53 protein-coding genes and 2 tRNA genes (1 of these 55 cut by a window edge) are annotated in these 56,994 nt (G+C 68.4%); 25 read left to right on the top strand and 30 right to left on the bottom strand.

The window, feature by feature from the left end:
• Window positions 1-347: 347 nt before the first annotated feature.
• Window positions 348-962, top strand: a complete 615-nt coding sequence (locus LDL21_RS02755) for a 50S ribosomal protein L25/general stress protein Ctc (protein ID WP_181696682.1) — start codon at window positions 348-350, stop codon at window positions 960-962.
• Between the two features lie 20 nt (window positions 963-982).
• The gene (gene pth / locus LDL21_RS02760) at window positions 983-1,561 is read left to right on the top strand and encodes an aminoacyl-tRNA hydrolase (protein ID WP_181696681.1); all 579 of its coding nucleotides are present in this window, start codon (window positions 983-985) and stop codon (window positions 1,559-1,561) included.
• A 50-nt stretch (window positions 1,562-1,611) separates the two neighbouring features.
• On the opposite strand, the gene LDL21_RS02765 is transcribed toward pth, so the two are convergent.
• Complete coding sequence (locus tag LDL21_RS02765; protein WP_225278677.1) at window positions 1,612-3,255, bottom strand: fatty acyl-AMP ligase; 1,644 nt, start codon at window positions 3,253-3,255, stop codon at window positions 1,612-1,614.
• 192 nt (window positions 3,256-3,447) lie between these two features.
• Window positions 3,448-4,629: an aminotransferase class V-fold PLP-dependent enzyme gene (locus tag LDL21_RS02770; protein ID WP_225278678.1), complete on the bottom strand. Its 1,182-nt coding sequence runs from the start codon at window positions 4,627-4,629 to the stop codon at window positions 3,448-3,450.
• 123 nt (window positions 4,630-4,752) lie between these two features.
• Between LDL21_RS02770 and egtA the strand changes: the two genes are divergently transcribed.
• From egtA to egtD, 4 genes are all read left to right on the top strand, one after another.
• Window positions 4,753-6,030 carry an ergothioneine biosynthesis glutamate--cysteine ligase EgtA gene (gene egtA, locus LDL21_RS02775; protein ID WP_225278679.1) on the top strand — a complete coding sequence of 426 codons (1,278 nt, stop codon included), beginning with the start codon at window positions 4,753-4,755 and terminating at the stop codon, window positions 6,028-6,030.
• A gap of 82 nt (window positions 6,031-6,112) precedes the next feature.
• A complete protein-coding gene (egtB, locus tag LDL21_RS02780; protein WP_225278680.1) occupies window positions 6,113-7,447 on the top strand; it encodes an ergothioneine biosynthesis protein EgtB in 1,335 nt (444 codons plus the stop codon).
• A complete protein-coding gene (egtC, locus tag LDL21_RS02785; protein WP_225278681.1) occupies window positions 7,447-8,280 on the top strand; it encodes an ergothioneine biosynthesis protein EgtC in 834 nt (277 codons plus the stop codon). The genes egtB and egtC overlap by 1 nt, the downstream gene beginning before the upstream one ends.
• A complete protein-coding gene (gene egtD / locus LDL21_RS02790) occupies window positions 8,277-9,248 on the top strand; it encodes an L-histidine N(alpha)-methyltransferase (RefSeq protein WP_225278682.1) in 972 nt (323 codons plus the stop codon). The genes egtC and egtD overlap by 4 nt, the downstream gene beginning before the upstream one ends.
• 69 nt (window positions 9,249-9,317) lie before the next feature.
• Here the strand turns inward: egtD and LDL21_RS02795 are convergent, their stop codons facing one another.
• The 6 genes from LDL21_RS02795 to LDL21_RS02820 form a co-directional block, all read right to left on the bottom strand.
• On the bottom strand, window positions 9,318-9,647 hold the full coding sequence (locus LDL21_RS02795; RefSeq protein WP_225278683.1) for a hypothetical protein: 330 nt from the start codon (window positions 9,645-9,647) through the stop codon (window positions 9,318-9,320).
• 55 nt (window positions 9,648-9,702) lie between these two features.
• A complete protein-coding gene (locus LDL21_RS02800) occupies window positions 9,703-10,344 on the bottom strand; it encodes a DUF2461 domain-containing protein (protein ID WP_225278684.1) in 642 nt (213 codons plus the stop codon).
• Window positions 10,345-10,358: 14 nt separating this feature from the next.
• Complete coding sequence (locus LDL21_RS02805; protein ID WP_220139019.1) at window positions 10,359-10,790, bottom strand: hypothetical protein; 432 nt, start codon at window positions 10,788-10,790, stop codon at window positions 10,359-10,361.
• A gap of 126 nt (window positions 10,791-10,916) precedes the next feature.
• Window positions 10,917-11,897 (bottom strand): ribose-phosphate diphosphokinase, encoded by a 981-nt coding sequence (locus LDL21_RS02810; RefSeq protein WP_181696672.1) that lies wholly within the window; start codon window positions 11,895-11,897, stop codon window positions 10,917-10,919.
• On the bottom strand, window positions 11,894-13,384 hold the full coding sequence (gene glmU, locus LDL21_RS02815) for a bifunctional UDP-N-acetylglucosamine diphosphorylase/glucosamine-1-phosphate N-acetyltransferase GlmU (protein ID WP_181696671.1): 1,491 nt from the start codon (window positions 13,382-13,384) through the stop codon (window positions 11,894-11,896). Before glmU ends, LDL21_RS02810 begins: the two co-directional genes overlap by 4 nt.
• A 98-nt stretch (window positions 13,385-13,482) precedes the next feature.
• Window positions 13,483-13,553 (bottom strand) — tRNA-Gln (locus LDL21_RS02820).
• 342 nt (window positions 13,554-13,895) lie between these two features.
• Here LDL21_RS02820 and LDL21_RS02825 point away from each other — a divergent pair.
• Together LDL21_RS02825 and LDL21_RS02830 are read left to right on the top strand one after the other, a co-directional pair.
• On the top strand, window positions 13,896-14,522 hold the full coding sequence (locus tag LDL21_RS02825; protein ID WP_181696670.1) for a TetR/AcrR family transcriptional regulator: 627 nt from the start codon (window positions 13,896-13,898) through the stop codon (window positions 14,520-14,522).
• Between the two features lie 169 nt (window positions 14,523-14,691).
• Window positions 14,692-15,339: a TetR family transcriptional regulator gene (locus LDL21_RS02830; protein WP_067485534.1), complete on the top strand. Its 648-nt coding sequence runs from the start codon at window positions 14,692-14,694 to the stop codon at window positions 15,337-15,339.
• Here LDL21_RS02830 and LDL21_RS02835 read toward each other — a convergent pair.
• Entirely contained in the window at window positions 15,336-15,959 is a 624-nt protein-coding gene (locus LDL21_RS02835; protein ID WP_225278685.1) for a TIGR03085 family metal-binding protein, read from the bottom strand. The genes LDL21_RS02830 and LDL21_RS02835 overlap by 4 nt on opposite strands.
• Window positions 15,960-16,077: 118 nt before the next feature.
• On the opposite strand from LDL21_RS02835, the gene mfd reads away from it, so the two are divergent.
• The 4 genes from mfd (at window position 16,078) to LDL21_RS02855 (ending at window position 21,666) form a co-directional block, all read left to right on the top strand.
• Window positions 16,078-19,686 (top strand): transcription-repair coupling factor, encoded by a 3,609-nt coding sequence (mfd, locus tag LDL21_RS02840; protein WP_225278686.1) that lies wholly within the window; start codon window positions 16,078-16,080, stop codon window positions 19,684-19,686.
• Window positions 19,683-20,384 (top strand): nucleoside triphosphate pyrophosphohydrolase, encoded by a 702-nt coding sequence (locus LDL21_RS02845; RefSeq protein WP_225278687.1) that lies wholly within the window; start codon window positions 19,683-19,685, stop codon window positions 20,382-20,384. Before mfd ends, LDL21_RS02845 begins: the two co-directional genes overlap by 4 nt.
• A gap of 201 nt (window positions 20,385-20,585) precedes the next feature.
• Window positions 20,586-21,065: a pyridoxamine 5'-phosphate oxidase family protein gene (locus tag LDL21_RS02850; protein WP_225278688.1), complete on the top strand. Its 480-nt coding sequence runs from the start codon at window positions 20,586-20,588 to the stop codon at window positions 21,063-21,065.
• A 25-nt stretch (window positions 21,066-21,090) separates the two neighbouring features.
• Window positions 21,091-21,666 (top strand): TerD family protein, encoded by a 576-nt coding sequence (locus LDL21_RS02855; protein WP_067485544.1) that lies wholly within the window; start codon window positions 21,091-21,093, stop codon window positions 21,664-21,666.
• 45 nt (window positions 21,667-21,711) lie between these two features.
• On the opposite strand, the gene LDL21_RS02860 is transcribed toward LDL21_RS02855, so the two are convergent.
• From LDL21_RS02860 to LDL21_RS02880, 5 genes are all read right to left on the bottom strand, one after another.
• Window positions 21,712-23,103, bottom strand: a complete 1,392-nt coding sequence (locus LDL21_RS02860; protein WP_225278689.1) for an MATE family efflux transporter — start codon at window positions 23,101-23,103, stop codon at window positions 21,712-21,714.
• 37 nt (window positions 23,104-23,140) lie between these two features.
• Window positions 23,141-24,175, bottom strand: a complete 1,035-nt coding sequence (locus tag LDL21_RS02865) for a PLP-dependent cysteine synthase family protein (RefSeq protein ID WP_067485546.1) — start codon at window positions 24,173-24,175, stop codon at window positions 23,141-23,143.
• A 24-nt stretch (window positions 24,176-24,199) separates the two neighbouring features.
• The gene (locus LDL21_RS02870; protein WP_255674370.1) at window positions 24,200-25,498 is read right to left on the bottom strand and encodes an alanine racemase; all 1,299 of its coding nucleotides are present in this window, start codon (window positions 25,496-25,498) and stop codon (window positions 24,200-24,202) included.
• Between the two features lie 77 nt (window positions 25,499-25,575).
• Window positions 25,576-26,586: an ornithine cyclodeaminase family protein gene (locus LDL21_RS02875; RefSeq protein WP_174550305.1), complete on the bottom strand. Its 1,011-nt coding sequence runs from the start codon at window positions 26,584-26,586 to the stop codon at window positions 25,576-25,578.
• The gene (locus LDL21_RS02880) at window positions 26,558-27,673 is read right to left on the bottom strand and encodes a TauD/TfdA family dioxygenase (protein ID WP_225278691.1); all 1,116 of its coding nucleotides are present in this window, start codon (window positions 27,671-27,673) and stop codon (window positions 26,558-26,560) included. The genes LDL21_RS02875 and LDL21_RS02880 overlap by 29 nt, the downstream gene beginning before the upstream one ends.
• A gap of 302 nt (window positions 27,674-27,975) precedes the next feature.
• Here LDL21_RS02880 and LDL21_RS02885 point away from each other — a divergent pair, with 302 nt between their 5' ends.
• The 9 genes from LDL21_RS02885 to LDL21_RS02925 all read left to right on the top strand — a co-directional run bounded on the left by LDL21_RS02885 (window position 27,976) and on the right by LDL21_RS02925 (window position 38,809).
• A complete protein-coding gene (locus LDL21_RS02885; RefSeq protein ID WP_225278692.1) occupies window positions 27,976-29,484 on the top strand; it encodes an ABC transporter substrate-binding protein in 1,509 nt (502 codons plus the stop codon).
• Entirely contained in the window at window positions 29,481-30,419 is a 939-nt protein-coding gene (locus LDL21_RS02890; RefSeq protein WP_225278693.1) for an ABC transporter permease, read from the top strand. Before LDL21_RS02885 ends, LDL21_RS02890 begins: the two co-directional genes overlap by 4 nt.
• 148 nt (window positions 30,420-30,567) lie before the next feature.
• Window positions 30,568-33,300 carry an ABC transporter ATP-binding protein/permease gene (locus tag LDL21_RS02895; protein WP_225278694.1) on the top strand — a complete coding sequence of 911 codons (2,733 nt, stop codon included), beginning with the start codon at window positions 30,568-30,570 and terminating at the stop codon, window positions 33,298-33,300.
• Between the two features lie 66 nt (window positions 33,301-33,366).
• Window positions 33,367-34,500, top strand: a complete 1,134-nt coding sequence (locus LDL21_RS02900) for a hypothetical protein (protein ID WP_225278695.1) — start codon at window positions 33,367-33,369, stop codon at window positions 34,498-34,500.
• 67 nt (window positions 34,501-34,567) lie between these two features.
• Complete coding sequence (locus LDL21_RS02905; protein ID WP_067485552.1) at window positions 34,568-35,278, top strand: lytic transglycosylase domain-containing protein; 711 nt, start codon at window positions 34,568-34,570, stop codon at window positions 35,276-35,278.
• Window positions 35,279-35,393: 115 nt separating this feature from the next.
• Window positions 35,394-36,680 (top strand): phosphopyruvate hydratase, encoded by a 1,287-nt coding sequence (gene eno, locus LDL21_RS02910; RefSeq protein WP_067485554.1) that lies wholly within the window; start codon window positions 35,394-35,396, stop codon window positions 36,678-36,680.
• A 44-nt stretch (window positions 36,681-36,724) separates the two neighbouring features.
• The gene (locus LDL21_RS02915) at window positions 36,725-37,297 is read left to right on the top strand and encodes an FtsB family cell division protein (RefSeq protein ID WP_067485556.1); all 573 of its coding nucleotides are present in this window, start codon (window positions 36,725-36,727) and stop codon (window positions 37,295-37,297) included.
• Complete coding sequence (locus LDL21_RS02920; RefSeq protein WP_225278696.1) at window positions 37,298-37,819, top strand: DUF501 domain-containing protein; 522 nt, start codon at window positions 37,298-37,300, stop codon at window positions 37,817-37,819.
• A gap of 39 nt (window positions 37,820-37,858) precedes the next feature.
• Window positions 37,859-38,809, top strand: a complete 951-nt coding sequence (locus tag LDL21_RS02925) for a Ppx/GppA phosphatase family protein (RefSeq protein WP_225278697.1) — start codon at window positions 37,859-37,861, stop codon at window positions 38,807-38,809.
• A 12-nt stretch (window positions 38,810-38,821) separates the two neighbouring features.
• Here the strand turns inward: LDL21_RS02925 and LDL21_RS02930 are convergent, their stop codons facing one another.
• The 9 genes from LDL21_RS02930 to LDL21_RS02970 form a co-directional block, all read right to left on the bottom strand.
• Window positions 38,822-40,360 carry a molybdopterin-dependent oxidoreductase gene (locus tag LDL21_RS02930; RefSeq protein ID WP_225278698.1) on the bottom strand — a complete coding sequence of 513 codons (1,539 nt, stop codon included), beginning with the start codon at window positions 40,358-40,360 and terminating at the stop codon, window positions 38,822-38,824.
• Between the two features lie 29 nt (window positions 40,361-40,389).
• Window positions 40,390-41,106 (bottom strand): anti-sigma factor, encoded by a 717-nt coding sequence (locus LDL21_RS02935; protein WP_225278699.1) that lies wholly within the window; start codon window positions 41,104-41,106, stop codon window positions 40,390-40,392.
• Complete coding sequence (sigK, locus tag LDL21_RS02940; RefSeq protein WP_225278700.1) at window positions 41,103-41,750, bottom strand: ECF RNA polymerase sigma factor SigK; 648 nt, start codon at window positions 41,748-41,750, stop codon at window positions 41,103-41,105. Before sigK ends, LDL21_RS02935 begins: the two co-directional genes overlap by 4 nt.
• A 116-nt stretch (window positions 41,751-41,866) precedes the next feature.
• On the bottom strand, window positions 41,867-42,508 hold the full coding sequence (locus LDL21_RS02945; RefSeq protein WP_372462128.1) for a fasciclin domain-containing protein: 642 nt from the start codon (window positions 42,506-42,508) through the stop codon (window positions 41,867-41,869).
• An 87-nt stretch (window positions 42,509-42,595) separates the two neighbouring features.
• Window positions 42,596-42,862 (bottom strand): YdeI/OmpD-associated family protein, encoded by a 267-nt coding sequence (locus LDL21_RS02950; RefSeq protein ID WP_225278701.1) that lies wholly within the window; start codon window positions 42,860-42,862, stop codon window positions 42,596-42,598.
• Window positions 42,859-44,370, bottom strand: a complete 1,512-nt coding sequence (locus tag LDL21_RS02955; RefSeq protein WP_225278702.1) for a flavin-containing monooxygenase — start codon at window positions 44,368-44,370, stop codon at window positions 42,859-42,861. Before LDL21_RS02955 ends, LDL21_RS02950 begins: the two co-directional genes overlap by 4 nt.
• Window positions 44,371-44,434: 64 nt before the next feature.
• Window positions 44,435-45,001, bottom strand: a complete 567-nt coding sequence (locus LDL21_RS02960; protein WP_225278703.1) for an NAD(P)/FAD-dependent oxidoreductase — start codon at window positions 44,999-45,001, stop codon at window positions 44,435-44,437.
• Window positions 44,998-45,921: a ferritin-like domain-containing protein gene (locus tag LDL21_RS02965; protein ID WP_225279219.1), complete on the bottom strand. Its 924-nt coding sequence runs from the start codon at window positions 45,919-45,921 to the stop codon at window positions 44,998-45,000. The genes LDL21_RS02960 and LDL21_RS02965 overlap by 4 nt, the downstream gene beginning before the upstream one ends.
• A complete protein-coding gene (locus LDL21_RS02970) occupies window positions 45,918-46,745 on the bottom strand; it encodes an SDR family NAD(P)-dependent oxidoreductase (RefSeq protein ID WP_225278704.1) in 828 nt (275 codons plus the stop codon). The genes LDL21_RS02965 and LDL21_RS02970 overlap by 4 nt, the downstream gene beginning before the upstream one ends.
• A 108-nt stretch (window positions 46,746-46,853) precedes the next feature.
• Here LDL21_RS02970 and LDL21_RS02975 point away from each other — a divergent pair, with 108 nt between their 5' ends.
• Window positions 46,854-47,498 (top strand): TetR/AcrR family transcriptional regulator, encoded by a 645-nt coding sequence (locus LDL21_RS02975; protein ID WP_372462148.1) that lies wholly within the window; start codon window positions 46,854-46,856, stop codon window positions 47,496-47,498.
• Window positions 47,499-47,672: 174 nt separating this feature from the next.
• The gene (locus tag LDL21_RS02980) at window positions 47,673-48,407 is read left to right on the top strand and encodes a dienelactone hydrolase family protein (RefSeq protein WP_225278705.1); all 735 of its coding nucleotides are present in this window, start codon (window positions 47,673-47,675) and stop codon (window positions 48,405-48,407) included.
• A 934-nt stretch (window positions 48,408-49,341) separates the two neighbouring features.
• Here LDL21_RS02980 and LDL21_RS02985 read toward each other — a convergent pair.
• The 3 genes from LDL21_RS02985 to LDL21_RS02995 all read right to left on the bottom strand — a co-directional run bounded on the left by LDL21_RS02985 (window position 49,342) and on the right by LDL21_RS02995 (window position 51,570).
• Window positions 49,342-49,890 carry a carboxymuconolactone decarboxylase family protein gene (locus LDL21_RS02985; protein WP_225278706.1) on the bottom strand — a complete coding sequence of 183 codons (549 nt, stop codon included), beginning with the start codon at window positions 49,888-49,890 and terminating at the stop codon, window positions 49,342-49,344.
• Window positions 49,891-50,165: 275 nt separating this feature from the next.
• Complete coding sequence (locus LDL21_RS02990; RefSeq protein ID WP_225278707.1) at window positions 50,166-51,185, bottom strand: hypothetical protein; 1,020 nt, start codon at window positions 51,183-51,185, stop codon at window positions 50,166-50,168.
• Window positions 51,186-51,303: 118 nt separating this feature from the next.
• On the bottom strand, window positions 51,304-51,570 hold the full coding sequence (locus tag LDL21_RS02995; protein WP_181696784.1) for a YdeI/OmpD-associated family protein: 267 nt from the start codon (window positions 51,568-51,570) through the stop codon (window positions 51,304-51,306).
• Window positions 51,571-51,792: 222 nt separating this feature from the next.
• Between LDL21_RS02995 and LDL21_RS03000 the strand changes: the two genes are divergently transcribed.
• Window positions 51,793-53,016: an FAD-dependent monooxygenase gene (locus LDL21_RS03000; protein ID WP_225278708.1), complete on the top strand. Its 1,224-nt coding sequence runs from the start codon at window positions 51,793-51,795 to the stop codon at window positions 53,014-53,016.
• 25 nt (window positions 53,017-53,041) lie between these two features.
• Here LDL21_RS03000 and LDL21_RS03005 read toward each other — a convergent pair.
• From LDL21_RS03005 to LDL21_RS03015, 3 genes are all read right to left on the bottom strand, one after another.
• A tRNA-Leu gene (locus LDL21_RS03005) sits at window positions 53,042-53,115 on the bottom strand.
• 117 nt (window positions 53,116-53,232) lie between these two features.
• On the bottom strand, window positions 53,233-54,690 hold the full coding sequence (locus LDL21_RS03010; protein ID WP_181696783.1) for an amino acid permease: 1,458 nt from the start codon (window positions 54,688-54,690) through the stop codon (window positions 53,233-53,235).
• A gap of 89 nt (window positions 54,691-54,779) precedes the next feature.
• Window positions 54,780-56,267 (bottom strand): peptide MFS transporter, encoded by a 1,488-nt coding sequence (locus LDL21_RS03015; protein WP_225278709.1) that lies wholly within the window; start codon window positions 56,265-56,267, stop codon window positions 54,780-54,782.
• Window positions 56,268-56,391: 124 nt separating this feature from the next.
• Here LDL21_RS03015 and LDL21_RS03020 point away from each other — a divergent pair, with 124 nt between their 5' ends.
• The gene (locus LDL21_RS03020) at window positions 56,392-56,832 is read left to right on the top strand and encodes an SRPBCC family protein (protein ID WP_181696640.1); all 441 of its coding nucleotides are present in this window, start codon (window positions 56,392-56,394) and stop codon (window positions 56,830-56,832) included.
• Window positions 56,833-56,850: 18 nt separating this feature from the next.
• Here the strand turns inward: LDL21_RS03020 and LDL21_RS03025 are convergent, their stop codons facing one another.
• Window positions 56,851-56,994, bottom strand: partial view of a hypothetical protein gene (locus LDL21_RS03025; RefSeq protein WP_181696639.1) — the 3' portion only. The gene runs 66 nt beyond the window's last position; 144 of the gene's 210 nt are visible here — the last part of the coding sequence; its start codon lies off the right edge, out of view; its stop codon occupies window positions 56,851-56,853.

Raw genomic sequence — 56,994 nt, forward strand, 5'->3', positions numbered from 1 at the left:
CGCCCGCCCCCCCCGCGCGGGGGGGGGCCCCGGCCCCCCCCCCCCCCCCCCCGGGGGGGGGGGGGGCCGGCCCCCCCCCCGCCGCTTCGCGGCGATCCCTCCTCGAGGTCGGGATGTGCGGGGCTGGGTGTTCGACGTGCGGCGGTTTCAGGGCGGCCGATTCGATGCGGTATGGTGGTCGGGTTGTCTCGGCGAGGGTGAGTCGCACCCCGTGTGCTCACCGTGATCGACGCGGCTCGGCCTTCCTGGTCGTCCTCGTTCGTTCTTCGTCCGACGAGCAGACCACCCGACCCCGGTAGATGGGTCGCCCTTGACCAGCCCGGAAGAGCCGTAGGAGCGCATCAGTCATGTCCGACGTGAACCAGATCGAAGCCGCCGTCCGTACCGAATTCGGTAAGGGCGCCGCTCGCCGTACCCGTCGCGACGGCAACGTGCCCGCCGTGCTGTACGGCCACCAGTCCGAGCCGCAGCACCTGTCGCTGGACGCGAAGGCCTTCGCCGCCATCCTGCGTCTGCACGGCACCAACGCCATCCTGAGCCTGAAGATCGACGGCAAGGAGCAGCTGGCGATGACCAAGTCGGTCGTCGTCCACCCGATCCGCCGCTACATCGAGCACGCCGACCTGCTGATCGTCAAGCGTGGCGAGCGCGTCGTCGCCGACGTCAACGTCGTCGTCACCGGCGATGCCGCCGCGGGCACCCTGGTCACCCAGGAGCTCAACAACCTGTCGATCGAGGCCGACGCGATGAACCTGCCCGAGAGCATCGAGGTCTCGGTCGAGGGCGTCGAGGCGGGCACCCAGATCCAGGCAGGCGACATCACGCTGCCCAAGGGCGTCACCCTGGCCGGCGAGCCGGAGATCCTGGTCGTCAACGTGATCCAGGCGCCGTCGGCCGCTCAGCTCGACGACGAGGGTGAAGGCACCGCCGACGCGGGCGACACCCCCGAAGAGACCGAGTAAGACGCTCAACGGTTCGGCCGATGACCGAATCCTCCGGGCCCGCACTCGTGGTGGGGCTGGGTAACCCCGGCCCCGAATACGAGCGCACCCGCCACAATGTGGGCTTTCTGGTCGCCGACGTGCTCGCCGAGCGCGTCGGCGGCCGTTTTGCCGTGCACAAGAAGTCCGGCGCCGATCTGCTGCAGGCCCGCCTCGACGGCCGCCAGATCCTCATCGCCAAACCGCGCACCTATATGAATCTGTCCGGGCGTCCGGTGGCGGCGCTGGCGAAGTTCTTCTCGGTGCCCGTGGATCAGGTGATCGTGGTGCACGACGAATTGGATCTGCCGTTCGGGACGATCCGGCTCAAGCAGGGCGGCGGGGAAGGCGGCCACAACGGTCTGCGGTCCATATCCCAGGCCCTCACCACCAAGGACTACCTGCGTACCCGGATCGGCATCAGCCGTCCGCCGGGCCGTCAGGATCCGGCTGATTATGTGCTCAAGCCGTTCTCGGCTCCCGAGCGCAAAGAGGTGCCGGTGATCGTGGAGCAGGCTGCCGATGCGGTGGAGTTGTTGCTGAAGGCCGGTTTGGAAACCGCCCAGAACCAGTTGCACTAGCGAACTTCCGACAACGAGCCCTCCCCGGTTTCGGGGAGGGCTCGTTGTCGTCAGCGGAGGTGGGCTGCCGTGGCGGTGCGGCGGAGCTTTCCCGAAGAGGTCTTCGGGAGGGCGCCGGGGCCGAGAATGGCAACGGTGCGAGGGCGGGCGCCTACCTCGGCGAACACCTCGTGGACGATCTCACGTTCGATGCGTTTCACCTCGTCGGGGACCTGATAGTCGTTGGATTCGACCACCACGGCGAAGCTTTCGCGCTTGTCGCCCGCGTCGAGGCGGACCGCTACGGCATTGCCGGGCCGTACGCCCTGGACGCGCAGGGCAGCGCGTTCGATGTCGGTGGGGTAGATGTTGCGGCCGCCCATGATGATGACGTCCTTCATGCGGCCGCACACCACGATGAGGCCGTCGTCGGTGAAGTAGCCGATGTCGCCGGTGTCGAGCCAGCCGTCGGCGTCCTGGGCGGGGCGGAAACCGTCGACGGTGACGTAGCCCGAAGTGACGGCGGGACCACGCAATTCGATGACGCCCACCGAGCGCACCGGCAGCGGCTGACGCTCGTCGTCGACCACCCGGCCCTCGAGATCGTCGACCAGGTGGCCGAGGGTCGGCAGTTTGCGCGGCGTGCCGTGATGACCGTCCTCGGCGACGGGCACCGCCTTGCCGACGGCCTCGAGCAGATCCGCGTCGACGATATCGAGCACCATGCCGTGACCGGGATCGGGAATCGACACGGCGAGGGTGGTTTCGGCCATGCCGTAGACGGGGGTTAGGGCGGACGGGTTGAGGCCGAACTGTTTTCCGGCCTCGGCCAGGGCCGTCATGGTGTCGGGGTCGACCGGCTCGGCGCCGTTCCACATGTAGCGCACACTCGACAGGTCCATGCTGCCCGGTTCGGCCTGCCGTAGCCTGCGCGCCAGCAGCGAATACGCGAAATTCGGTGCGGCCGTGACAGTCCCGCGATACTTGGCGATGAGTTCGGCCCACAGCAGCGGCCTGGCCAGGAAATCGAGCGGCGTCACGCACACCACCTCGGCACCGAACTGCATGGGCACACTGAGGAATCCGACCATGCCCATGTCGTGGAACAGCGGCAGCCAGCTGACCATCACGTCGTCGTCGGTCTGGAACTTGACGCGATTGAACATCGCGTAGGCGTTGACGTAGAAGTTGCCGTGGGTGATGCGCACGGCCTTCGGCGAACCGGTCGACCCGGAGGTCAACTGCTGCAGGGCGATATCGTCCTCGGTGGTCGGCACCGGGTCGCTGTCGGTGCCCTCCGCCAGCTCCGCCACCCGGACCACGGTGATCCCGCGCTCGCGCAGCACCGGTTCGGCGGGCGCGAACGGCTCGCCGAGCACCACGGCCTTCGCCTCGATCATGTTCAGGACTGTTTCGGTGTCGCGTACCCAGACCGCGAGGTCGGTGCGTGGTGTCGGCTGGTGCAGCATCGTGATCGAGGCGCCACGCATCCAGATCCCTTGGCACACAGGGGCGATGTCGACCGGCAGCCCGGCGAGCACACCCACGGCATCGCCGTGCCCGATCCCGGCGGCCGCGAGACCGCCCGCCATCCGCCGCGCCTGGCGATGGATTTCCCCCCAGGTCTGCCGAAGCGGTGCCTCGGGTTCTCCGGTGACCAGCCCACGCGGGCTGGACAGCGCTGTGGCAAACATTTCGTCGGTGAACCTGCTCAACGTCGGACTCCCTTTACGCCAACGATCGGTTACGGCCGTGCTCCCAACAGATCCCGCCCCGTGATTCCGGTGTTAACCCCAATTGCCCCCGGGCACCCCTGTGTGAACACGATAGCCGCTGCCTCCGACTGCTCTGGCCACACCGGGGCAATTGCCTGCCGGAGGCAGCGGGCCGAACGTGTGATCCGCCGGTCAGCGCTGTGTCAGGGTTGCCAAGGTCGCGACGAAACGGTCGAGATCGGAGCGGCTGACGAAGTAGTGCGGTGAGGCGCGCAGGATGGCGGGCAGCGCGCGCTCGGTCATGTCGAGCAGCGCCGAGGTGGCGCGGCTGACGGTGACGGTGACGGCGTGCTCGGCGAGCCGGTCACGCAGCTGGTCCGGATCGTGGCCGTCGACGGTGAACGAGACGATGCCGCTGTGCTCGGTCCCCAGATCGCGCACGGTCACGCCGGGCAGGTCGGCCATGGCTTCGCGCAGGTATTCCGCGCCGGCCGCCACCGCCGCGTAGGCCTCGGCGGGGCCGAGTTCGAGCAGGTAGTCCACGGCGGCGCCGAGGCCGAGGCGGGCGGCCACATCGCACTCCCAGAACTCGAAGCGCTGGGCGCCGTCGGCGAGACGGTAATCGGTGGGGCCGGTCCAGGTGGCGCTGTGCAGGTCGAGGCGGGCGGGTTCCATCGTGTGCGCCAGTTCGTTACGCACATAAAGGAATCCGGTGCCGCGCGGGCCGCGCAACCACTTGCGGCCGGTGGCGGACAGGGCGTCGACACCGAGTTCGATCACGTCGATCGGCAGCTGGCCGATCGATTGGCAGGCATCGAGCAGAACGATCGCACCGGCTTGTTTCGCGATGCGGGTGGCCTCGGCGACCGGGTTCACCAAACCGCCGTTGGTCGGCGCGTGCTGCAGCGAGACCAGGCGTACGCGCTCGTCGAGCATGTTCGCCAGGGCGGCGGTGTCGAGGCGGCCGGTGTCGTCGCTGGGAATGCGCTCGACCACCGCGCCGGTGGCGGCGGCGCGCTGCAGCGCGGCGATGGCATTGCTCGCGTAGTCGGCGCCGGAGATCAGCACGCGGTCGCCGGGGCGCAGCGGCACCGAATAGGCGAAATCGGCCCATGACCTGGTGGCACTGTCGCTGAGCGCGATGGTGTCGGGGGTGGCGCCGATCAGTGTGGCGATGGAGGTCTTCACGGCGGCGAGGTCGTCGAGTCGTTCGTTTGCCGCACGGTAGCCACCGATGTCGGCTTCGCGACGAAGATGGGCGATCACGGTGTCGGTGACGATGCGCGGCGGCAGCGACGAGCCCGCGCTGTCGAGGAAGACCTTGCCGTCGGCAAGGCCCGGCGTGGCGGCGGTAATGGCAGCGAAATCCAGCATGGCGACGACCCTAGCGCCGATCGGTGTTCGGCTTCTCGACACTTTTTCTGTCGGTGTCTCTCGCTACCCTGGAATGAACGACATGCGCCGAGCCCCGGCGGCGCTCACCACGTGGAGGTTGGCATGGCGGTCACCCTGGAACGTTCCTCCTGGCCGGATTCCGCCTGCGACCAGGGCGAATTGTCGTCGCGGGCGGCGGCTGAGGCCTACGTGGGCGGTGTCTGTTTCAAGCTCGGGCCACCCACGCTGATCGGTGCCGAACTCGAATGGCTCACCGCCGGACCCACCGGTGCGAGACCCTCGCTCGACCAGCTCTCCTCGGCCCTCGGGCCACATGCTCCGACCTCCCTCGCCCCTGCCTCACCCGCGCACGCGCTGCCCGGTGGCAGCGCGGTGACCATCGAACCCGGTGGTCAGATCGAACTCTCCAGCGCACCTTTCGCCGATCCGGCAGAGCTCACGCGGAATCTGCGGGCAGATGCGGCCCGTTTGCGGGACTTGCTCGCCACCAGGGAAATCACCGTCACCGCCGCGTCCGCCGACGCGCACCGCCCGGCCGAGCGGCTGCTCCGGTTGCCCCGATACGCGGCGATGGAACGCGCGTTCGCCGGCATCGGGCCCTTCGGTGGCCTGATGATGTGCAATACCGCCGCCACCCAGGTCAGCGTCGACGCCGGGGCCGACCCGGGCGAGGTGCGCGCCCGCTGGACCGCGCTCTACGTCCTCGGGCCCGCGCTGATCGCGGCGTTCGCGTGCTCGCCCACATTGCACGGAATACCGTGCGGGGATTGGGTTTCCCAGCGTATGCGCACCTGGTTGCGGCTCGATCCGGCTCGCACCAGGCCGCCGGTGTCCGACTGGGCCGACCCGATCACCGCCTACGCGCGCTGGGCGCTCGACGTGCCGCTGCTGTGCGTGCGCTGCACCGAACCCGACGCCGACTGGTCGCCCCCGCCGGGTGCGACCTTCGCCGACTGGCTCTCGGGCGCACTCGACGACGAGGTCGGCCGCCGCCCCACCCGCGCCGACCTCGACTACCACCTCACCACCCTGTTCCCGCCGGTCCGAGCCTCCGGACACCTCGAGGTCCGCTACCTCGACACCCAACCCGGCGATACCTGGACCACCCCGATCCACCTGTTCGACGCCCTGCTCTCGACACCCGAAGTGGTCGCCGAGGCAACAGCTCTCGCCGCGCCGACAGCAGGGGAGTGGACCACGGCCGCGCGCCACGGGCTGCTCGACCAGCAGGTGCGCCAGGTGGCGGTGGACGTACTCGAACTGGCGGCACAGCATGCCAGAACACCCGCCGCAGCACAGGAATTGGCCGACGCGGCGCGTCGATGTCGCCTGGCCCGCAGCCCCTCGGACCAGCTGGAGAGCTCGGAGGGTTCGCGATGAATCGACGCCGCGCGCCCGATGGGCCGACCCTGCCTGCCGCTGTGAAGATCCCTGTCGCCCAGCCTCACTCGGAGATCCGCTCGTGACACTTTCCGCACCCGCCGACCATGCCGACCGCGAACGTACGCGAGCCAGGATCGCCGAGGTGCTCGCTCGTGCCCGCCGCCGCACCGCAATGCTCACTGACAGTGTCGACGAGGCCGACCTCGTCGCGCAGCATTCACCGCTGATGTCGCCGCTGGTCTGGGATCTCGCCCACATCGGCAACCAGGAGGAGCTCTGGCTGGTGCGCGATGTCGGCGGCCGGGAACCGGTGCGCAGTGATATCGACGAGCTGTACGACGCCTTCAAGCACGCCAGGGCGAACCGGCCCGCGCTGCCGCTGCTGAATCCGGAGCAGGCGCGTGGCTATGTGGGCACCGTGCGCGAGAAGGTCTTCGATGTTCTCGAATCCAGTCCACTGCTGGGAAACCCGCTGGTGGACAATGGTTTCGCCTTCGGGATGATCGCTCAGCACGAACAGCAACACGACGAAACCATGCTGGCCACCCACCAGTTGCGCCTGGGCGCACCGGTGCTGTCGGCGCCACCCGCGCTGTCCGCGCGGGTTCCGATCGACGGTGAAGTAGTCGTTCCCGCAGGCGAGTTCGTGATGGGTACGTCAGCCGATCCCTGGGCGCTGGACAATGAACGGCCCGCGCATCCGGTGTATGTGGAGGGTTTCGCCATCGATGTCGCCCCGGTGACCAACGAGCAGTACCTGGCGTTCATCGACGACGGCGGCTACGAGCGCCGTGAGCTGTGGTCGGAGCGTGGGTGGGCGCACCGGCAGGAGGCGGGGCTGGTCGCGCCGCAGTTCTGGGAGCGCGAGGGGAGTCAGTGGTACCGAAGGGCTTTCGGGGTGCGTACCGCGTTGCGGCCACGTCAGCCGGTGGTGCACGTGTGCTGGTTCGAGGCGGAGGCCTATGCGCGGTGGGCGGGTAAGCGGTTGCCCACCGAGGCGGAGTGGGAGAAGGCGGCGCGGTTCGACCCGGCCACCGGAGCGTCGCGGCGCTATCCGTGGGGCGAGGACGAGCCGAGCGAGCGCACCGCCAACCTCGGCCAGCGGCATCTGGAACCGGCCGAGGTCGGCGCGTATCCGGCCGGTGCGTCGGCAACCGGGGTGCACCAGCTGATCGGTGACGTCTGGGAGTGGTGTTCCTCCGGCTTCGAGGCCTACCCGGGGTTCCGTGCGTTCCCGTACCGGGAGTACTCGGAGGTCTTCTTCGGTGGGGACTACCGGATCCTGCGCGGCGGTTCGTTCGGCACCGACGAGGTGGCCTGCCGCGGTACCTTCCGCAACTGGGACCACCCGATCCGCAGGCAGATCTTCGCCGGGTTCCGCCTGGCCCGTGACCTGCGCGAGGACGAACGCTGATGTGCAGACACCTCGGCTATGTCGGCCAACCGGTCGCGGTCGGTGAATTGGTGTTGCGCGGCTCGCATTCGCTCTACGCCCAGTCCTGGGCGCCGCTCGATATGCGTGCCGGCGGCACCATCAACGCCGACGGCTTCGGCGTCGCCTGGTGGCGCCGCGCGGAGGTCGGCATGGACGGCGCTCGCGACGCGGTGACCCGCTACCGCAATCCCGCCCCCATCTGGACCGATCCGGCTGTCGCCGAGGTCCTCGGTCAGCTCGAGTCCCGAGCGGTGCTCGCGGCCGTCCGCTCGGCCACCGTCGGCATGCCGATCGAACGCTCCGCCTGCGCCCCCTTCACCGACGACCACTGGGCCTTCAGCCACAACGGTGTCGTGCAGGAGTGGCGAACCACCCTGCCCGCCGTCCTCACCGACTTGGCGCCTTTTCTCGACCCGTCCGCCTCGGCCTCGATGTTCCTGCACGCCGAAGCGCTCACCGACGCGGCGGCACTGTGGGTCGTGCTGCGCGCTCTGCTCGCCGCGATCGACCCCGACGGTCCGGTCACGTCGCCGGCCGACGCGCTGCGATTACTGGTGACCACCGTGCTGCGTCATCAGCCCAACGCCCGCTTGAATCTGTTGCTCGGCAACGGCTCCGAGCTCTGGGCCACCACTTGCTGGCATGCCTTGTCGGTGCTGGTCACCGACGATTACGCCGTGCTGTCCTCGGAACCGTACGACGACGATCCACGGTGGCGACCGATCGCGGATCGTCAGCTGGTGACCGCCTCGCCCGGCCACTGCACCATCACCGCTCTGGAATTCCCCGCCACCGAAAGGGTCCGTTCATGACCGCGCCGCTGCTGGACATCCACCTCACCGACGCCGATCTCACCGAGGCCCTGCGAGCCGACGCCCGCGCCGGACTCACCGCCGCCCCGAAGTCGCTGCCGCCCAAGTGGTTCTACGATGCCCGCGGCAGCGAATTGTTCGAGGCGATCACCGAACTGCCCGAGTACTACCCCACCCGAACCGAACGGGCGCTGCTGCGCGATGTGGTCGACGAGATCGCGGCCGCCGCTCGCGCCGACGTACTGGTGGAACTCGGCGCGGGCTCGGCGGCCAAGACCCGGCTGCTCCTCGACGCGCTCACGGCAGTCGGTTCGCTGAAAACCTATGTGCCACAGGATGTTTCCGCATCGGCCCTACGCGGCGCGGCAACCGAACTGGCCGCCGAGTACCCGAACCTGTCCGTGCACGGCGTGGTCAGCGACTTCACCGACACCCTGCACAACCTGCCGAGGGGCGGGCGCCGGATGATCGCCTTCCTCGGCGGAACCATCGGTAACCTGGTGCCCGCCGAGCGCGCGGAATTCCTGGCCGGCATCAACGAGGTCCTCGAACCCGGGGAACTGCTGCTGCTCGGCGCGGGCCTCGTGGTCGCCCCCGAGATCGTCGTTCCCGCCTACGACGACGCCGCGGGTGTCACCGCCGAGTTCAACCGCAATGTCCTGCACGTCCTCAACAACCGGCTGTCCGCCGATTTCGAGCCGGACAAGTTCGAGCACGTCGCGCTCTGGGATCCCACGAACGAGTGGATCGAAATGCGCCTGCGCGCGACCGAAGCCATGACCGCGACCGTCGCGGATCTGGGCCTCACCGTCGACTTCGCGGCGGGCGAGGAGATGCGCACCGAGATCTCGACCAAGTTCCGCCCCGAAGCCCTCAGCGCCGAACTCGACGGCGCGGGCTTCACCCCCACCCACACCTGGACCGACCCCGAGAACCGCTTCACCCTCGTTCTGGCCGAGCGTCGTTGACCGCGACTACGACGGAACTGCCGCGGTCGGCAGGAGGTCGATCGAGCAGGTCGTCAGGGTGTGGCGGTTCTAGAGGTCGAGTTCGTCGGCGACCCCTTCGCCGCTGATCAGGTTCTCGTCCCCGTCGAGGTCGGCTTTGTCGAGGGAGTCCTCGTCGAAAGCGCGGACGGCGGCTTCTTCGGCGGGGCGCTCGTCTTCTTCCATCTCCTCGTGGCGCTCGCCGCTCTCGGTCCACTCCTCGGACAGTTCCTCGCTGATACCGAGGAAGCCGTCGGCGTCGGCCTCGCGGTTGCGGATCACGTAGTCCGCGGGCGGGTCTTCGATATTGCGTTCGTATTCGATGATGTCGTCGGCCTGATCGTCGTCGCCCATGTCCATGTCCAGCGGTTCACGGCTCATGGTGCCAGTATCGGCCCGTGGGCCGACCGGCGCCGGGAAGGCACGCCCGCGCGGATCAGTCGACGCCTTCGAGGACGGCGGCGAGCCATTCGATGAGCGGACGTAGCTCGTTCCAGGCTCGCCGGACCTCGGTGACGCCCGCGGGGGTCTCGAGCCAGTCGGGTGCGCCGAAGTCGCGGCGAACGATCAGCGACTTGTGGCGGAGCAGTTCGATGCGCGGATGGTCGGCGGGGTAGCCCTTGGGGCGGGTCTTGAGCTGTTCGCCGCCGAGGTCGAAACCGGCGGCGGTGATCGCGGCCAGAATGCTTTCCAGTTCGCGGCCGCGCACGTCGTCGTCGATGGTGGCGCGCAGGACTGCCAGGGCACTCGGCGCGGGTCGGAAACAGCCGCCGCCGACGGACAGCCCGGCCGCGCTGAGCTGCACATACCAGCCCACACCCGGGGAGAGGTGGACCACCGCGCCCTGATGAGTCTTGTAGGGCGTCTTGTCGGCGGAGAATCGGACGTCGCGGTAGGGCCGGAAAACTCTGGCGTCCCCGAATTCGGCCGCCAGTTCGGCGGTGAGGGCGACCATCGGCGCCCGCACCGCCTCGTCGTAGGTGTGTTTGTGCGCGGTCCAGAAGGCTTTGGAGTTGTCGGCCTCCAGATCCTCGTAGAAGTCCAGGCCGGCCAGGGGGAAACCGGTGAAAGCGTTCATCGTGCGTGCGGTTCTCAGTTCTGTGACGGGATGATGTCGGCGTCGAAGAAGAACACCCGGATCGCCAGTCCCGCGAGCAACGCGAACAGCGCCGCCACGGCCGACCAGTTGCCGAGCGGTTCACCCTTCTTGCTCCCGTACAGCCCTGCCGCGATCCCGAGCACTCCGAAGATGATCGGGAAGAACAGCAGGGCGATCACGGCGAACACGAACGCCACTGTCGACCAGGTCTTACCCGCGGGCGCCTCGACATCACCATCGGAGTCGTCGACGGGCAACCCACCGTAGGACACCTCGGGCCTGCCGGGATATTTGGCCTCGTGCGCGCCATGGGAGGGCTCGACCGGCTCGTCCGACAGCGAATACGACACCTCGGGCCGCTCCGGCTTGGCATGCCGAGGCCGGTACTCGCCCTCCCCGGATCCGGATTCCTGCGGTGTGCTCATCGAGACCTCCCAGATCGGGCTATCGTCGGGCTACCGTTCCCAGTATCACCCAACCGACCCTCGGCACCACGATGCCGACACACGAACGGCCCCCGGCGCGATGCCGAGGGCCGTCAGTGAGCAAACTCAAGCGTTGCCGTTGAACAAGCCGGTTACCGAGCCGTTTTCGAAGACCTCGCGGATGGTGCGGGCCAGCAGCGGCGCGATCGACAGCACCGTCAGCGTCGGGAACTTCTTCTCCTCGCTGATCGGCAGAGTGTTGGTGATGACGACTTCCTTGGCACCGCAGTTGGCGAGGCGCTCGGCGGCCGGGTCGCTGAGCACACCGTGGGTGGCCGCGATGATGACATCGCCCGCGCCGGCCTCCTTGAGCACCTTCACCGCACCGGCGATGGTGCCACCGGTGTCGATCATGTCGTCGATCAGCACGCAGGTGCGGCCCTCGACGTCACCGACGACGCGGTTGGACTTCACCTGGTTGGGGACCAGCGGGTCGCGGGTCTTGTGGATGAACGACAGCGGGGTGCCACCGAGCGCGTCGGCCCACTTCTCGGCGACCTTCACGCGGCCGGCGTCGGGGGAGACCACGGCCAGGTTGTCGGTGGAGTAGTTGGTGCGGATGTAGTCCGACAGCTGCACAAGCGCGTGCATGTGATCGACGGGGCCGTCGAAGAAGCCCTGGATCTGGTCGGTGTGCAGGTCGACGCTGATGATGCGGTCGGCACCGGCGGTCTTGAGCAAGTCGGCGACGAGGCGGGCGGAGATGGGCTCGCGGCCGCGGTGCTTCTTGTCCTGGCGGGCGTAGGGGTAGAACGGCAGCACGGCGGTGATCCGTTTGGCCGAACCGCGCTTGAGCGCGTCGATCATGATGAGCTGTTCCATCAGCCACTGGTTCAGCGGGGCCGGGAAGCTCTGCAGCACGAAGGCGTCGGAACCGCGCACCGACTCCTCGAACCGGACGAAGATCTCACCGTTGGCGAACTCACGCGCGGTCTGCGGGGTGATGTCGACATCGAGTTCCTTGGCGACCTGCTCGGCAAGCTCAGGATGTGACCGGCCGGCGAAGAGCATCAAGTTCTTCTGATTGTCGATCGAGAACGCGGTCACTGCTGGTTGCCATCCTTTTGCTCGATTGCCTTGTTCGACGTCTCGTCTGCCGCGATGGCTTCTGCCGCCGCGCGCGCCGCAGCGGTTCCGGGACGGTAGCGCTGCACCCAGTTCTCAATGGTGCGCTGTGGCCCACCCGACACGGCAAGTGCCCCGGGTGGAACGCTCCTGCGCAGTACAGTACCCGCACCCGTATAGGCGCCGTCACCCACGGTTACCGGAGCGATGAACATGGTGTCGCTGCCGGTCCGCACGTGGGAACCGACCACAGTGTGGTGCTTGTTCACCCCGTCGTAGTTCACGAAAACACTGGACGCGCCGATGTTGCTGTACTCGCCGATCGTCGCGTCACCGACGTAGGTGAGGTGCGGAACCTTGGAGTGCGCGCCGACCGTCGCGTTCTTGGTCTCGACGAACGCGCCGAGCTTGCCGTGCTCGCCGAGCACGGTGCCGGGGCGCAGGTAGCTGAACGGTCCGACGTTGGCGTTCTCGCCGATCTCGGCCTGCTCGCCATGGGTGCGCACCACCTTGGCGCCCGCGCCGACGATCACATCGGTGAGCGTGGTGTCTGGCCCGATCTCGGCGTCCTCCCCGATGTGGGTCTCGCCGAACAGCTGGGTTCCGGGGCGAAGGACCGCGTCGCGCCCGATCCGCACACTCGCGTCGACCCAGGTGGTGGCCGGATCGATGACGGTGACGCCCGCGCGCATGTGCCGCTCGAGGATGTAGCGGTTGAGCGTGGCACCCGCCTGCGACAACTGCACCCGGTCGTTGACCCCGGTGACCTTGTTGGAATCGACCAGTCGCGCGCCGTGCACGGGATGCCCGGCCTCGCGGGCCAGCCGCAGCACGTCGGTGAGGTAGAGCTCGTGCTGGGCATTGGCCGTGGACAGCCGCCCGATCATGGTGCGCAGCACGGCGGCGTCGAAGGCGTAGACGCCGGAATTGACCTCTTTGATCTTGGCCTGGGCCGGGGTCGCGTCGGCGTGCTCGACGATCTCGGCGACCTGACCGTCGTCGTCGCGCACGATCCGGCCGTAGCCGTTCGGGTCGTCGGGGACGAAGGTGAGCACGGTGACCGCCGGTCGTTCGGCGTAGCTGCGGTGCTCGTCGAGCAGGGCGCCGAGGGTGTGCCCGTCGAGCAGCGGCACATCGGCGGAGGTGACGAGCAGGTCGCCGGTGAAATCGGCGGGCACGGCCTCGAGCGCGCACTGCACGGCGTGGCCGGTGCCGAGCTGCTGTTCCTGTACCGCACAGACGATTTCGCGTCCGAGTTCCTTGCCGACCTCGGCGACGGCGGCGCCGACCTTGTCGCGGTCGTGCCCGACGACGGTGATCAGGTGGGTGGGGTCGATCTCCGCCGCGGCGTGCAGCGCGTGCGAGAGCATCGAGCGTCCCGCGAGCGGATGCAGCACTTTCGGAGTCTTCGACCGCATTCGCGTCCCAGCCCCGGCTGCGAGAACGACGACGGCGGTCTGCGGTGGCATGGATCTCCCTCGGCTGCCGGTCAGCGAGTGTGCTGTGGCGGGTTCGGTCGGTCGGTGATGGGGTGCGGGCCGACGATACGTCACTGTGCCCGTGTGTGCTCCGCCGCCAGGACTCGAACCTGAACTATCTGAACCAAAATCAGAGGTGCTGCCATTACACTACGGCGGATCGCCACACCAGTGGGCTGTCAGAGCCCACCACTGTGCTACGGCACGGCCATGATCCTCGCATAGCAGTCCGCCTCTCCGCGAATTTTGGCTTGCCCGCCACTCCGCGAATTTTGGCCGGACTCAGGTGCGGGGCGAGTCGGAAACGCGGCAAGCGTGCGGAAGTGGCCTGGTCAGCCGGTACCCGACGAGTTACCCATGTGCTCGCGAGATCAGTCGTCGGCAGGGTGGGGATGTGGTGGCGTTGTGCGGTCTGAGACAGTTGGGGGTGGTGGGTCCGGCAGGTGGTGGAGAGGCAGGGAAGTTGTCTTCTAGTGATCCGGGTCGGGTGGCCAGGCCGAGAATGACCGGTACGCAGCGGCGTCAGCAGTTGATCGAGATCGGTCGCGCGTTGTTCGCGGAGCGGGGCTACGACGCCACGTCGATCGAGGAGATCGCGCAGCGTGCGCAGGTGTCCAAGCCGGTGGTCTACGAGCATTTCGGGGGTAAGGAAGGGCTCTACGCGGTGGTCGTCGACCGCGAGATGTCGATGCTGCTCGACATGGTCACCTCCTCGCTCACCCAGAACCGGTCGCGGTTGCGGCTCGAACAGGTGGCGCTCGCGCTGCTCACCTACATCGAGGAACGCACCGACGGATTCCGCATCCTGGTGCGCGACCAGCCGGCGCCCAACGCCGACGGCCGGTACTCGAGCCTGCTCAACGAGGCCGTCAATCAGGTGGCGCACATTCTCGCGGGCGACTTCGCCCGCCGCGATCTCGACACCAGCCTCGCCCCGCTCTACGCCCAGGCGCTCGTCGGCATGGTGTCGACGGCGGCCACCTGGTGGCTCGACGAGCGCACCCCGCCGAAGGAAGTGGTCGCGGCGCATCTGGTGAACCTGTGCTGGAACGGTTTGAGCCACTTGGAAGCCGAACCGGGTCTCAGCTCCGAATGGAATACGAACATCGCGGGGCCCAAGCCGGGGTAACCGGTCGATAGCGCCCGTGCCGGAAGCGAATCCAGGATTCGGGTGCCCCCGAAGGGTCTGGTGGTACGGTTCACCCATCCTTTTGGGTGCTGCCGGGCGGTATGTCGATCAATTTCGGGATGTCGGTCTACTTCAGGATGGCTGGATTATTGGATGACAGGCGGATCTGATGGCTAGGCAAGCGCGCGCGGAGATCACCCGCGACTCCGTCCTTGCTGGCGCTGCCGATGTCTTTCTCCGTTTGGGCTACGCCAACGCGAGCCTCAGCGAAATCATCGCGCAGTCCAATGTGACCAAGGGCGCCTTGTACTTTCACTTCGGCTCCAAGGAGGAGCTGGCACGGGCGGTGGTCGATCAGGGCAACGAACGGCTCATCGGGTCGTGTCAGGGTTTCTTCGATTCCCGGGTGCCCGCGCTCGAGGCGTGCATCGGCATCACCTATGTGGTCGCCGATCTGTCGATGAACGATCCGATGGTCGGTGCGATGCTCAAACTCACCCACCAGATCGGTGACTATCGGGGCGCCCAGGGCGACAACATCGCCAAGACCTGGGGTGAGACCTATCGGGTGCTGTCGGAGCGGGCGATCTCCCAGGGCGACCTGCTCGCCGATCTCGACGCCGAGGTGGTCGGGCTGTTGCTGCAGGAACTCACCGCAGGCGTGCACATCGTCGCGGTGGGCACCGAGTCGATGGATCAGATGGCCACCCGGATGGAACGGGCCTGGTATTTCCTGCTGCCCTCGATCGTTCCGCCCGAGAAGCTGTCGTATTTCCGGGAGTTCGCGGCGCGCCGGTTGCGCCGCTACGTGGTCTAGACGCTGCGGTCGGTGGCGAGCACGGCCCGCACGTCGGCGTCGGGTCCGCTCGCCTCGATCCGCACCTCGTCGCGACCGAAGGCGTGCAGCAGCAGTTCCGACGGCGGGCCGGTGAGCACCACCGCGTCGCCGGTGCCCGCGTGCGCGGTGATCCGCTCGCCGCCCGGCGTGGCCAGTACCAGCGGCACGGGCGACCTGCGGTAGTTCGCCCGGGCGATCGCCCGCAGCGCCCGCCACAGCCGCTGCTCGTCGGTATCGGCCAATTGCCTTGGTTCCCAACCTGGTTCGCCGCGGCGGATGTCTTCGTGGTGGATGAACATCTCGGTCAAGTTCACCATCGCGTCGACCGGGCGCAGCGGTGACCACAGCGGTGGACCGGTGCGGATCTGCTCGGCGAGCTCCGGGAACGGGCGCTGCCGGATCTTGGCCTGTTGTCTGTCGAGGTAGCCCGCCATCGGCTTCAGGAGGATGCCGAGCGCGGCATCGGGCCTGCGTTCGCGCACAACCAGGTGGGCGGCGAGGTCGTAGACGGTCCAGGTGCCGCACAGCGTCGGCGCTTCGGCACCCGCCGCGAGTGCCGACCGAACAAGGGCGTGGCGTTCACGTTGAGCCAGACTCACGCTTGCGACCCTACGCCGCGTGGGCGGAGTCTCGCCCAGCTCGGGGAGATGTCGGACCCGGTGACTAGACTTTGCTACGTCCTCCTCGACCATCCCGTCTGCGCATTCAGGAGCGTTCATGTCCTCCCTTCGTCCCCCGCTCGCCGGTCTGGCCGAGGCGGCTGGGGGTGATGCCGCGCTGCGGACGGTGGCCGATCTGGTCGGCAAGTCCGGGGTGGAACTGGTGGCCCCCTCGGCGGTGCGCGCGTTCGTCGCGAGCACCGTGGCCGCCCAGCGTCCGCTGGTCGTCGTCACGGCGACCGGCCGCGAGGCCGACGACCTGACCGTCGAGCTGGCCGAGATGCTCGGCGACTCGGTGGCGATGTTCCCGTCCTGGGAGACGCTGCCGCACGAACGTCTCTCACCCGGACCCGACACGGTCGGGCGCAGGCTCGAGGTGCTGCGCAGGCTCGCCCACCCCGACGACCCGGTGTACCCGGAACCGCTGCGTGTGGTGGTCACCACGGTGCGGTCGCTGATGCAGCCGATGACGGCGGGCCTCGGCGATATCGAGCCCATCGTGTTGCGCGTCGGCGAGGACCACGACTTCGACGCCCTGCTCGCGCGCCTGGTCGAATTCGCCTACACCCGGGTCGACATGGTCGGCAAGCGTGGCGAGTTCGCGGTGCGCGGCGGCATTCTCGACCTGTTCCCGCCCACCGCCGATCATCCTGTGCGCGTGGAGTTCTGGGGCGACGAGGTGACCGAGCTCCGCCCGTTCGCCGTCGCCGATCAGCGCTCCATCGACGATCTGAGCGTCGAGGTGGTCGTGGCCCAGCCGTGCCGCGAACTGCTGCTCACCGAGCCGGTGCGCGAACGCGCCGCCGCGGTCGCGGTCGACAATGCCGCCGACGCCGCGCTCGTCGAAATGCTCGACAAGATCGCCGAGGGCATCCCGGTCGACGGCATGGAGGCGCTGCTTCCCGTCCTGGCGCCCGGCAAGCTGAGCCTGCTCACCGAGGCTCTGCCCGAGGGCACCCACCTGCTGCTGTGCGACCCGGAGAAGATCCGTACCCGCGCGGCCGATCTGGTGCGCACCGGCGAGGAATTCCTCGAGGCTTCCTGGACGGCGGCTTCCTTCGGCAGCGACGCCCCGCTCGGCGCGCACGGTCTCGACCTGGCCGCCTCCGGTTACCGTTCGCTGCCCGAATTGCACGGCAGCGCAGACGAACTCGGGCTGCCGTGGTGGACGTTGAGCCCGCTCAGTTCCGGCGATCCGGTCGAGGTGAACCTGCCGGTGCTGGCGGGCCCGACCGCGCGTGGGTCGGAGGATCTGGTCGCGACCATCTTCGCCTTGCTGCGCGCGCACGTGGCGACCGGTGGGCGTGCCGTCGTGGTGGTCACCGGGCACGGCACCGCCCAGCGTGTGCTGGAACGGCTCGGTGAGGCCGAGGTGCCCGCCGCACTCCTTCCGGCGGGGGCGGTTCCGGAGCCGGGCGTGGTCGGTGTGCTGTGCGGTTCGCTGCACGACGGGCTGATCTTCGACGACGCGGGCCTGGTCGTGGTCGCCGAATCCGATCTCACCGGCAACCGCGTCACCGCGCCCAGCGAGGGCAAGCGGCTGCCCGCCAAGCGCCGCAACCAGGTCGACCCGCTGGCCCTGTCGGCGGGCGACATGGTGGTCCACGACCAGCACGGCATCGGCCGCTTCGTCGAGATGATCGAACGCACCGTCGGCGGTGCGCGCCGCGAATACCTCGTGATCGAGTACGCGCCGAGCAAGCGCGGCCAGCCCGGCGACCGGTTGTTCGTGCCGATGGAATCCCTCGATCAGCTCTCCCGCTACGTCGGCGGCGAGCTACCCAGCCTGTCCAAGCTGGGCGGTTCGGACTGGGCGAACACCAAACGCAAGGCGCGCAAGGCCGTTCGCGAGATCGCCGGTGAACTGGTGCAGCTCTACGCCGCCCGGCAGGCCGCGCCGGGACACGCCTTCGGTCCGGACACCCCGTGGCAGCAGGAGATGGAAGACGCGTTCGCGTTCACCGAGACCGTCGACCAGATGACCGCCATCACCGATGTGAAGGCCGATATGGAGAAGCCCGTCCCGATGGACCGCGTGGTCTGCGGCGACGTCGGCTACGGCAAGACCGAGATCGCGGTGCGCGCGGCGTTCAAGGCGGTGCAGGACGGCAAGCAGGTGGTGGTGCTCGTCCCCACCACGCTGCTGGCCCAGCAGCACCTGCAGACCTTCACCGAGCGGGTGGCGGGCTTCCCGGTGACAGTGAGGGGCCTCTCGCGCTTCACCGACGCGTCCGACTCCAAGGAGATCCTGGCCGGGATGGCCGACGGATCGGTCGACATCGTGGTCGGCACCCACCGGCTGCTGCAGACCGGGGTTCGCTGGAAGGACCTCGGCCTGGTGATCGTCGACGAGGAGCAGCGCTTCGGTGTGGAACACAAGGAGCACATCAAGGCGCTGCGTACCCACGTCGACGTGCTCACCATGTCGGCCACCCCGATTCCGCGCACCCTGGAGATGAGCCTGGCCGGCATCCGCGAGATGTCGACCATCCTCACCCCGCCCGAGGAACGTCATCCGGTGCTCACCTACGTGGGCGCCTACAACGACAAGCAGGTCACCGCCGCCATCCGCCGCGAGCTGATGCGCGACGGTCAGGTGTTCTACGTGCACAACCGGGTGTCCTCGATCGACAAGGCCGCCAAGAAGATTCGTGATCTGGTGCCCGAGGCGCGGGTGGTCGTGGCGCACGGGCAGATGAACGAGGATCAGCTCGAGCGCACCGTGCAGGGTTTCTGGGAGCGCGAATACGACGTGCTGGTGTGCACGACGATCATCGAGACCGGTCTCGACATCTCCAATGCCAATACCCTGATCGTGGAACGCGCCGACTCCCTCGGCCTTTCGCAGCTGCACCAGTTGCGCGGCCGGGTCGGTCGTTCGCGTGAGCGCGGGTACGCCTACTTCCTTTACCCGCCGGAGAAGCCGCTCACCGAGACCGCCTACGACCGGTTGGCGACCATCGCCCAGAACTCCGATCTCGGCGCCGGTATGGCGGTGGCGATGAAGGACCTCGAGATCCGTGGCGCGGGCAACGTGCTCGGTGCCGAACAGTCCGGTCACGTGGCGGGCGTCGGTTTCGATCTGTACGTGCGGCTGGTCGGTGAGGCGGTGGAGGCCTACCGGGCCGCGGCCGACGGCAAACCGATCGTCACCGAGGAGATCAAGGAGGTGCGGATCGACCTGCCGGTCGACGCGCACATCCCGCCCGACTACATCGCCAGCGACCGGCTGCGGCTCGAGGCATACCGCAAACTCGCCTCCGCGCAGGACGATTCGGCCCTGGCCGCTGTCGTCGAGGAGCTCGTCGACCGGTACGGGCCGGTGCCGGTGGAGGTCGGCAGATTGGTATCGGTGGCGAAGCTGCGGCTGCTGGCACGCGAGTACGAGGTGTCCGAGATCGTGGTCACCGGCTCGACATTGAAGATCGCCCCGCTGAACCTGCCCGACTCGAAACAGATGCGGCTCAAGCGGATCTACCCCAGCGCCACCTACCGGGCGGCCAGCGGAATGGTGCAGTTGCCGCTGCCGCGGGTCACCGACAGTGTCGGCGCCGACCGGGTCCGCGATGTCGCGGTGCTGCAATTCGTCGCCGACCTGCTGCTGGTGCTCGACGGCAAACCACAAGGGATGGTGGATCTTTCGGTGCCCGCCGAGGCGAGCGTATGAGCGAGGCTCAGGAGGCGGCCGATACCGCCGTCGTCGCGGCGGGCCTGGCCGACGCCGTGCGGGTGATGGACCGGCTGTGGCACTTCGGCGGCTGGGAAACCACCCAGACCCACGATTCGCTGCGCCCCTACCTGCTCGAGGAAACCTACGAACTGCTCGACGCCATCGGCTCCGGCGACTACGAGACCATCAAGGAGGAACTCGGCGACCTGCTGCTGCAGGTGCTGTTCCACTCCCGAATCGCCGAAGCCGCAGGCGAATTCACCGTCGACGATGTCGCGGCGGCACTGGTCGGCAAGCTCGTCCACCGCAGTCCGCACCTGATCGAGGCCGACCTGCCGCCCGGCATCTCGGTGGCCGAGAAGATCGCCGCGCAGGAAAAGGCCTGGGAGGAGCGCAAATCCGCCGAGAAGGCCCGCCGCTCCTGCCTCGACGGCATCGCCATGGCCCAGCCCGCGCTCGCGCTCGCCGAAAAGGTTCGGTCCCGCAGCGCCCGCGCCGGCCTGCCCGACGACCTGGTCCCCGCCGCCCTGCGCACGGTGGAGTTGGGTGGCCCGGACTCCGCCGAGGAACGCCTGCGCAAGGCCACTCTCGATTTCGCCTCGGCCATCCGTGCGGCCGAGGACGCGGCGGAATCGGCGCGCGGGGAGCGGTTACCGCTGACGGCCGAGGACTGGCGCGCCCACTGGCCGCGCTGACCACGCGCGACACCGCGAGCTCGGTTCCGGTCGAACCCGAGTGCGGTACGCAGCTACTCGACGGCTAACGATCTTGGTCGGGTGAATGCCCGGCGATCGCTGCCGAGACGTTAGCGGCAAGTGGCACAGCGCTTTAGACTCGGTGGCGAGCTCGCTGTTCGCGGCGGGCTGGGGTGTCCGACGATCGTCGAGGTGAGGTAGATGGCAACAGAAGTCGATCCGGTAGAACACGGCGAGTTGACAGATCATCCCGAACTCGACGTGTTGCCGGTGTGGCCACAGGAAACCATCGCGGTACTGGTCACCACCGATCCCGCCCCGCACGCCATTCCGGTTTCCTGGCCGGTGCGCGCGGGCGACCGGCGCATCCTCATCAGCCTGCGCACCAATCGTGGGTCGCTCGCCCGGTTACGGGAGCGGCCCGAGGTGGCGTTGCTGATCCTGGGTGGCGGCAATGTGGCGTTGTCGGCCCGTGGCCGGGCGACGGTGATCGCCGAGCAGATGCCCGAGGCCGAGGACTACGCCGCCGTACGGATCGACGTCGATGTGATCGACGACCACCGTCAGTCGGCCTTCGCGGTGGACCGGGGTATCCAGCGAACGGTTCTCGACGACACCGAGCTGCGCGCCCTGGAGGGCCGGGTCGAGACCTTGCGCACCTGGGCCGAGCAGCAGCACTGAACACGATCAGGACAGAAGGGTTTTCATGAGCGTCTCACTCGCCAAGGGCGGCAATGTCTCGCTGTCGAAGCAGACCGACAACCTCACCAAGGTCGCGGTCGGTCTCGGCTGGGACGTGCGGACCACCACCGGCGCCGACCACGATCTCGATGCCAGTGCGTTGGCGACCGGGGCCAACCTGAAGGTGCTGTCGGACCAGCATTTCGTGTTCTACAACAACCTGCGTTCGCCCGAGGGGACCATCGAGCACACCGGTGACAACCTGACCGGTGAGGGCGACGGTGACGACGAGGTGATCAATGTCGACCTGGCCGCCACGCCGCCGTCGATCACGAACATCTTCTTTCCCGTGTCGATCCACGACGCCCAGGCGCGGGGGCAGTCCTTCGGACAGATCCGCAATGCCTACATCCGGGTGACCGATGCGAACACCGGTGTCGAGCTGGCTCGCTACGACCTGTCCGAGGACGCGTCGACCGAGACCGCGATGGTTTTCGGTGAGCTGTACCGGCACAACAACGAGTGGAAGTTCCGCGCTATCGGCCAGGGATACGCGTCCGGTCTCGCGGGGATCGCCCGCGATTACGGCGTCAACATCTGACGAACCGCACGACGAGCGGGCGGCGGTCCTGGTGACCGCCGCCCGTCATCCTGCCTGGGTCGCGGGAATGCGCGGGAGCGGAGTCGTACTCGCCTGGTCGAGCAGGCTGAAGTACTTGCGGAGCATGAGCGCTGCCGTCGTGGCCAGGCCTGCCGTGAGGCCCCACCAGACGCCCGCCGCCCCGAGATGTAGCGGGAACGCGAACAGCAGGGCGGCCGGGATGCCGACACCCCAGTAACCGACGAGCGAGAGCCGGAAGCCCGCGGAGGTTTCCTTGAGCCCGCGCAGCAGGCCCGTCCCGATGTTCTGGGCGGCGTCGAAGAACTGCAGAACGATGCCGATGAGCAACAGCGTGTGGGCGATGTCGACGGTCGCGGTGTCGGAGGTGTCGAGGAACGGCGCGAGCACCACGTCGGGCGCAAGGACGTAGACCGCCCCCGTGACGATGGCGAGCACGCCCGCATGGCGCAGGGCGAGCCAGGCCAGCGACTTGGCGTGGCTGTACTCGTCGCGGCCCACGGCATGGCTGACCAGGATCGACGCACCGTGCGACAGGCCGATCGCGACCTGGAAGACGATGTAGATGATCTGGTACACGACATTGTGCGCGGCCAGGGCGGCCGGGCCGAAACTGCCCATCACCAGTGCGAGCACCGAGAACATGCCCGCCTCGGAACCGTAGGTCAGGGCGATGGGTGTGCCGAGGCGAAGTTCCTCGCGCACGGTCGCCCAGCGCACCGGCCACGGGGTCCGCGGCAGGGTGGCGCCGAGCTGTTCGTCGCGGCGCACCATCGCCCAGAACACCCCGAAGGTGATCAGGAAGACCAGCGAGGTGGCGATGCCGACGCCGGTCAGACCGGAGGCGGGGATGCCCGCCCAGCCGTGGATGAAGGCGAGCGCGAGCACCAGGTTCAGCACGACCGAACCGAGCGTCACCATCAGCAAGGCCTGGGGACGCTGCATGCCCACGGTGTACTGGCGCAACACCTGGAACCACAGGCACGGCAGCAGGCCGGGTGCCAGCGCGATCATCATCGGCCGGGCCAGGTCGAGAACGGCGGTGTCCTGCCCGAGCCACGACAGGGCCCAGCCGAGACCGATCAGCACCGCACCACCGAGCAGGCCGGCGATGGTGGCGATGACGAACGCCGCCCGGACCACCGCGCGCACTTCGTCGTCGGCCGACTCGCCGCGTTTGCCCGCCGCGCCGAGAGCACCGGCGATCTGATTTCCGGTGCCGGTGATCAGGCCGACGCACATGGTGCGGATCTGGTTGAACAACACCAGCGCCAGGCCGCCCGCCGCGACCTGCGCGACACCGAGCGTGCCCATCAGCACGAGATTGGTGGTGGACACCGCGATCTGGGCCAGCTGGGTCAACGCGATCGGCGTCGCCAGCTTGGCCAGTGCGCTGGTGTCGGTGTTCTTGCCGGTCACCAGCGCTCCCCGGTCTCCGTTTCGCGCGCGATCGCGCTCACCTGACCTCCATCAGTTCGTCGTGGCGCCGCAGCGGTGAATACCGGCGCAGCAGTGTGGTGACCTCGCATTCGGCGGCCGGGTCGAGCAGCTCGCGCGCGCTCATCCAGTCGTCGTCGAACACGGTGTCCAAGTACTTCTCGCCACCGTCGCACACGATGGTGACCACGGTGGAACCGGCCGGGAATTCCTCGAGCCGGGCCAGAGCATTGTGCACCGAACCGCCCGCGGAACCACCGATCAGCAGACCGTGTGTCCTGGCGACGGCGCGGGCGGTGGCGAACGCGTCGACATCGCTCACCTTCACTCCCTCGTCGAGCAGGCTGTAGTCGACCGCGGTGCCGATGGTCGCGCCCGGCGGGGTGCCGGTGCCCGACTGCCAGTACGGGCCGCCCTCGCCGCCGAAGGCGATGGACCCGACCGGCTCCACCCCGATCACCTTCGGTACGCAGCCGAGTTCACGTAGGCGGGTGGCGGTGCCGAACAGCGACCCGCCGGTACCGACCGCCGACAGCAGGATGTCGACCCGCTCCACCTCGGCCAGCAATTCCTCGGCGACCGCGTAGTAGCCGACGGCGTTGGCGTCGTTGTTGTGCTGTTCGGTGAAGAAGGCGTCGTCGCGGGCAGCGGCCATCGCCTCGGCGAGGTCCTCCCGTGCCGAGGTGGCCAGTTCGTCGTCACCGTCGTCGGCGACGAACACCAGGTCGGTGCCCATGGCCTTCATCGCGCGCAGTTTGTCCTTACAGGCGTGGTTGTCGACCACGGCGGTGAACCGATAGCCACGTTCGGCCGCGACCACCGCCAAGCCGAGCCCGGTATTGCCGGACGTAGATTCGATGATATGCCCGCCATCGCGCAGCAAACCGCGCCGCTCGGCATCGTCGACCATCGAGCGGGCCATGCGGATCTTGGCGGCACCGGTGGGATTGAACTGTTCGAGCTTGAGCAGCAGGCGGGTGCCGCTGTCGGTGACGGCCAGCTCGAACAGGGGAGTGCGGCCGATCAGATCCGTCACGCGCGTGACGAGAGCCATGGGGTTTCCTCCATCGGAAGGGGGTCAGCGGGAAGTGTCGTCGAGGGTCCAGCGCAGCCGGTCGGCGCGCTCACGCAGCACGACCTTGGGTGGCAGGGGGAGTTCGTGGAACGGTGACTCGTTGGAATCCATCTGATACCCGGCGGTGTTCGGGTAGATCAGCAGGTCGCCGACGCGAGCTCGGCGGGGCAGCGGGATGCGCCGCCTGCTGAGCAGATCGGATTCCAGGCAGGTTGTCGCGCCCACGCAGGTGGGGGTCGTGGTACCGGGTCGCTGCGGCCACAGCACCGGGTCGGGCAGGTATTCGCTGGCGAACCACTGTTCGGACAGGCTCAGGCTGGTGCCGTCGACGGTGAGGATGTCGTACGGGTGACCCTGTGTCGTACGGGTTTTCACGCCTTGCACGCGGAAGACCGAACTGCCCGCGCGATCGAGCAGAGCACGTCCCGGCTCGACAGCAACGCGTATGCCGTTGTCACGCAAGCTTTTCGCGAGGCCGTTGTGCGCAAGGACGGCGCCGAGCATGTCTGCACCCGGTGACGGGAAATGATAGGGGTAGTAGTCCTCCGTCGGCGCGCTGCCGTGAAACCAGTTGTCGGTGAGTGTTTCCCGGAAGCGCGACCATGAATCGGCATCGAGGTAGTCCACGCCGAAGCCGCCGCCGATCGAGATGAGGTCGGCGGGATGGCCCTCGGATCGTGCCCTCAGACAGTGGTCGACCAGGGCCGTGGCTTGTTCGGCGCGGGCGGTGGCGTCGTAACCCGACAGATGGAAGCTGAAGCCGGACAAGCTGATCGGCCCGCCCGGGGTAATTGCTCCGATCGTCTGCGTGAGTTCCTGAGGATCCAGACCGAACCGGCTCGTCGATCCCTCCGGCAGCACACGAAGCACGATCCGGGCAGACAGGCCGAGCGCGGCGAGCCGGTCGAGTTCGTCGACGGCATCGATGGCGATGAGCGCGCCATGACGCGCGGCCAGCCACAGCAGATCGTCGGACTTGGCGGGCCCGGTGACCATCAGATCCTCGCCGCGCACGCCCTGCGCCAGTGCCGCCACGAGCTCGCCGGTACTCGCCACATCCACTCCGGCCCCGGATTCCGCGCACGCACGGACCACACAGGCCGCCTTGTTCGCCTTCTTCCCGAAGTAGACGAACCCGTCGACCCCCGCGTCGGTGAACGCCGACTGGAAAGCCTCGACGTTCACCGCGACCCGCTCCGGAAACAGCACGTGGAACGGTCCACCGACCGCTTCGGCGATGTCGCCGATCAGCAGTGGATCATCGAGCAGACGTTGCTCCACCGCATCGATGTAGGCGGGCATCGGCGGTGCGCAATGGGGCAGGCCATCGACTGTGCCCGAACGGAATTCGTCGGCTACCTGGGCCGAGTCGACGCCGGCTAGTCCCACAGCGGCACCTCCGTACCCCGCCCCTCGGCGATCGCGCGCGCCGCCAGCGCATGGGCGACCGCGATATCGGTGAGCACCAGCCCGCTGTTGTAGACGAAGATCTTCTCGTCGTCGGAGCGACGGGCCGTGGCCGCGCGGGTGAGGATCTGGGGGAGTTCGGCGTCGACCGAGCGCAGCGTGCCGTCGGGGCCTGCCATGTCGGTGCCGGTCAGCGCCATCTGTGCGGCACTGGTCGCCACCACCCGGTCTGCGTCGACCAGCGTCGACGGTGCCAGCCCGTATCCCACGAGCACCGCGACGGAACCCGGTGCCAGATGGGAGGATTCGAGCGCGACCTCCGTGCCGGGACCGGCCGTCGCCAGCACCACGTCGGCGGTGGGTGCCGCTGCGTACGGATCGTCCACCTGTTCCAGCACCGCGTGCGGCACCTCGGCGGCCAGCTGCGCGTGCACCGCCGCCAAGCCCTCGGCGTGCGTGCCGTACACCATCAGCTTGCGTAGCTGCGGATTCGCCGCGAGCAGGTGTGGCAGCGCGTTGCGCCCCTGCGTTCCGGTACCGATGAGCAACGCGCTCTCGGCACCACGGCGGACCGTCTCGCGCACCAGCAGTGCCGACACCGCCGGAGTGCGCAACGCGCCCACCCGGGCACAGTCCATCATTGCGATGGGGGCGCCGGTGGTGTCGTCGTAGAGGGTGATGGTGGTGTAGTACCGCTTGGTGCTGCGGTCGTGACCCGGGTCGAACTTGTAGGAGGTCTTCATCGCCACCACGCGGCGGCGACCGTCGCGGCCGAGCATCGCGTACGACACCGACGAGCCACCCGGATCGGCGACGCTCAACTTGCGCGGGTTGTCGGATTCGCCCGCGGCGAAGGCGAGATAGGCCTCCTCGACGGCCCGTACCACCTCGGCGGGCGTGATCGGCACATCGGCCAGATCGCTGCGCGAGAGCACTCGGAGCCCGACGCTGCGGTCACGGTTGTTCAACGGATCCTCGTTCATCTGCACTGTCCTGCCCTGCCGTCCGATCGGTGCGCGCCCGATACGGCGCGATCACCTCTTGCCCGTACCCATTCTCGGACGCTTCCTCGCTCCGCCGACGACGTTCCGGCAGGCGGATATTGACGCGCTTGAGCCACCGATCGGTGCCGTCGTAGCGGGCGCGGAACGGCACCCGGCCGTGCACGGCCACATCGTTGTCGACGAGCAGGAGCTCGCCGGGAGCCAGCGCCGGAGCGTGACAGACACGCGTGAGTTCGGCGGTGAGCCGGGCGTAGGCGGCGCGGAACGCCGGGTCGGCGTCGTCGAGCGGGGTATAGGCGGGGTCGTATCTGATGGTGTCGCAACCGTTTTCGTCCACCCAGACGGTAGGCAGCGGTGGCGCGAACGATCCGAAGTCGGTGCCGTAGGAGACATCGGGCAGGATCGGCACCGTCGGGGTGGCCAGGATGCGGCGGTCCTCGTCGCTGAGTTCCACCTCGCGGATCGAGGACACGGTGGTAGCCACCCGATCCGGATTGCGCACGCACGCCAGCATCAGCAGATTGGCGCGTTCGGCATGGAAGGCGTCCTCGGAGTGCGGGCTCAGCAGCGTCGCGCTGCTCGCGCCGGACTGTTCGTGCTCGTGTCCGACGGCGGGCACGATGTTGTTGACCAGCCGCCCGTTCTGCTGACCGAGCCAGCCGAACAGGTCGCCCGCGCACCGGGCGAGCAGCAGCAGGATGATGTCGAGTTCGAGCGAGCCGTGATGGGTCGGGTCGCCCGCCGACACGGCCGCGCTCTGCCAATCCGCAGGCGTCGGGCCGAATTCGGCGTCGCTCACCGGCAGGCCGCGCACCACGGTCGCACCCGCCGCGGTGGCGGGTGGGCGAACGGCGTGTCGCACGGATGCCGGGAGTTCGCCGGCGCGGCGATCTATCTCGGCCAGCAGGGCGGCGTCGTGCAGGGTCTCTGTGTGCGGTGGGTCACTCAGTTGATGTCGGATGTCGGCGGCGAGGCGGCGAACGGCCTTGGCGGCGTCCGGCTCGAACTCGCGGTACTCGATGTCGTGCAGGTGAATCGTTTTACGTTCGGAGAGAACGCTTTTCACCGGCCTTCCCTTCTTCGCATCGGTCGAACGCGGGTGGTGGAGACTCGATGAGCGAAGGTAGTGCCTGGCAATGGATTAGGCAAGACTTACCTAACATGCTCTCATGGCAAATAGCTTATGGGTATGAGCCTGATTTCTACCCGAAGTCGCTGGCAGTCGCCGAATCGGGGGCCGTGGGCGGCGTGGCGGAACGGACTCGGTCGAAAGGAAGACCACCACCGGGCTACTGTTTTAGGCTAGCCTCGCCTAGTTTGCGGCGCCCGGTGAAGGGGTCCGGCGCCCGCCGCTCGAGGAGGAACACCATGGGTTTCACACGCAGGCAGTTGCTGCAATCCGGCATCGGTCTCACCGCAGTGCTGCTGGCCGCGGCGTGCACCAGCGGTGAGGAGTCGAACGGAACCGTCAAGCCGGGCGGCACGCTGCGCGTCGGCGCGCTCGGTACCGCCGCGCGCAGTGAACGCGATCCGCACGCCAATCTCAGCAACGAGAGCGACTTCCTGATCGCCTCCCTCGTCTACGACGCGCTGACCGTCCCCGGCGACAACCCGAATGTCGTGCCGCGCCTGGCCGCACGCTGGGAGGCCGACGCCGAGAACCGCCGCTGGACCTTCACCATCGCCGAGGGCGCCAAGTTCCACAACGGCGCGCCGGTCACCGCCGATGACGTGGTGTGGTCGATGCGGCGGCTGCGGTCGGTGGGCGGGGCGTCGAAGATGCCGGTCGCCGAGAACGACATCGTCGCCGACGGACCGAACCGCGTGGTGTTCACCGTGCCCGCACCCAATACCCAACTGCCGCTGCTGCTTCGGCTGATGACCTTCACCGTCCCGCAGGGCACCACCGACTTCGCCGCCGGCGTCGGCTCCGGTCCGTTCCGGCTCGAGTCCTACCAGAACGGCAACGCCCGCCTGGTGCGCAACGAGAACTGGCACGGCACCCCGCCGTCGCTGGACGCCATCGAGGTGACCATGTTCGACAGCGTCACCGCGCTCGGCAACGCGGTGCTCGGTGGGCAGATCGACCTGGCCTCCAATGTCGGTGCCATCGCGGGCCGCACCGCCGCGGGTCGTGGTGATCTGCAGGTGATCCGTCGCCCGGACGACACCATGCTCGGTGTCGCGATGCGCGCCGCCGACGGGCCGTTCGCCGACGCGCGGGTGCGCACCGCGTTGCGGCTGGGCGTGGACCGGGAGGCGCTGGTCAACCAGGTGCACTCCGGGTTCGGCACGGTCGCCGCCGATGTGCTCGGCACCGCCGACCCGCTCTACGACACCTCGCTGCGCCGCAGCCGCGATATCGAGCGCGCGAAAACCCTGCTGCGCGAAGCGAATTTCGACACCGGGCGCAGCTACCCGTTCGTCACCAAGGCCGAGGTGCCCGGTGAGGTCGAGTCGGCGAAGGTGATCGCCACCCAGCTCGCCGAGATCGGTGTCCGCCTCGACGTGCAGGTGGCCGAGTCGGGCGCGTTCTACGACCAGACCTGGTTGAACGCCCCGCTCTACACCGTGTCCTGGGGTACCAACGATTCGGTGCTGTTCCTGGCCGACAAGCTGATGACCTCGGGCTCGAACCGCAACGAAACCGCCTTCCGCGACCCCGAATTCGATGCGGCCAACGCCAAGGCGCTCGCCACGACGGGCGACGAATACGGCCGTGCCGTGCGTGAGTTGCAGCGCATCGAGTTCGAGCGCGGCGGCTACCTGGTGTGGGGCATGGCCGACGGTGTCGACATCGCCGCCGCGTCCGTGCGCGGGCTGCCGACCCTCGGCGGTTTCGCCCGCGTCCAGCTGGAACGTGCCTGGTTGGCGTGAGTGCCGTGAAAGCGTTCGCCCTGCCCGCGCTGCGCCGGGTCGTGCTGCTGGTGACGCTGCTGGCCATCGTGTTCGTCGCGGTGGACCTGCTGCCGGGCAGCGCGGCCCGCTCGGTGCTGGGCAGGGAGGCCGGTGCGGCCGAGCTCGCGGCCAAGGAACACGAGCTCGGTCTGGACCGCGCACTGCCGGTGCAGTTCTGGCACTGGATCACCGGTGTGCTGACCGGTGACTTCGGCCGGACCGCACGCGGTAACTCGATCGGGGACATGCTCGCCGACAAGTTCCCGCAGACGCTGCTGCTCGGCGGGATCGCCCTGCTGCTCACGGTGGTGTGCTCGCTGGCTCTCGGCTGCTGGTGGGCGATGCGGCCGAAGGCCTTCGGTTCGCGAATCCTGCAGCCGACCACGACCATTGCCGTCGCCGTTCCCGAATTCGTCTGCGGCACCGTGCTGATCCTGGTGTTCTCCCTGGCCACCGGCTGGCTGCCCGCCGTGACGATCACCGATCGCTCCGGATTCCCGGCGGGACCCGAGATGCTGGTGCTTCCGGTGCTGGCGCTGGCGATTCCCCAGATCGGCTGGAACACGCGGGTGGTGCGGTCTGCGCTCCTCGATGTCGCCGCCGCTCCGCATGTGGAAAGTGCTGTGCTGGACGGTCTTCCGCGCCGCGTCATCCTGCTCCGGCATATGCTGCCCTTCGCCGCTCCCACGATCGTCGCCGGGTATGCGACCTCCGTCGGCATGCTCTTCGGTGGCGCCTTGGTCGTCGAAACCCTCTTCAACTATCCCGGTGTCGGCGCCGTCCTCGCGGGCTCGGTGGCCGACCGCGACACCGCGACCGTCGCCGCCGTGGTCGCCCTCACCGCCATCGTCATCATGCTGCTGCTCGCCACCGCCGACCTCGTCCGAACCTGGTCCACCCGGGGGGCCCGATGATCGGCACTCGAGATCACTACGCGCCGGCGGCTTCTCGGTCGTCGCTCACACCCGAGCGTGGTGAACGTGCGTCCATGTCCTGCGGGGTAGGTCGGGAGAGCGTGCGGTGCACGAGCCGGAGTTTCGGGAAGTCCGCGGAGGTGGCGTGATGGGTGCGGAAAGGTGGGGGCGCGACCGGAGTGCGTCGCGCACGGTGGGGGGCCTGGGGAGAACTGTTCGTTCGTGGCGGTGGGGTACCGGCCTCGGGGTCGGGCTGGTGGTGTTGTGTGCGCTGGCCGGGCCGTTGTTCGCGCCGCACGGGGCGGAAGAGGCGGTGGGGATTCCGTTCGCGGGGCCGGGTGGGGACGCGGTGCTCGGCACCGATCGGCTCGGGCGCGATGTGTTCAGTCACCTGCTGACCGGGGGGACGCAGCTGCTCGTGGTCTCGGCGGTGATCGCGGTGGCGGTGACCGTGTTGTCGGCGGTGCTCGGGGCGGTCGCCGCGGTGCGGCCGCGGGCGGGTTCGGTGATCGAACTCGCGGGTGACCTCGTCATTCTCCTGCCTGCCGTGCTCGGCATCCTGCTCGTGCTCACCGCCTGGCCGGAGGGTGGGGTAGCGGCGTTGATCGTGGTGTCGCTGGTGTTCGGTGTGCCCTACTGTGCACGGATCTTCGCCGCCTCGGCCGCGAGCATCGCCGCCACCGGCTATGTCGAAGCAGCCGTCGCCAGCGGAGAATCACTGCCCTACTTGGTGTTCCGGGAGATCCTGCCCAACCTCCGCTCGGTCTTCACCACCCAGCTCGGCCTGCGTTTCGTCGTGGCGATCTACCTGGTGAGTACCGTCTCCTTCCTCGGTGTGCCCGCGGTCGGGGCCGACAACTGGGCGATCATGGTCCGCGACAACGCCTCCGGCATCCTCCTCAACCCCTGGGCGGTGCTGGCCCCCAGCGCCGCCATCGCGATCGTCGCCGTGGGGGTGAACCTGGTGGTCACCGCCGGGTCCGCGCGTGATGGTGCCCGACGCCGACGGGCTGGAGCCACTGACTACGTCCCCGATCGAGGTGCGATGGTCGGCGCGGGTAGCCGCGGTGACGTGCAGCTTTCCGGTTTCGGCGGGCAGCGCGATCAAGCGGGCAACCCCGCTGGGATGCCAGATGAGACAGCATCGCCCACTGACGTAGAGCAGGCGGTGATGGACGGACTCGTGTCCAGCGGGCGGCGGAATGGACACCCCGCGGCGGTCGACGCCGGGGATGCGGCGGTGGTGGATGGGCTGACGGTGGTGAGCGCTGCGGGGGCGGTGTTGTTGGCGCCGTTGTCCTTCCGGCTGAAGGCGGGATCCGTGACGGCGCTGACCGGGGCGTCCGGGGCGGGCAAGTCGACGGCGATGCGGGCGCTGCTGGGGCACGTGCCCGCCGGGATGCGGTGTGCGGGCACGGTTCTGGTGGCCGGACACGACGTCTTCGGGCTCGATCCCCGTGCGCTGCGGACTTTCCGGCGCGAGCGGATCGCCTACGTCGGCCAGGATCCCGGGTCCGAGCTGAACCCTCTCCTGCGCGTTAGTGCGCTCCTCGCCGAAGCCGCACCCACCAGTTCCGAGGCCGAGCGACAAGCGATGCTCGATCGCGTCGGGCTGGACGAGACGTTCCTGCGGCGCCGCGTCGGTCGCCTGTCCGGTGGCCAGCAACGCCGGGTGGCCCTGGCCCGCGCACTCCTCCGCCGTCCGATCGTCCTCGTCCTCGACGAACCCCTCGCCGGTCTGCACGGCGCCTTGCGCACCGAAATAGCGCGGCTCATAGCCGATCTCGCCGTCACCGACGCCACCGCCGTCCTGCTATCCGGCCACGACACCACCACCGTCCATGCCATCGCCGACACGGTGATCGAAGTCCATCCACCCAGCGCCGTACCGCGATCCCGCCGGGTGGGCTCGGCGCCGATCGGGCACGATGAGAAGGCAACGCCGTACAGCCGCCCACGAGGTGACACGTCGACGGGTGACGGCGCCACGGTTGCAGCTGTTCAGCGCACAGCCGGTCGCCGCACCGCTGAGCCCGAGGACGACCGGGCCGCTGGGTCAGCTGACCAGGCGCCGCGCGGCGAGATCCCGGTTGCCGAGGGTTTCGCCGGACCTGCGAGTCCCGCGACCGACGGGCGGGAATCGCCGGGAATCGCGCTGTCCGCCAAGGGAATCACCGCCGCCGCCGACAACCACCGGATTCTCGGTGAGATCGATCTGGAAGTGCGCGAGGGGGCGGCATTGGCGGTGGTCGGACCTTCGGGGGCAGGCAAGACCACGTTGGCGCGGGTGATCGCCGGCTTGCAGATCGGGGTCGCGGGCGTTGTCGAAGCAGGCGCGGTGCGGGCGCCGGTCGGGAAACGGCGACGGATCAAGCCGAGGGCCAAGGGTATTCAGTTGGTCACGCAGAACCCGTTGGCAGCGTTGAATCCTCGCCGAACCGTCGAACAGACCCTGGCCCGGCCACTGCGGCGGATCGCCCGCGTGCCGAAACCGGATGTGCGCAAGCGGGTCGACGCCCTGCTCGCCGATGTGGATCTGCCTGACGACCTCGCGAGCAGGCGACCACACGAACTGTCGGGCGGACAACGTCAGCGCGTCGCCCTGGCGCGAGCTCTCGCCGCCGATCCGGCCGTCCTGATCTGCGACGAGATCACCACTGCCCTCGACCAGCACACGGCCGCGGGCGTCATGACCCTGCTCGACCGCCTGCGCGCCGAGCACGGCACCGCCGTCCTGTTGATCAGCCACGACATGGCACTGGTCGCCAGGCACTGCACCGACCTGCTGGTCCTCGACCACGGCGAGGTCGTCGAAAGAGGCGATCCCGCAATCGTTCTCGCGGCGCCGGTGCATCGGGCCACCGCGGAGCTGCTGGTGTAACGGCGCAGCGATACGAGCCGATCTCATCGGGTTGTCCCCCAAGCGTTTTCAAGGAGACGAACCCCGATGATCCACCCCGCCCCTCCGCATGAGGGCGCTGTGCCGCCGAGCCTGCCACCGTCGACCGACATTCCGGTGGTGCGGCCGTGGACGGAATCGTCTCCGTATCCGGCGCCGGAACCGAGCCGACCGCGTCGCAAACCCCCGGCGATGTTCGCGATCGTCGCCATCGTCGTCTTACTCACTGCCGCCGGAGCAGTCACGGGCTACTTCCTCACCCGGCCCGAGGAACCACGCATGGCCGTCGGAGATTGCCTGAGCCGGGACGAACTGCCCGTCGAATACGCCTGCGCCGACGACCTCGCCGTATACCGGGTGCTCGCCAGGGAACCGATGCAGCACCCGTTCGCCATGGCTTGCATGAAATTCGAGCAGGCGACCCGCGCGGTAGCCGACCCGAGCCCCACCGACGGCGAAACCGTGCTGTGCCTCGAACCGACCGAGAAGAACATGACCGACGCGGGCGGCCTTCGCCCCGGCGACTGCATCGATGTACGCAAGTCCGGCGGCGAAATCGAACGCAGCACATGCGGATTCACCGGCGGGCCCCATGTTGTGATCGCCACCGAACTGCACGTCAAGGTCCCGGTCACCGATCGGGCCTGCGAATCCCACCCGGAAACCCGCGAAGCCTATGCCCAGTCGTCCCTGGGTGGCCGTGCCGTGGTGATCTGCACGAAACCCGCCGAGGACTCCGACTCGATGGCGGGAGCCTTTGTGGGCGAATGCGCTTCGAACGTGTCGATGAAGACGATCGCGTGCGCGCACCGGTCCGCCACGCACCGGGTGCTCTCGGTGCGGACCCAGTACACCGAACCGGCCGACCCGAAATGTGAGGAGATCACCAACGCCAATGCGGCATCGGTCTCGCTCAACGACAACACCGACCTGCGCGTCGTCGTCTGCCTGGGGCCGATCGATCAGAACCACCTCGGGTACGCCCGGCCCGGCGACTGCGTGACCGGTTACGCGGGCACCGCAGGCCTACCGAGACTCGTGAGCTGTGACGACAGCAGTGCCGACGGCCGCGTCACGTCCGTGTACGACGAAGCGAACATCGGTTGTTCGGCCGGCGAGGCGCGAATGTCACGCGAGGCGGGCGTATCCCACGGCTCGACCATCTGCCTCGTCGCGACCTGAGAACTCTGAGAAGTCACTGTGAGATGTGCATGGCGGCGCGCTGATCTGGATGATTGATTGAGTGTCTGTGCAGAAAGCCGGCGTCATCGTCGCCGTGGCGGTGGCCGCGTTGCTCACGGGGTGCAGTTCGCTCGCGTCGATTCCCGGTGACATGCCGCCGGGCCCCGGGGTGGCCTTACCCGTCATCGATATCGATGCGCCGGGTCGCGCCGCCACGCAGTTACGCGGCTGGGCCGACGAGCAGTCCGACGCGCTCGGCATCGCACCGGTGGCCCTCGAGGCCTACGGCTACGCCGCCGCCGTGCTCGCCAGGTCGGCGCCCGAGTGCGGCATCGCCTGGACGACCATCGCGGGCATCGCCAGCGTGGAGAGTGGGCACGGCACCCACCGGGGCGCCGACGTGGACGCCGACGGAACCGTTCGCCCGCCGATCATCGGTGTCGCCCTCGACGGAACCAAGGGCAATGCCGTCATCCGTGACACCGACGGCGGCCGCCTCGACGGCGACACCACCTACGACCGGGCGGTCGGCCCGCTGCAGTTCATCCCCGAGACATGGCAGCGCTGGGCCGTCGACGCCAACGGTGACGGCGTGCTCGACCCGCAGAACATCGACGACGCCGCCCTCACCGCCGCCCGCTACCTCTGCACCCGCGGCGGCAACCTGACCTCGGCCGACGGCTGGCAGCGTGCCTTGTTCGCCTACAACCAGTCGAACAAGTACATGCTGGTCGTGCGGGATCGGGCCGCCGCCTACAGCATCGGGCGCCGCGCCTAGTGGCCACCTGCCCGGAGTGCCGGTTACTGCCTGCCACCGCGAGACGATAGGCTCGGCTGCGCACGGACCATCCCGTGAGACCTACCGTGCCTTTCCGTCGTAAGGAGTCGTTTTCGTGGCCATCATCGAACAGGTCGGAGCTCGCGAGATTCTGGATTCGCGCGGCAATCCCACTGTCGAGGTCGAGATCGCCCTCGACGACGGCACCCTGACCAGGGCAGACGTGCCGTCCGGCGCGTCCACCGGTGAGCACGAGGCCGTTGAGCTGCGCGACGGTGGCGACCGCTACAACGGCAAGGGCGTCACCAAGGCCGTCGAGGGTGTCCTCGACGAGATCGCGCCCGCCATCATCGGCCTCGACGCCGTCGAGCAGCGCACCGTCGACCAGGTCCTGCTGGATCTGGACGGCACTCCCGACAAGTCCCGCCTCGGCGCGAACGCCCTGCTCGGTGTGTCGCTGGCCGTGGCCCGCGGTGCTGCCGAGTCCTCGGGCCTCGAGCTGTTCCGCTACCTGGGCGGTCCGAACGCCCACGTGCTGCCCGTGCCGATGATGAACATCCTCAACGGTGGCGCGCACGCCGACACCGGTGTGGACGTGCAGGAATTCATGGTCGCCCCGATCGGCGCGCCCACCTTCCGCGAGGCGCTGCGCTGGGGCACCGAGGTGTACCACTCGCTCAAGGCCGTGCTCAAGGAGAAGGGCCTGTCCACCGGCCTGGGTGACGAGGGTGGCTTCGCCCCCGACGTCGCGGGCACCAAGGAAGCGCTCGACCTGATCAGCCTGGCCATTCAGAAGGCGGGCTACAAGCTCGGCACCGATGTCGCGCTCGCGCTCGACGTGGCCGCCACCGAGTTCTACACCCCCGGTGAGGGTTACAAGTTCGAGGGCAAGGTCCGCTCGGCCGAGGAGATGGGTCAGTTCTACGAGGAGCTGCTCACCCAGTACCCGCTGGTCTCCATCGAGGACCCGCTGTCGGAGGACGACTGGGACGGCTGGGTCGCGCTCACCGACGCCATCGGCGACAAGGTGCAGCTCGTCGGTGACGACCTGTTCGTCACCAACCCGGAGCGCCTGGAAGAGGGCATCGCCAAGGGCGCGGCCAACGCGCTGCTGGTGAAGGTCAACCAGATCGGCACCCTCACCGAGACCCTCGACGCGGTCGACCTGGCCCACCGCAACGGCTACAAGACCATGATGTCGCACCGTTCGGGCGAGACCGAGGACACCACCATCGCCGACCTCGCGGTCGCCGTCGGCTCCGGCCAGATCAAGACCGGCGCCCCCGCGCGTTCGGAGCGGGTCGCCAAGTACAACCAGCTGCTGCGCATCGAGGACGCCCTCGGTGATTCGGCACGCTACGCCGGCGACGTGGCCTTCCCGCGTTTCACCGGCGAGTTCTGAACAAGAAGTACCGCGGGACCTGGAGATGATGGGGTAGAGCGCCAATGACCGAGCGACGTGCGCGGGGGACCAGTCCGGGTGGACGAGGCGACCGGCGCACGTCGCGGGCCGCGCGCTCACGCCCCAGTCCGCTCGACACACCCGGCCGTCCGACCGCCGCCAAACGCACCACCCGGCGGCGGCCGGAAACGGCCACCCGCAAGCCGAGCGGCAAGCTGGAACGCACCGAGCACACGATCCTCGGGCTCTCCACCGGCAAGGCGGTGATCCTGGCCGCCGTGCTGTGCGGGCTGGCGCTCACCCTGGCCGTGCCGACGCGCACGTACTTCAGTCAGCGTGCCGAGGCGGCCGCGCTTGCCGAGGAACGCGCCGAACTCGACGCCGACCTGGCCGCCCTGCGCGATCGTCGTGCGCAGCAACAGGATCCGGCCTACATCCGCACCGAGGCCCGCGAACGGCTGCGGCTGGTGATGCCGGGCGAAACCCCCTACATCGTGCAGGTGCCCGGTATCGAGGCGCCCGCACCGCCGCCGATGAGTACCCGAACAGCGGAGCCCGACCCCTGGTACACCGACCTGTGGCGCAGCATCTCCGAACCAGCACCGGAAGGACCGTAGGTGACCGCACCGAACGAGCGCGACCTCGAAATCATCGCTCGGCAACTGGGCCGCGAGCCGCGCGGAGTCCTCGCGATCGCCTACCGCACCCCGGACGGTCTGCCCGCCGTGGTGAAGACCGCGCCGCGCCTGCCCGACGGCACCCCGTTCCCCACGCTGTACTACCTCACCGACCCCCGCTTGACCGCTGAGGCGAGCAGGCAGGAATCGGCCGGGGTGATGCGCGAGATGACCGAACGTCTCGCCCACGATCCCGAACTGGCCGCGGCCTACCGGGCCGCGCACGAGAGCTACCTGGCCGAGCGCAACGAGATCGAGTCGCTCGGAACGGATTTCACCGGCGGCGGCATGCCCGACCGGGTCAAGTGCCTGCACGTGCTGATCGCGCATTCCCTGGCCAAGGGGCCGGGCGTGAACCCGCTCGGTGACGAGTCCGTGGCCCTGGCCGCCGACGCCGGGCTGCGCGGGACCGCCGTTCCCGCCGACTGGCCCGCTGCCCGCAAGTCCGAAGAACAGGCATAATCGCGGGACAGCAGCTGGTCGAGACCTGGAGGAACACTCATGAGTGAGCGCATCGCCGCAGTGGATTGCGGAACCAACTCGATCCGTCTGCTGATCTCCGAAGTCGGCGCCGACAATGTGCTCACCGATGTGCACCGCGAGATGCGCATCGTGCGACTCGGCCAGGGTGTCGACGCCACCGGGCGGCTCGCCCCCGAGGCGATCGAACGGACCCGCGCCGCGCTGGCCGATTACGTCGATGTGATGCTGGCGCAAGGTGTTTCGCGCGTGCGGATGGTGGCCACCTCGGCCACCCGCGACGCCGCCAACCGGGACGACTTCTTCTCCATGACCCGCACCGAGCTGGGCCGTGTGGTCGAGGGTGCTGTTGCCGAAGTCATCACCGGTGACGAAGAAGCCCGCCTGTCCTTCGCCGGTGCGGTCGGTGAATTGTCGGCCGATGCCGGACCTTTCGTCGTGGTCGACCTCGGTGGTGGCTCCACCGAACTCGTCGTCGGCGACGAAAAGGGTGTGCAGGCCGCCTATTCCGCCGATATCGGCTGTGTGCGCATCACCGAACGCTGCCTGCCCGGCAACCCACCTACAGCCGAACAGGTTGCGGCGGCAAAGGAATTCGCGCAGGAGAAGCTCGACGAGGCGTTCGCGAAGGTCCCGGTCGACAAGGTGCACACCTGGGTCGGTGTCGCGGGCACCATGACCACCATCACCGCCGTCGCCCTCGACCTTCCCGAATACGACTCGGAGCGTGTGCATCTGACCCGCCTGAGCCTCGACGAGGTGCACCAGGTGTGTGACCGCCTGGTCGCCATGGACCACGACGAGCGCGCCGCCCTCGGGCCCATGCACCCCGGCCGCGTCGACGTCATCGGCGGCGGCGCGGTGATCACCGAGGTGCTGGCCGACGAGCTCGCCGCGCGAGCGGGCGTCACCGAACTCGTCGTCAGCGAACACGACATCCTCGACGGCATCGCCATGTCGATCCTGCGCTAGGCGCGAGCCGGCTCAGCGGATGGTGACCACCCGGCTGTGGTGTCCGGTGGCACCGTCCGGGAAGGGCGGGACCCGCTCGTCGGTCTGGACCGAGCCGGTGGCGTCGGTGGCCCGTACCCGCAGGGAGTGGGTGCCGGGTGAGGCGTCCCAGCGCCAGGTCCACTGCCGCCAGGTGTCGATCGAGTAGGCCTCGGCCAGGGTGGCCTGCTGCCAGGCGCCGTCGTCGACCTGCACTTCGACCGCGCGGATACCGCGGCCCTGCGCCCAGGCCACGCCCGCGACGACGACCAGGCCCGCGGGCAGGGTCGCGAACGCCGCGGGGACGTCGATCCGGGAGGCGGTCTTGATCGGCGCCGTCGGCGCCCATCCGCGACGGGTCCAGTAGGCCTCGGCGCGATCGAAGCGGGTCACCTCGAGGTCGACGACCCACTTGGTCGCCGAGACGTAGCCGTAGAGGCCGGGCACGATCATGCGGGCCGGATAACCGTGCGCCACCGGGAGGGCCTCACCGTTCATGGCCACCGCGAGCAGGGCATCCTGGTTGCCGGTGAGGGCGGCCAGCGGGGTGCTCGCGGTGAAACCGTCGATACTGCGCGACAGCACCATATCGGCGTCGCGGGAAGGACCGGCCTCGGCCAGCAGGTCGGCCAGCCGGTACCCGGTCCAGCGGGCCGTGCCGAGCAGGTCACCACCGACCTCGTTGGAGACGCAGGTGAGCGTGATGACAGATTCGACGGCGTCGCGGGCCAGCAGTTCGTCGTAGTCCAGGCGGATCTCGCGCTCGACCATGCCGTGGATGCGCAGGCGCCACTCGTCGCGGGTCAGCGAGGGCAGTTGCAGGGCGGTGTCGACGCGGTAGAACTCGTCGGCGTCGGTGACGAACGGGGTGATCCCCTGAACGGGCAGATCCATTTCCGCCGATACCGGTGGTGCCGGTTTCGCGACGCGGGGCAGCAGGAATGCGGCGCGGTCGGCGGCGATATCGCGCAATCGGGTGGCGAGGTAGCGTCCGGCCACGCCTGCCGCGGCGACGCCCGCGGTGACTCCGGCCAGAGCCAGCATGAAACCACGCCGGCTCGGTCCGACGGTGGGTTCCGGCTCCGGCTCGGAGAAGCTCACGAACAACACGGTCAGCGCGGCCACACCGGCCAGGGTTCCGGCGAGCGCGGGCATCACGAACAAGAAGGTGGCATTCGGGCGCCGCAGCGCCAGGACGGCGACGATCAGGCCGAGCACGGTGAGCGCGCCCGCCGCGAGGGCGAAGCGGCGCCGGGCGAGCTCACCGAGCAGACTCGCGGTCACCACCATCACCGCAGCCATCGAGATCGCCAGCGCCAGTTTGTCGTTGGCACCGAACCAGCGGATCGCGCTGTCCTTCAACCACTTCGGCGTGTTGTCGACGACCGTGGCGCCGAGCACGAAGAACGGCGAAGCGGCGGGAGCGACGAGCACCGCGACGAGATGACCGACCGCCAAGACGGTGGCCGCGGCCGCCGTCGCGGCTGCGGCGGCCGCGAGATGCCCCAGCCTGCGGGGTGCGCGGTGAATCATGCTGACCTCCTGAACATGTGGCTGCCCGATCAGCCGACTTTCACCCCGGCGAGGACCGGTGGTGTGGGTGTCGGCGATCCGCCGGCCGGTTCGATCGTCACGGCCAGGGTGTCCGCCGCCTGGACCGAGGTCACGATCATGGGTTGTCCGGCCAGCACCGCCACCGATTCCGGTTGCCCGGCGGGCGGTACCCGCCACAGCTGATAGGCCCGATCCGCGGGCAGGACGGGCAGATCGTGGAAGGCCACCGCCGCCGCACCGAGCTCCTTCGACAGGTGCACTGTCATCTCGCCGCCACCGGAGACCGGGGCCGAACTTTCCCGGCTGTCGGGCTGGTCGAGTACCTGTTGTGCGGTGACCGTGCCGGGTGTGTTGTTCGTTCGGTCGACCACGACCGTGATTCCCACCGCCGCACCGGCGACCACCACGGCTGCCGCCGCGGCCGCGAGCCACCGGAGAGGTCGCCGCGAAACCGACTGTGGCCGAACGAAATCACGCCGATCCAGCGCTTCCATCAAGGCCGTCTCGAGCCGGGCGGGCGGTGCGACCACGTCCATGCCGGTCAACGCCGCGAGGGTCTCCTGGATGCGCCGGACATTCGCGTGGAACTCGGCCGTCATCGCCGGGCCCGCCGCCTGTAGCCGCTCATCGATATCGGCGCGTTCCCGATCGTCGAGTGCGTCCAACGCGTAGGGATAGGCCTCGTCGAACCATGACCAGGGTGTCCGCCGATCTGTCTCGTTCATCGGGAAGTCCCTCCGGTCAAACAATTCTCGAGCCTTTTCAAACCGTCCCGGATCCGGCTCTTCACCGTCGGCAACGGCACCGCCAGGGTCTCGGAGACCTCGACATAGGTGCGGCCGCTGTAATAGGCGAGCGCGACCGCTTCGCGCTGCAGTGCGGTCATCGTTTCCAGGCAATCCAGCACCGACTGCTCGTCGAGCCGCTGGGCGACCTCCTCGGACACGACGTCGTGATCGCGGCCGAGATGGCAGTGACCGAATACGATGTCGCGGCTGGTGGCCGACTGCTCGGCGCGCACCCGGTCGACCGCGCGCCGATGGGTGAGCATCATCAACCAGCCGATCGGGCTCGCCCTGTCCGGGTCGTAGTCCGCGGCCAACGACCAGACCTGGAGGAACACTTCCTGCGCGATCTCCTCCGCGAGGGCATGACTGCGCACCACCCGCAGCGCGAGCCCGAAGACCCGCGGGCTGGTTGTCCGATAGAACTCGGTGAACGCGGGTCTGCTACCTGCGGCGACGTCGACCAGCAGGGTCACCAGCCGGGCCTGCACCGCCCGGTCCGCCCCACGATCCGGGGGACAGGTGGGCGGGTCGGTCGGCACCGATCGCAGGCGGATCGGCGAGGATCCCGGGCCATTCGTCATCGTCGGGCCCCTGTTTCCATGCGCATGGGAGGGATTTCGGCTCACCCGGGCCGCCGGATGGGTGTCGTACCGAAATTCTTCTCCCGAGCGTACGGTCCGCGCCAGTGCCCGGGCGTTCACGACGGCGGCATGAGGACGGTGTCGATCATGTAGACGGTGGCGTTGGCGGTCTGCACGCCGCCGCACAGCACCTTCGCGTCGTTGACGGTCAGGTTGTCGCCCGACCCGCTCACCCGCACATCCGCGCCCTGCACGGTCGCGTGCGTACCGGGGATCTGCTGGGGCTCGATCCGGCCGGGGACCACGTGGTAGGTGAGGATGGTTGTCAGGGTGGCCGAGTCGGTCTTCAACGACTCGACGGTGGCGGGATCGATCTTTCCGAACGCCGAGTCGACCGGTGCGAATACGGTGAACTGTCCGCCGTTGAGGGTGTCGACCAGGTTGACATCCGGGTTGAGCTTGCCCGAGACCGCCGACACGAGGGTGGTCAACATCGGATTGTTCGACGCTGCCACGGCCACCGGGTCCTGCGCCATGCCCGCCACCGAGCCGGGGCCGGAGGGCACCTGGGCCGCGTACTCCGCGCATCCGGGTCCGACCGGACCCGAGGCTGCCGGGGTGCCCATCGCCGAGGACGTGGCCGCCGTGGTACTCGCGGCCGTCGCCGTGTCGGCCTCGTCGTCTTGTGAACAAGCCGTCACACCGACTACCGAACCGAGCAGCAGGGCCGCCATCAGGGAATTACGTACAGATCGCATGGTCTTCCATCACTTCCGTCGAGGCGGTCGCCGCCGCACAGCTGTTTGACGGAAGGATTTCGGCCAGCCACCCGGCCCGGATGGGCGCTACTTGCCGGTGCGCTCCCGATGCTGACATCCGGGCCAGCAGCACGGCCGCCGCTGCCCCTCTTCGAGTTCCTCCTGGGTCCGCCGGATCCGCCGCTCCCGCGTCGCGGCCTGCTTGGCGTCTTCGACCCAGCAGATGAATTCGTTGCGAGCCAGTGGCGTGATGTCCTGCCACGCCGCCAGCGCGGTGGGATTGCTCGCCAGCGCCGTCCGCAGATCAGCGGGCAGCTCGTGCACGACCCCACCCGGCACCGATGGACTGCTCATGTTTCCACGGTAGCGCTCAATGGTCGGGGAGCTGCTGTGAACATGTAGTCGGACAGGTCGAAATGGCCGCTGCGCCAGGCTGCCTCCAGGGTGGAGGACGGGCGCAGGGGCACATCACCGTGCTTGTCGAAGTAGTAGCTGTTCGCATCGGCGCAGCTGTCCTGCCAGAACACCTGGCCGCCGCGGCGGGCCAGCACCTCGCGGAAGAAGCGGTCGTTGGCCTCGCGGCGGACCTCCACGCGGGTGGCTCCGGTGCTGCGGGCGCGGCGCAGGCAGCGCAGGATGTGGCGGGTCTGGTTCTCGATGAGCGTGAAATACGAGGCGCCGTTGTAGCCGTAGGGGCCCATGATGGAGAAATAGTTGGGAAATCCCGGCACGCTCACGCCCTCGTAGGCCTGCAGCCGGTTCTCGTCCCACCATTTCTCCAGGTCGAGGCCGTCGACGCCGTGCAGGTCGTAGGTCGGCATATTGCCCGATTCCATCACCTTGAAGCCGGTCGCGAGAATCAGCACGTCGGCCGGGTGTTCTGTGTCCTCGGTGCGCACGCCGGTGGCGGTGATCTCGGTGATGGGCGCGGTTTCCAGCGTGACGTTCGTGCGGTTGTAGGTGGCCAGGTAGTCGTTGGAGAAGCTCGGCCGTTTGCAGCCGAGGGCATAGTTCGGGGTCAGCTTCGCGCGCACGGCCGGGTCCTTCACCTGGCGGCGCAGATGGGCCAGCCCGGCGCGCTCGCCGATCGCGGCGGTGGGCAGCGAGCGGTGGTAGTGAGCGGCCAGCGGGAAGGTGACCTCGACGTAGGTCTGGCTGATGAGCCGCGTGAGGGTGCGGCCGCCGGGCAGGCGTAGCGCCGAGCGCGCGGGTGGCGGCATGGGCAGATCGGGACGGGGCAGGCACCAGATCGGAGTGCGCTGGAAGACCGTGAGGTGCTCGACCAGCGGCGCGATCTCCGGGATCACCTGGACCGCCGACGCACCGGTGCCGATGATCGCGACCCGCTTGCCGCGCAGGTCGAGTCCGTGATCCCAGCGCGCGGTGTGCACGGTGGTCCCGGCGAAGGTCTCGATACCGGGGATGTCGGGCAGTTTCGGGCGGGTGAGCACACCGGTCGCGCTCAGCACGAACCGGGCGCTCAGCTCGGCGCCGTCGGCGGTGCGCAACACCCAGCGGTCGGCGTCGGCGTCGAAATCGGCGGCGACCACGGTGGTGCCGAACCGGATGCGCGGGCGTAGACCGTACTTGTCCACACAGGATTCGGCATAGGCCTTGAGTTCGCGACCCGGCGCGTACACCCGCGACCACTCGGTCCGCTGATCGAAGGAGAACTGATAGCTGAACGACGGAATATCCACGGCCACACCGGGATAGGTGTTCCAATGCCAGGTGCCACCGACCCCGTCGGCATCGTCGACCATCAGGAAGTCCTCGAAACCCGCCTCGCGCAGCGCGATCGCGGCGCCGATACCGGAGAAGCCGGCACCGACGATGATGATCTCGTGATCGATGGTGCTCATGCCGCTGCCTCGCCGAGTGTCGGCCGCACTGTTCGCACGGTGCGCGGATAGCTGATTCGCTCGCTCACGCTGATTCCTTTCTGTCGGCGGCGCCGACCCTGGCGGCTGTCGCGGGCAGCTGGCCACCGCGGCCGATGGTGCGCACGACGTGGTGGGAGTCGTCGGCGAAGACGATGGTGTCGACCCGGTGCTCGATCCCGTCGACCGTGCGTACGCCCAGCGGGGCGAGCCGTGCGATCGGCCAGGTGACCAGGCGGCAGTGCGGTTGTCGCAGCGTGCGGTAGTAGCTGTCGTGCACCGCGACGCCCGCGTCGTCGTCGGGCGTGAGCCGATACCGCAGCCACGAATCACGCACTTGCCAACGGAGATTGGTGCGCGCGACGAGCCGCACCAGACGATCCGGCGCGTGCCGCAGGGCGCCGGACGGCAGGGGTGCGCGCGGCACGATCCAGACGGCCTCGGTCTGGAACACCGTCACCCGCGCCGCCTCGGCCGCGATGCCGGGCAGCAGCCGCGCCACCGCGGCGCCGGAGCCGATGATCGCCACCCGCTCACCGGTGAACTCCCGGCGCGGGTGGAAGTCGAGGTGGTGCACGATCCGGCCGTCGAATGTGCCGGGAAGCCCGGTCATTTCGCGACCGGATGGTAGGTGAGCTCGCGTACCCACGACGGACGGTGGCCGAGCACGCGGACCGGGAAGCTGTCGATACAGGCACTGGACACATCGGCGAGCAACTGGAAAGGCTGACGGTGGTTGATCGTCGCCTTCGCGTGCAAGCGCACCACGTGGTAGAGCGGCAGCCGCCGGATCTGCGGGCTGCGCTCGCCGACCGTCTCGTAGCGCCGCACCGCGTTCCACAACTTTTCCTCGTCCAGACCGAGCGCCACGATATTGGCTGCCATCCGCGACAACAGCGGCGCGTAGAGCAGCGCGCCGAGCACGAACGACGGACGCGCCGCGAAACCCGCTGTCTCGATGGCGATCTTGCGCAGCGGTCCCGCGCCGAGCTGCTCGAGCACCTGGAAACCGACGGCCAGGTGCCGGGATTCGTCGCTGTTGATGTGCCGGAACACCTCGTGGCACACCGGATCATCGACCTCGTCGAGCAGGAACTTCACCAGCGCGCCGTCCAGCGCCGTCTCCAAGGACGGGATGACGGTGCCGAGGACGGGCAGGGTCATGTGCTCGGCGTAGCGGTCGAGCCAGCTGATCACGAGGCGAATGTTCTTGTTGGGCACCGGCATCGCGTCGTCGTCGAGCATGCCCCAGCGGCGCATCAGCGCCAGCTCGGCATTGGCGTGCTTCTGTTCCTCGGCGTGGAAGTGCCGGTAGATCTCGCGCAGCGCACCGGGCGGTGCCTGCTGGACCAGCGCGGCGAAACCGCGGGCACCGACGTGCTCGATCCACACCAGATCGGACATGAACGCGGCCAGGCGTGGCCGCTGCTCGTCGGTGACCAGCTCGGCACCCGGTGCGTCCCAGTCGATATCGGCCAGGGCCCATTGCTTGGCTCGCACGGTGGCAAGCATGTCGGGATAGGAGAACATCAGCGCACGACCCGCTCCAGCAGGCCCGCCGAACGGGTGTAGGCGGCGGGCATCAAACGTTTGGCCTGCCACAGCACTTTGGCCTCCAATTGCGGCACCACGTAGAGATCGCCACGGTCGACGGCGTCGAGGGTGGTCTTCGCGATACTCGCGGGCGGGCGGCCCGTCCACCGCAGGAGCGATCCGCCGAGGCGTTCGGCGGTGCCGTCCAGTGGCGAATCCGACCGCAGGATCCCGGTTTTCACGGCCGTGGGACACAGCACCGTCACGCCGACGCCGGTCCCGGCCAGCTCGGCCGCCATGGTCTCCGACAGCGCGAGCACTCCCGCCTTGCTCACGTTGTAGGCGGCCATCCGTGGTGCCGCGCCGAAGGCGGCGGCGGAGGCGACATTGACCACCGTTCCCCGCCCCGCCGCGCGCAGGATCGGTGTGAAGACGTGACAGCCGTTGATGACTCCCCACAGATTCACCGCGAGGGTGCGTTCCCAGTCCTCGAGGGTGAACTCGCCGACCGGCGGCCCGCCCGCGCCGATCCCGGCATTGTTGACGACCAGACTCGGCGCGCCACCGAACCAGTCCTGCGCCAGGGCGGCCAGCGCGGTGACCTCGTCGATCGTGGTGACATCGCAACGGGCGCCGACGGCTTTGCCCCCCGCATTCTCCACCAGCACGGCGGTGTCGGCGGCCCGGTCGGCGTCGATATCGGAGCACACCACCCGCCCGCCGCGCCTGCCGAGTTCGACGGCGAACGCGCGGCCGATGCCGCTGCCCGCGCCGGTGACCACCGCATCGGCGTGTTCGGTTCGACGACGACGAAACAGGCGCATGGCGACTCCCTGGTTCAACCGGTCCGGTCCGAACTGGTGTCGTCTGCCACCATTGGCCGCACCTGACACCAATTAGGCGCGTGACGGAGTACTTTGTCAACCATGGATGTGCGCGCACCGGCCCGGACCTGGGGCGGCCGCACCGCCGAAGAGCGCAGGGCGCAGCGCCGCGCCGACCTGATCGCGGCCGCGCTCGAGATCTGGCTCGACAGCGGATGGGCCGCGGTGACGATGCGTGGCGTCTGCCAGCGGGCCGCGCTCAACGACCGGTACTTCTACGAGAACTTCACCGACCGCGACGACCTGCTCGCCGTGGTGTGGGACGAGGTGTGCGCGGAGGTCTTCGCCGACCTGGCGACCATCCTGGCCGACAACGCCGACCGCGCCCCCCTGGAAATCCTGCGCGCCGCCATCGCCCGCGCCGTCGAACTGCAGACCGACCTGCGTGGCCGGGCCCGCATCCTGCTCGCCGACCACGCGGGCAGCGCCGTCCTCGAGCAGCGCCGCAAAGCCATGCTCACCGACGCCACCGACCTCCTGCTCGCCGCCGCCTGGCCCCACCTGCGCCCCGACGCCGACGAGACAGCCGTGCGCATGAGCACCCTGGCAGGCATCGGCGGCTTCATCGAACTCCTCACCGCCTGGCGCACCGGCGCCATCGACGTCGACGCCGCCCGCCTCGTCGAACACACCTACGCCATCGCCACCCAACTCGGCGCCATGTTCCTGCCCGCGGACATCATCGGCGGTTGAAAATCCGTTGGCGAACGATGGCGCCCACTGCTACCTTTCACGAATTCCGTGACAGTGGACGAGGAGGTGGTACCCGTGAACGCAGTATCGACATGGGTGCTCTCCACTGGAGTCACGGTCGGGCGATAGGTCGTCCGGGAGCGCCGATCACCAGCACTCCCGAAAGGCACGACCGTGCGATTCATTACCGAACAACGCCTCGACGACGACATCCTCGAACGCGAATTCCTCCTCGGCGACATCCCCGGAATCCTGTGGACGCCGGCGTCTGTCTCCACGCCGATGCCCCTGATCCTGGTAGGCCCTCCTCCTATCGGCCTGCGCAATGCGTACCCGCGCCTGCTCGCCCGGGTCCGGCCCACCGTGGCGGCGGGCTACGCCGCGGCCACCATCGAACTCCCCGGGAGCGGTGACCGGCCCCGTTCGGCCGCCGCCGATCAGGCCCTCGCCGACCTGCGCCAGGCGCTGGCGGCCGGCGGACCCGTCGACGACGAGATCGTCGACCGGCTCATCCTCCCGCTGGTAGACGAGGCTGTCCCGGAGTGGCAGGCCGCCCTGGACGCCCTCCTCGCGCTGCCCGAAATCGGTGGCCCGGTCGGCTACTCGGGCGGAGTCATCTCCATCGGCACCCGACTGGCAGTCGTCGAACCACGCATCGCCGCCGCCGTCCTGTTCGCCGGCAGCTTCGTGCCACGCGCCATCCTCGAGGAAGCCCGCAACGTCAGAATTCCGCTGCACGTCCTGCTGCAATGGGACGACGAGGGAAACGACCGCCAACGGTCCCTCGACCTGTTCGACGCCTTCGGTTCCGAGGAGAAGGCCCTGAACGCCAATATGGGCGGGCACATCGGCGTTCCGCCGTACGCCGGGGCGGAGGCAGGCCGATTCTTCACCCGGCACCTGACGTGATGTCGGCTGTCAACGGCATGCGCGGCGTAAGGGTGCTCGAGTAACCCGTCGTGTGACACGAGCGCGGGCTCGGTGCAATCCGGCGTGCCACAGTGGTTGTAACCAAGATCGTCAGGAGTGCCCGTGCCGCTGATATCGGCCGCTGTCTGCCCGCACCCGCCCGCGCTCATCCCCGCAGTGGGAGGCGCTGCGGCCGCTGAACTGGATGGGTTACGTGCGGCGTGTATCGAGTCGGTCCGGCGGCTCAGGGTGCCCAAATTCGGCAACAAGACCGACGGTTGGGCTGTAGGTCGGTCCGAGGAGTTTCTTTCCGATCCAACTCTGCCCGGCCTCTTGGTGATTGTCGGGTGCGACGACACGACAACCGCATCCGATCCGGCCAACGCATTCGGCAGCCTTCGGCATCACGGCATCGCTTGGGACTGGGATATCGCTTGGTGCCGGGACGACTTGTCTTCGCGGCCCCTTCCGCTGTCCTTGTCGGTCGGGGTATGGCTCGCCACGGCGCACGCCCCGCCCGGGTCTTCATCAAAAGAATTGCGTATCAATCGATTTCGTCTGACGCCTCACCGGGCGAGTGTGCGGCACTCGGAAAGGAACTGGCCGCACAGGAGGCCAATGTGACAATGCTCGTCGTCGGGGAGGCCGCGCCACGCGAACAGCCGACGACTCACACGGCAATCCGAGCAGCCGACTACAACGACGCCCTCACAAGGGCCTTCGCCCAGGTGGATACCACCGCCCTCAGCCAACTGGATCCCGTGGAATCGCAGACGCTGAAGGCAACAGGGCGAGCAGCGTGGCAGGTTCTGGCCGGCGCCGCCGAAGGCCGAGAACTCGCAGGCCACGTACTATCCGATTCCGCTTCCCACGACCGAGGATTAGTCGTAGCCAGCTGGACAAGGGCGGCCGGAACTTAGAGAAAGTACTGCGATCACGGAGTGTGGGGACGCTCCGGCATCGCGCATGCCAGGCCGTCTGCCATCCCGGTCGGCTGCACTCCGAGCCCTTGATTGAGGCGGGCCCGCTGGTTCTCCCACGCGATGGTCGCGGCGAGTTCGGTGAGCTGCGCTTTCGTCAGATGGGTGAGCAGGCCTGCCCGTAATTCGTCGATGTCCACCGCGGGCGTCACCGTCATCGCCTCCGCGAACGCGATCACCAACTTCTCCAACTCGCTGTAGGCATCACTCGTGCGATAGCGAGGCAGATCGGTGATCTGCCGCTCGCGCAACCCGCTCGTATGCGCCAGCGCCGACCCGATATCGAGACAGAACTGACAGGCCACCAGCCCCGCTGTCTTCAGCTCGGCGAGTTCTTTGAGCCGAGGATCGAGCTTGTTGCTGAACAACAACGCCGTCTCGTACCCCGCGGTCGCCACCCCGATCTGCGGTCGCCGCCCCAGCCATCCCACCAGATCCCCCCGATGCCGGCGAGCCCGCCGAACCACCGTGGCATACCCCCGAATCCGCCCGATCACCCGCATCGTCAACACCCCTTCGTGCCCGCGATTCGCCTACGCACGAAGCTACGCCGCGGACCCACCGAAACCCAGCGTGATCCCCAACACCCACCGGCGGGAACTTCCATCCCCCTCGATCAGCTCTTCAACCCTCAAATGCTGTCCGTACCGTTGCCGTCGTTGGACGAGCAGCGGCGAATCGGAGCCGAGGTGGCGGATGGTAAGCGCTCCGAGAACACATCGGCACAGTATTCGACACGTGTCAGCAGTACCGCGCGACTTATCGAGCCTGACTCGGGCTAGTCGTCGGCGGGCGCGAGGGATTCGGCTTCGGATCGCAGGTCGGTGGCCTCGTCTGTGCGGCCCAATTCGGTGAGAGCGGCTGCTTGGGCTGTCAACGCGGAAGCGAGGTCGGTCTTCAGGCCCTTGCCGTAGGTCTGTAAGTCGACCACCAACTGTTTGGTCTTCGTCGTCGCGTGTGGCTTCGCGGCTTTCGCGACCAATACCGGATAGCGCTTGTCGAAACGGGCGAGCAGGCGCCGTCGTTCCGCGATCTCCTCGGCCCGCACCTCGACAGTTTCGGCTGAACGCCCGAGTTCACTGAGGTAGAAGGCTTGCTCGTACAGCGATTGGGCAAAGTTCTGCGACTTCGTCCGGCCCAGCGGCATGGCGACCATATGACGGCGCACGGCCGATGCCTCCGCCGCGTGTTCCAGCGCCGTGTCGGTGTTGCCGCTGATCCAGTGCCGCCGAGCCATCACGGCGTGATACTGCCCAAGCCGGTCGGCCAGCTCGAAACCGCCGATCGCGAACGGCGGCGGGCGAAGTCCGGCCGCGGGACCGGCGCTGTAGAGCGAGGACCACACGGGCGACAACCCCTCGTCCGGACGTTGTTTCGCCCGCGCGATCTCGTGATCGACCCGCACCAGCTCAGCGCCGTTCGTGAGCTGCCACCCGCCGAGCACCTCCGAGGCCACCGCCAGATACATCAATACGCCGAGCACCAGAGCGGAAACCACCGCCACCGGCCAGGTCCACACCGAAGGTGCCAGCTTCCACACCGCCATCGCCACCGCGTCGACTATCGCCAAGAGTACGAAAAACCAACCGGCAACCAGGATTACGCCGCGCGGCAGCACCGACAGCACCATCCAGACGACCCCGCGACCAGCACTGCTGAACCCGATACCCGGCAGCAATAGGAACAGCAGCCACAGCGATTGACCCGTCCACAACCAGATCGGCACACCGATCGTCGCGCCGACGACGGCCCAGATGAAAGCTGCGCCCCACCCGCCGAATTCCTCCCCGTTTCCCATACTCCGATGTTCCCAGGATCTACCGACAGATAACCGCCCAACCAACAGGATTCGGTCGAGCGTTCTCCGAGAACACCACAAGGTCGCGTCGGCGGCGGACTACCGCACCGCCGAGCAACTACGCCCCCGTCCGCTCGCGGTGCTTGCATCCCGGCCAGCAACACGGCCTCCGCTGGCCCTCGGCGAGCTCCTCCTGAGTTCGCCGTATCCGCCGCTCCCGAGTAGCGGCCTGCTTGGCATCCTCCACCCAGCAGATGAACTCGTTGCGCGCCAACGGCGTGATGTCCCGCCAAGCCGTCACCGCCACCGCGTTCCCGGCCAACGCCTCACGCAGGTCGGCTGGCAACTCGTGCACCACTCCACCCGGCACCGGTTGTTCGCTCATATGTCCACGGTGATTGCCCATCGCCCCGGCAGACGGCAGCGCGTCGAGCGGCTCAGGATCACGCACACCGGTCACCGTCATGGAACATCCGCCTCATGCCGAGTTCACGGTGCACCGATGAATTCCTGGCGGGTCCGCCGTCGATACCTCTGGATACACCCACGGCGGTGGGTCGGAAGAGCAGCGACCGGACAGTGATTCGGCGGGTAGGTCGGAGGCGCAGTGAGCGGTATCAGGGTGTTGGTGGCGGGGGCGAGCATTGCGGGGCCCGCGTTGGCGCACTGGTTGCACCGGTGGGGAGCCGTGGTGACCGTGGTGGAGCGGGCCGCCGAACTGCGCCCCGGTGGCCAGGCCGTGGACGCGCGTGGAGTGACCAAGGAAGTGATCCGGCGGATGGGGCTCGACCCGGCGGTCCGCGCGGCCTGCACTCAGACCATCGGCGCGCACACCGTGGACGCGGACGGGCACGTGCTGGAGACCTTCCGGGTGGACGACGACGGCGGCGACGGATTCATCGCGGAGATCGAGATCCTGCGTGGTGACTTGTCGCAGGTGCTCTACGAGGACACCCGAGGCGATGTCGAATACATCTTCGGCGACCGGATCGCCGAGCTCTCCCAGGACGCGGACGGGGTCGAGGTGGTCTTCGACAGCGGTAACCGGCGGCGTTTCGAGCTGGTGATCGGAGCCGACGGGCTGCATTCGGCGCTGCGCACCATGGTTTTCGGGCCGCACGAGCAGTTCGTCCGCCACCTCGGGCACGTACTGGCCTTCTTCAGCGTGCCTAACGAGTTCGGGCTCGACACATGGCTGATCGAGTACCAGGAGGCCGGGCGCTCGGCCGGGCTTCGGCCGATCCGGGATGCCACCCGGGCGATGGCCATGTTCTCCTTCCCTGCGGCTGACGTCGATGTCGACTATCGCGATATCGAGGCCCAGAAGCGGCTGCTGCGTGAGCGGATGGACGGCCACGGCTGGTTGACCCCGCGCATCCTCGCGCACCTGGACGACACCCCGGACTTCTATCTCGACCAGGTCGCCCAGGTGGTGATGGAGCACTGGTCGCGTGGGCGGGTGGGGCTGCTCGGCGACGCGGCGTTCAGCTCCTCCCCGATGTCGGGCCAGGGCACTGGGCTGGCACTGGTCGGCGCCTACGTGCTGGCAGGCGAACTCGCTGCCGCCGAATGGAATCCAGAGCTCGGTTTCGCCCGCTACGAGACGCGGATGCGCTCGTTCGTCGAGGCCAATCAGGAGATCGCCCGATTGAACGCCCGCAGCCGCGACCTCCCCGGGCCCGACGTCGAGCCTGCTCCCGATTTCACCGGAGAGTGGTTCGCCGAGCTGGTCGAGCGCGCGATCAACGGGGTCGAACTGCCCGACTACGCGGGGCTGCCGGACTCCGAAGTCCCGGCCGGACCGCCGACCGCCGCGTCGACCGAACCGTAGGAACGGCGAAACATCGACACCGAAGTGCCCCCACTGGGACTCGAACCCAGACTCGACGGATTTTAAGTCCGCTGCCTCTGCCAATTGGGCTATAGGGGCGTCCGCCGACAGCCTAGCGACTCGTACGGGTGTACCGGAATTTTGGCGGTAGACCCGGTCGGATCGGCGTGTCGCGGGGGAGCGCGCCGATCCGGGCCGGGGAGCTATCGTCGCTGGTCAGTCTTTGGCCAACGCCTCCTTCTTGCCGAGCAGGGAGTGGTGACGGCTGTAGGCGAAGTAGATCACGAAGCCGAGCAGCATCCAGACCAGGAAGCGCAGCCAGGTTTCCACCGACAGGTTCACCATCAGCCACAGGCAGGCCGCGACGGCCAGGATGGGGATGAGGGGGACGAGGGGGACGCGGAAGCCGCGGGGCAGGTCGGGGCGGGTGCGGCGCAGGATGAGGACGCCGACCGACACCAGCACGAAGGCGAACAGGGTGCCGATGTTGACCATTTCCTCGAGGGTGCCGAATTCGACGAAACCGGCGAGCACGCAGCAGACGATGCCGACGATGACGGTCAGGCGCACGGGGGTGCCGCGCTTGCCGGTGTGGGCCAGCCAGCGGGGCAGCAGGCCGTCGCGGGCCATGGCGAACAGCACGCGGGTCTGGCCGAGGAACAGCACCATCACCACGGTGGTGAGGCCGGCCAGGGCGCCGATGGAGATGACGGTCTTGGCCCAGTCGACGCCGTGGATGGCGAATGCCGTTGCCAGCGTGGCGTTCTCACCCGCGAGCTCGGTGTAGGGCACCATGCCGGTGAGCACGAGGGTGACGGCCACGTAGAGCACGGTGACGATGAGCAGCGAACCGAGGATGCCGCGCGGCACCGCCTTCTGCGGGTTCTTGGTCTCCTCGGCGGCGGTGGCGACGACGTCGAAACCGATGAACGCGAAGAACACCAGGCTGGCCGCGGCGAGCAGGCCGTACCAGCCGAAGCTGCTGTCACCGGCGCCGGTGACGAACGAGAACAGCGACTGGTGCAGGCCGCTCGCGCCGTCGTCGGCGGGCTGTGACGGCGGGATGTAGGGGCTCAGGTTCGAGGCCTTGAAGTAGGTGATCCCGAGGACGAGAACCAGGGCGATCACACCGAGCTTGATGGCCACCGCGATCGCCGACACCCGCGAGGACACCTTGGTGCCCACCGCGAGCAGCACACCGAGCACCACCAGCAGCGTCACCGCGCCCCAGTCGAAGGTGATCGACCCCAATTTCACTGTGGCCGACTCGAATCCGAAGACGGTGCCGAGGTATTGCGACCAACCCTTGGCCACCACCGACGCGGCGAGCGCGAATTCCAGGATCAGGTCCCAGCCGATGATCCAGGCGACCAGCTCACCGAAGGTGGCATAGGAGTAGGTGTAGGCGCTGCCCGCCACCGGAACGGTCGAGGCGAACTCGGCGTAGCAGACCGCGGTGAGACCGCAGGCGATGGCGGCGAAGACGAACGCCAGCGACACCGACGGCCCGGCGACATTGCCCGCGGTGCGCGCGGTGAGGGTGAAGATGCCCGCGCCGACGACGACGGCGACACCGAAGATCGTGAGATCCCAGGCCGTCAGGTCTTTGCGGAGTTTTGAGTCGGGTTCATCGGTGTCGAGGATCGACTGCTCGACCGATTTGGTGCGGAACATGCCGCCCCATCGGCTCGGTGTTTCTGCCGGTGTCGGCACGTTGTTCTCCTTCTGCATGCGAACGTTGTGAGAAGAGTTACCCCGGCGGGTCAGTGCACACCCTGCATGTGCCGTTTGATCCACGGCGCGCAGGCCGCGACGACGAGTCCGGCCGCGATGGCGGCCGCACCGCTGACGCCGAAGTACACGCCTTCGCTGTCGGGGCTGTAATAGCGGGCCAGCGTGCCCGCCATCGACGTGCCGATGCCGACCGAGAAGAAGTACAGCGCCATCATCTGGGAGCGGAACGCGGCGGGCGCGAGGTGTGTGGTCACCGCGAGGCCGATCGGGGACAGCAGCAGTTCCGAGACCGCGAAACCGCCGAGGATGGCGAACACGGCGAGCACGGGAACGGTTCTGCCCTCGAAGCCCGACAGCAGCGCGAACAACCAGAACGCGATACCCATGCCGATGACGCCGAGCGCGAACTTGATCGGTGTGCTCGGCGCCCGGTTGCCGAGTTTGGTCCACAGCAGCGCGAACAGCGGCGAGAGCGCGATGATCCACACCGGTTCCACCGAGCCGATCCAGCTGGCCGGTGCCTCCCAGCCGAAGATGCGCCAGTCGATGCGCTCGTCGGAGTACACCGCGAGCATGGTGAACATCTGCTGGAACAGCGACCAGAACACCGCATTCGCCAGGAACAGCGGGATGAACGCCACCACCCGGGTGCGTTCGACCGGCTCCACCTTCGCGCTCGTGAGCATCACCGTGAAATAGGCGATGGACGCGATGACGATGATGCCGGTGGTGACATCGGAGAGATTGTCGAGGGTGATCCAGCCCGCCCAGATCGCCAGGCCCGCCACCACGGCGGCCACGGCGACCCCGGTCAGCACCGGCCGCAGTTCGGCGCGCGTCACCGGGTTGGGCACTTCACGCCCGTGCGTGCCGAGGTTGCGCCGGAAGATCACGTACTGGGTCAGGCCGAGCGCCATGCCGACCGCCGCCGCGCCGAAGCCGACGTGGAATCCCCATTCGCGCTGCAGCAGACCCGTGAGCAGCGGACCGGTGAAGGCACCGATGTTGATGCCGAGATAGAAGAGGGTGAAGCCGCCGTCCACGCGCGCGTCCGAGGGCGCGTAGAGGGTGCCGAGCAGCGAGGAGGCGTTGGCCTTCAACGCGCCGCTGCCGAGTGCCACGAGCACCAAACCCACACCGACACCGGCCAATCCGGGCAACACGGCCAGCGCGAGATGGCCCGCCATCACCACGACACCGCCGTAGAACACGGTGCGTTCCATGCCCAGCACCCGGTCGGCAATCCACCCGCCGAGGACCGTGGAGAGGTATACCAGTCCGCCGTAGGCGCCGACGATGCCGAGCGCCGTGCTCTGCGCGATCCCGAGTCCGCCGTCCGCGGCGGTGTAGTACAGGTAGTAGCCGAGGATCGTCAGCATGCCGTAGAAGGAGAAACGCTCCCACAGCTCGACGCCGAAGAGATTCGTCAGCCCGATCGGATGCCCGAACAGGGTACGTTCGGGCGCCGGATCGGCGGGCCCGGGCTGGTCGCCGAGCCGGGTGTGTTGCGTGGACATAGAGGAACGATCCCACGTCGAAACGATGTACAGCAATTTTCCCGCATCTGTCATCCTTCGGCGTGCCGCAGGCCGGGGCCCGCGTCGCCGCGCCGACCGGGCGGGCGGGAATTACGCTGGTCTGGTGCTGACTGCCCAGGTGACCGTGCCGGTGGCGTGCGAGGTCGCGTTCGCGACGCTGTCCGACGGCTGGCTGTACGCCAGCTGGGTGGTCGGTGCCTCGCACATCCGCGAAGTGGACCCCGAGTGGCCCGCCGTCGGCAGCCGTATCCACTACCGCTTCGGGCTGTGGCCGGTGCTCATCGGTGACACCACCGAGGTGCGCACGGTCGAACCGCCGCACCGGCTGGAATTGGAGGCGCGGCTGTGGTCTATCGGGTCGGCCTGGATCCGGATCACCCTCGCCGAGGCCGAGCCGGGGCGCACGACGATCCGGATGACCGAACGCGCCGCGCGCGGCCCGGCCAGCCTGATCCCGGGACTGGCCCAGGACGTGGCCTTCGCCGCGCGTAATCAGGAATCTCTGGAACGGTTGGCAGCCCTGATCCGCGCGCGAGCACGGTAGCTCGCGCGCGGATTCCGGCTAGCTGGGTTGCGGGAGTTCGCAGTCGTCGACCTTCGGGTTGACGCCCATGTAGTTGAGCGGGCCCGCGATCATGGTGATCGCGATGGTGCCCAACGAAGCGCAGTTCTGGTCGCGCTCGGTGTAGTAGCCGCGTTGACCTGC

Source organism: Nocardia rosealba (genome assembly GCF_020216065.1).
GTDB lineage: Bacteria > Actinomycetota > Actinomycetes > Mycobacteriales > Mycobacteriaceae > Nocardia > Nocardia rosealba.

Coding starts and splice junctions, on each gene's coding strand:
- LDL21_RS02955 (WP_225278702.1), bottom strand. CDS start 44,370: ATGAGCACCATCGATCACGAGATCATCATCGTCGGTGCCGGCTTCTCC.
- LDL21_RS02915 (WP_067485556.1), top strand. CDS start 36,725: ATGACCGAGCGACGTGCGCGGGGGACCAGTCCGGGTGGACGAGGCGAC.
- LDL21_RS02800 (WP_225278684.1), bottom strand. CDS start 10,344: ATGAACGCTTTCACCGGTTTCCCCCTGGCCGGCCTGGACTTCTACGAG.
- LDL21_RS02865 (WP_067485546.1), bottom strand. CDS start 24,175: ATGGCTCTCGTCACGCGCGTGACGGATCTGATCGGCCGCACTCCCCTG.
- egtA (WP_225278679.1), top strand. CDS start 4,753: ATGGCGGTCACCCTGGAACGTTCCTCCTGGCCGGATTCCGCCTGCGAC.
- mfd (WP_225278686.1), top strand. CDS start 16,078: ATGTCCTCCCTTCGTCCCCCGCTCGCCGGTCTGGCCGAGGCGGCTGGG.
- LDL21_RS02950 (WP_225278701.1), bottom strand. CDS start 42,862: ATGAGCAGTCCATCGGTGCCGGGTGGGGTCGTGCACGAGCTGCCCGCT.
- LDL21_RS02805 (WP_220139019.1), bottom strand. CDS start 10,790: ATGAGCACACCGCAGGAATCCGGATCCGGGGAGGGCGAGTACCGGCCT.
- LDL21_RS02925 (WP_225278697.1), top strand. CDS start 37,859: ATGAGTGAGCGCATCGCCGCAGTGGATTGCGGAACCAACTCGATCCGT.
- LDL21_RS02825 (WP_181696670.1), top strand. CDS start 13,896: ATGACCGGTACGCAGCGGCGTCAGCAGTTGATCGAGATCGGTCGCGCG.
- LDL21_RS02830 (WP_067485534.1), top strand. CDS start 14,692: ATGGCTAGGCAAGCGCGCGCGGAGATCACCCGCGACTCCGTCCTTGCT.
- LDL21_RS02870 (WP_255674370.1), bottom strand. CDS start 25,498: ATGCCCGCCTACATCGATGCGGTGGAGCAACGTCTGCTCGATGATCCA.
- egtD (WP_225278682.1), top strand. CDS start 8,277: ATGACCGCGCCGCTGCTGGACATCCACCTCACCGACGCCGATCTCACC.
- glmU (WP_181696671.1), bottom strand. CDS start 13,384: ATGCCACCGCAGACCGCCGTCGTCGTTCTCGCAGCCGGGGCTGGGACG.
- LDL21_RS02970 (WP_225278704.1), bottom strand. CDS start 46,745: ATGCGCCTGTTTCGTCGTCGTCGAACCGAACACGCCGATGCGGTGGTC.
- LDL21_RS03010 (WP_181696783.1), bottom strand. CDS start 54,690: ATGTTCCGCACCAAATCGGTCGAGCAGTCGATCCTCGACACCGATGAA.
- LDL21_RS02755 (WP_181696682.1), top strand. CDS start 348: ATGTCCGACGTGAACCAGATCGAAGCCGCCGTCCGTACCGAATTCGGT.
- LDL21_RS02895 (WP_225278694.1), top strand. CDS start 30,568: ATGGGTGCGGAAAGGTGGGGGCGCGACCGGAGTGCGTCGCGCACGGTG.
- LDL21_RS02990 (WP_225278707.1), bottom strand. CDS start 51,185: ATGGGAAACGGGGAGGAATTCGGCGGGTGGGGCGCAGCTTTCATCTGG.
- LDL21_RS02945 (WP_372462128.1), bottom strand. CDS start 42,508: ATGCGATCTGTACGTAATTCCCTGATGGCGGCCCTGCTGCTCGGTTCG.
- LDL21_RS02985 (WP_225278706.1), bottom strand. CDS start 49,890: ATGCGGGTGATCGGGCGGATTCGGGGGTATGCCACGGTGGTTCGGCGG.
- LDL21_RS02930 (WP_225278698.1), bottom strand. CDS start 40,360: ATGATTCACCGCGCACCCCGCAGGCTGGGGCATCTCGCGGCCGCCGCA.
- LDL21_RS02875 (WP_174550305.1), bottom strand. CDS start 26,586: ATGAACGAGGATCCGTTGAACAACCGTGACCGCAGCGTCGGGCTCCGA.
- LDL21_RS02900 (WP_225278695.1), top strand. CDS start 33,367: ATGATCCACCCCGCCCCTCCGCATGAGGGCGCTGTGCCGCCGAGCCTG.
- LDL21_RS02885 (WP_225278692.1), top strand. CDS start 27,976: ATGGGTTTCACACGCAGGCAGTTGCTGCAATCCGGCATCGGTCTCACC.
- LDL21_RS02960 (WP_225278703.1), bottom strand. CDS start 45,001: ATGACCGGGCTTCCCGGCACATTCGACGGCCGGATCGTGCACCACCTC.
- pth (WP_181696681.1), top strand. CDS start 983: ATGACCGAATCCTCCGGGCCCGCACTCGTGGTGGGGCTGGGTAACCCC.
- LDL21_RS02850 (WP_225278688.1), top strand. CDS start 20,586: ATGGCAACAGAAGTCGATCCGGTAGAACACGGCGAGTTGACAGATCAT.
- LDL21_RS02935 (WP_225278699.1), bottom strand. CDS start 41,106: ATGAACGAGACAGATCGGCGGACACCCTGGTCATGGTTCGACGAGGCC.
- LDL21_RS02995 (WP_181696784.1), bottom strand. CDS start 51,570: ATGAGCGAACAACCGGTGCCGGGTGGAGTGGTGCACGAGTTGCCAGCC.
- egtC (WP_225278681.1), top strand. CDS start 7,447: ATGTGCAGACACCTCGGCTATGTCGGCCAACCGGTCGCGGTCGGTGAA.
- LDL21_RS03015 (WP_225278709.1), bottom strand. CDS start 56,267: ATGTCCACGCAACACACCCGGCTCGGCGACCAGCCCGGGCCCGCCGAT.
- LDL21_RS02795 (WP_225278683.1), bottom strand. CDS start 9,647: ATGAGCCGTGAACCGCTGGACATGGACATGGGCGACGACGATCAGGCC.
- LDL21_RS02845 (WP_225278687.1), top strand. CDS start 19,683: ATGAGCGAGGCTCAGGAGGCGGCCGATACCGCCGTCGTCGCGGCGGGC.
- sigK (WP_225278700.1), bottom strand. CDS start 41,750: ATGACGAATGGCCCGGGATCCTCGCCGATCCGCCTGCGATCGGTGCCG.
- LDL21_RS02770 (WP_225278678.1), bottom strand. CDS start 4,629: ATGCTGGATTTCGCTGCCATTACCGCCGCCACGCCGGGCCTTGCCGAC.
- LDL21_RS02855 (WP_067485544.1), top strand. CDS start 21,091: ATGAGCGTCTCACTCGCCAAGGGCGGCAATGTCTCGCTGTCGAAGCAG.